The 56,726-nt window shown below is 65.5% G+C and carries 58 protein-coding genes, 1 tRNA gene and 1 pseudogene (1 of these 60 running past the window's edge); 21 read left to right on the top strand and 39 right to left on the bottom strand.

Annotation, left to right across the window (positions count from 1 at the left end; translation table 11 throughout):
- Window positions 1-189: the 3' end of an MFS transporter gene (locus AB0L63_RS26345; RefSeq protein ID WP_364505724.1), read on the top strand. Its footprint begins 1,584 nt before the window's first position; only the last 189 of its 1,773 coding nucleotides appear in the window; the start codon falls outside the window, past its left edge; its stop codon occupies window positions 187-189.
- A gap of 218 nt (window positions 190-407) precedes the next feature.
- On the opposite strand, the gene AB0L63_RS26340 is transcribed toward AB0L63_RS26345, so the two are convergent.
- The 3 genes from AB0L63_RS26340 to AB0L63_RS26330 form a co-directional block, all read right to left on the bottom strand.
- Window positions 408-1,421, bottom strand: coding sequence for a MerR family transcriptional regulator (locus AB0L63_RS26340; protein ID WP_364505722.1), 1,014 nt, complete (start codon window positions 1,419-1,421; stop codon window positions 408-410).
- Window positions 1,415-2,062 carry a HEAT repeat domain-containing protein gene (locus AB0L63_RS26335; RefSeq protein ID WP_364505720.1) on the bottom strand — a complete coding sequence of 216 codons (648 nt, stop codon included), beginning with the start codon at window positions 2,060-2,062 and terminating at the stop codon, window positions 1,415-1,417. Before AB0L63_RS26335 ends, AB0L63_RS26340 begins: the two co-directional genes overlap by 7 nt.
- Before the next feature lie 441 nt (window positions 2,063-2,503).
- A tRNA-Met gene (locus tag AB0L63_RS26330) sits at window positions 2,504-2,577 on the bottom strand.
- Window positions 2,578-2,677: 100 nt separating this feature from the next.
- Here AB0L63_RS26330 and AB0L63_RS26325 point away from each other — a divergent pair.
- Window positions 2,678-3,091 (top strand): VOC family protein, encoded by a 414-nt coding sequence (locus tag AB0L63_RS26325; protein ID WP_364505718.1) that lies wholly within the window; start codon window positions 2,678-2,680, stop codon window positions 3,089-3,091.
- Window position 3,092: 1 nt separating this feature from the next.
- Here the strand turns inward: AB0L63_RS26325 and AB0L63_RS26320 are convergent, their stop codons facing one another.
- Entirely contained in the window at window positions 3,093-3,833 is a 741-nt protein-coding gene (locus AB0L63_RS26320; RefSeq protein ID WP_364505716.1) for a hypothetical protein, read from the bottom strand.
- Window positions 3,834-4,384: 551 nt separating this feature from the next.
- A complete protein-coding gene (gene bla / locus AB0L63_RS26315; RefSeq protein ID WP_364505714.1) occupies window positions 4,385-5,242 on the bottom strand; it encodes a class A beta-lactamase in 858 nt (285 codons plus the stop codon).
- 196 nt (window positions 5,243-5,438) lie between these two features.
- Here bla and AB0L63_RS26310 point away from each other — a divergent pair.
- Both AB0L63_RS26310 and AB0L63_RS26305 read left to right on the top strand, forming a co-directional pair.
- Window positions 5,439-5,705 (top strand): annotated as a pseudogene (locus tag AB0L63_RS26310) (flavodoxin family protein); the annotation flags it as partial.
- A 257-nt stretch (window positions 5,706-5,962) separates the two neighbouring features.
- Complete coding sequence (locus AB0L63_RS26305) at window positions 5,963-6,694, top strand: VIT family protein (protein WP_364505712.1); 732 nt, start codon at window positions 5,963-5,965, stop codon at window positions 6,692-6,694.
- A gap of 82 nt (window positions 6,695-6,776) precedes the next feature.
- Here AB0L63_RS26305 and AB0L63_RS26300 read toward each other — a convergent pair whose 3' ends face one another.
- Both AB0L63_RS26300 and AB0L63_RS26295 read right to left on the bottom strand, forming a co-directional pair.
- Complete coding sequence (locus AB0L63_RS26300; RefSeq protein ID WP_364505710.1) at window positions 6,777-8,354, bottom strand: Na+/H+ antiporter; 1,578 nt, start codon at window positions 8,352-8,354, stop codon at window positions 6,777-6,779.
- A gap of 35 nt (window positions 8,355-8,389) precedes the next feature.
- On the bottom strand, window positions 8,390-9,406 hold the full coding sequence (locus AB0L63_RS26295; protein WP_364505708.1) for a DUF418 domain-containing protein: 1,017 nt from the start codon (window positions 9,404-9,406) through the stop codon (window positions 8,390-8,392).
- Between the two features lie 214 nt (window positions 9,407-9,620).
- On the opposite strand from AB0L63_RS26295, the gene AB0L63_RS26290 reads away from it, so the two are divergent.
- Both AB0L63_RS26290 and AB0L63_RS26285 read left to right on the top strand, forming a co-directional pair.
- On the top strand, window positions 9,621-10,091 hold the full coding sequence (locus AB0L63_RS26290) for a MarR family transcriptional regulator (RefSeq protein ID WP_364505706.1): 471 nt from the start codon (window positions 9,621-9,623) through the stop codon (window positions 10,089-10,091).
- Window positions 10,088-10,456 (top strand): DUF5313 family protein, encoded by a 369-nt coding sequence (locus tag AB0L63_RS26285; RefSeq protein WP_364505704.1) that lies wholly within the window; start codon window positions 10,088-10,090, stop codon window positions 10,454-10,456. The genes AB0L63_RS26290 and AB0L63_RS26285 overlap by 4 nt, the downstream gene beginning before the upstream one ends.
- A gap of 739 nt (window positions 10,457-11,195) precedes the next feature.
- On the opposite strand, the gene AB0L63_RS26280 is transcribed toward AB0L63_RS26285, so the two are convergent.
- From AB0L63_RS26280 to AB0L63_RS26260, 5 genes are all read right to left on the bottom strand, one after another.
- Window positions 11,196-12,077 (bottom strand): aminoglycoside phosphotransferase family protein, encoded by an 882-nt coding sequence (locus tag AB0L63_RS26280; protein WP_364505702.1) that lies wholly within the window; start codon window positions 12,075-12,077, stop codon window positions 11,196-11,198.
- A 64-nt stretch (window positions 12,078-12,141) separates the two neighbouring features.
- Window positions 12,142-12,930 carry a hypothetical protein gene (locus AB0L63_RS26275; protein WP_364505700.1) on the bottom strand — a complete coding sequence of 263 codons (789 nt, stop codon included), beginning with the start codon at window positions 12,928-12,930 and terminating at the stop codon, window positions 12,142-12,144.
- A 109-nt stretch (window positions 12,931-13,039) separates the two neighbouring features.
- Window positions 13,040-13,258: a hypothetical protein gene (locus AB0L63_RS26270; RefSeq protein ID WP_364505698.1), complete on the bottom strand. Its 219-nt coding sequence runs from the start codon at window positions 13,256-13,258 to the stop codon at window positions 13,040-13,042.
- 47 nt (window positions 13,259-13,305) lie between these two features.
- Complete coding sequence (locus AB0L63_RS26265) at window positions 13,306-14,403, bottom strand: ionic transporter y4hA (RefSeq protein ID WP_364505696.1); 1,098 nt, start codon at window positions 14,401-14,403, stop codon at window positions 13,306-13,308.
- Window positions 14,404-14,489: 86 nt separating this feature from the next.
- Window positions 14,490-14,885, bottom strand: coding sequence for a nitroreductase/quinone reductase family protein (locus tag AB0L63_RS26260; protein ID WP_364505694.1), 396 nt, complete (start codon window positions 14,883-14,885; stop codon window positions 14,490-14,492).
- Window positions 14,886-15,251: 366 nt separating this feature from the next.
- On the opposite strand from AB0L63_RS26260, the gene AB0L63_RS26255 reads away from it, so the two are divergent.
- Window positions 15,252-15,911, top strand: coding sequence for a PhoU domain-containing protein (locus AB0L63_RS26255; protein ID WP_364505692.1), 660 nt, complete (start codon window positions 15,252-15,254; stop codon window positions 15,909-15,911).
- On the opposite strand, the gene AB0L63_RS26250 is transcribed toward AB0L63_RS26255, so the two are convergent.
- Window positions 15,908-16,816 carry a LysR family transcriptional regulator gene (locus AB0L63_RS26250; RefSeq protein WP_364505690.1) on the bottom strand — a complete coding sequence of 303 codons (909 nt, stop codon included), beginning with the start codon at window positions 16,814-16,816 and terminating at the stop codon, window positions 15,908-15,910. The genes AB0L63_RS26255 and AB0L63_RS26250 overlap by 4 nt on opposite strands.
- Before the next feature lie 70 nt (window positions 16,817-16,886).
- Here AB0L63_RS26250 and AB0L63_RS26245 point away from each other — a divergent pair, with 70 nt between their 5' ends.
- Window positions 16,887-18,032, top strand: coding sequence for a TDT family transporter (locus tag AB0L63_RS26245; RefSeq protein ID WP_364505688.1), 1,146 nt, complete (start codon window positions 16,887-16,889; stop codon window positions 18,030-18,032).
- 57 nt (window positions 18,033-18,089) lie between these two features.
- Here the strand turns inward: AB0L63_RS26245 and AB0L63_RS26240 are convergent, their stop codons facing one another.
- Both AB0L63_RS26240 and AB0L63_RS26235 read right to left on the bottom strand, forming a co-directional pair.
- Window positions 18,090-19,001 carry an RNA polymerase sigma factor gene (locus tag AB0L63_RS26240; protein ID WP_364505686.1) on the bottom strand — a complete coding sequence of 304 codons (912 nt, stop codon included), beginning with the start codon at window positions 18,999-19,001 and terminating at the stop codon, window positions 18,090-18,092.
- Window positions 19,002-19,096: 95 nt separating this feature from the next.
- A complete protein-coding gene (locus AB0L63_RS26235) occupies window positions 19,097-19,969 on the bottom strand; it encodes a haloalkane dehalogenase (protein WP_364505684.1) in 873 nt (290 codons plus the stop codon).
- 622 nt (window positions 19,970-20,591) lie between these two features.
- Here AB0L63_RS26235 and AB0L63_RS26230 point away from each other — a divergent pair.
- On the top strand, window positions 20,592-21,371 hold the full coding sequence (locus tag AB0L63_RS26230) for an HNH endonuclease family protein (RefSeq protein WP_364505682.1): 780 nt from the start codon (window positions 20,592-20,594) through the stop codon (window positions 21,369-21,371).
- A gap of 35 nt (window positions 21,372-21,406) precedes the next feature.
- Complete coding sequence (locus AB0L63_RS26225) at window positions 21,407-21,631, top strand: hypothetical protein (RefSeq protein ID WP_364505680.1); 225 nt, start codon at window positions 21,407-21,409, stop codon at window positions 21,629-21,631.
- Between the two features lie 48 nt (window positions 21,632-21,679).
- Here AB0L63_RS26225 and AB0L63_RS26220 read toward each other — a convergent pair whose 3' ends face one another.
- The 4 genes from AB0L63_RS26220 to AB0L63_RS26205 all read right to left on the bottom strand — a co-directional run bounded on the left by AB0L63_RS26220 (window position 21,680) and on the right by AB0L63_RS26205 (window position 24,272).
- Window positions 21,680-21,850 carry a hypothetical protein gene (locus AB0L63_RS26220; RefSeq protein ID WP_364505678.1) on the bottom strand — a complete coding sequence of 57 codons (171 nt, stop codon included), beginning with the start codon at window positions 21,848-21,850 and terminating at the stop codon, window positions 21,680-21,682.
- Window positions 21,847-21,993 (bottom strand): hypothetical protein, encoded by a 147-nt coding sequence (locus AB0L63_RS26215; RefSeq protein WP_364505676.1) that lies wholly within the window; start codon window positions 21,991-21,993, stop codon window positions 21,847-21,849. Before AB0L63_RS26215 ends, AB0L63_RS26220 begins: the two co-directional genes overlap by 4 nt.
- 202 nt (window positions 21,994-22,195) lie before the next feature.
- A complete protein-coding gene (locus AB0L63_RS26210; RefSeq protein ID WP_364505674.1) occupies window positions 22,196-23,404 on the bottom strand; it encodes an FAD-dependent monooxygenase in 1,209 nt (402 codons plus the stop codon).
- A 229-nt stretch (window positions 23,405-23,633) separates the two neighbouring features.
- Complete coding sequence (locus AB0L63_RS26205; protein WP_364505672.1) at window positions 23,634-24,272, bottom strand: PadR family transcriptional regulator; 639 nt, start codon at window positions 24,270-24,272, stop codon at window positions 23,634-23,636.
- A 349-nt stretch (window positions 24,273-24,621) separates the two neighbouring features.
- On the opposite strand from AB0L63_RS26205, the gene AB0L63_RS26200 reads away from it, so the two are divergent.
- The 3 genes from AB0L63_RS26200 (at window position 24,622) to AB0L63_RS26190 (ending at window position 26,399) form a co-directional block, all read left to right on the top strand.
- A complete protein-coding gene (locus AB0L63_RS26200; RefSeq protein ID WP_364505670.1) occupies window positions 24,622-25,497 on the top strand; it encodes an oxidoreductase in 876 nt (291 codons plus the stop codon).
- Window positions 25,498-25,596: 99 nt separating this feature from the next.
- Entirely contained in the window at window positions 25,597-26,022 is a 426-nt protein-coding gene (locus tag AB0L63_RS26195; RefSeq protein WP_364505908.1) for a transcriptional regulator, read from the top strand.
- 71 nt (window positions 26,023-26,093) lie between these two features.
- Window positions 26,094-26,399 carry a DUF3817 domain-containing protein gene (locus tag AB0L63_RS26190; RefSeq protein WP_364505906.1) on the top strand — a complete coding sequence of 102 codons (306 nt, stop codon included), beginning with the start codon at window positions 26,094-26,096 and terminating at the stop codon, window positions 26,397-26,399.
- A 148-nt stretch (window positions 26,400-26,547) separates the two neighbouring features.
- Here AB0L63_RS26190 and rdgB read toward each other — a convergent pair whose 3' ends face one another.
- The 10 genes from rdgB to clpS all read right to left on the bottom strand — a co-directional run bounded on the left by rdgB (window position 26,548) and on the right by clpS (window position 33,587).
- Entirely contained in the window at window positions 26,548-27,159 is a 612-nt protein-coding gene (gene rdgB, locus AB0L63_RS26185; protein WP_364505668.1) for an RdgB/HAM1 family non-canonical purine NTP pyrophosphatase, read from the bottom strand.
- Window positions 27,159-27,929 (bottom strand): ribonuclease PH, encoded by a 771-nt coding sequence (rph, locus tag AB0L63_RS26180; RefSeq protein ID WP_364505666.1) that lies wholly within the window; start codon window positions 27,927-27,929, stop codon window positions 27,159-27,161. The genes rdgB and rph overlap by 1 nt, the downstream gene beginning before the upstream one ends.
- Window positions 27,930-27,970: 41 nt before the next feature.
- The gene (locus AB0L63_RS26175; RefSeq protein WP_364505664.1) at window positions 27,971-28,735 is read right to left on the bottom strand and encodes a cyclic nucleotide-degrading phosphodiesterase; all 765 of its coding nucleotides are present in this window, start codon (window positions 28,733-28,735) and stop codon (window positions 27,971-27,973) included.
- A 78-nt stretch (window positions 28,736-28,813) separates the two neighbouring features.
- Window positions 28,814-29,545: a rhomboid family intramembrane serine protease gene (locus AB0L63_RS26170; RefSeq protein ID WP_364505662.1), complete on the bottom strand. Its 732-nt coding sequence runs from the start codon at window positions 29,543-29,545 to the stop codon at window positions 28,814-28,816.
- A 103-nt stretch (window positions 29,546-29,648) separates the two neighbouring features.
- Window positions 29,649-30,611 (bottom strand): cysteine synthase, encoded by a 963-nt coding sequence (locus AB0L63_RS26165; protein WP_364505660.1) that lies wholly within the window; start codon window positions 30,609-30,611, stop codon window positions 29,649-29,651.
- Between the two features lie 8 nt (window positions 30,612-30,619).
- Entirely contained in the window at window positions 30,620-30,892 is a 273-nt protein-coding gene (locus AB0L63_RS26160; RefSeq protein ID WP_062990759.1) for a MoaD/ThiS family protein, read from the bottom strand.
- Between the two features lie 51 nt (window positions 30,893-30,943).
- Window positions 30,944-31,366, bottom strand: a complete 423-nt coding sequence (locus AB0L63_RS26155) for a M67 family metallopeptidase (protein WP_364505904.1) — start codon at window positions 31,364-31,366, stop codon at window positions 30,944-30,946.
- Between the two features lie 180 nt (window positions 31,367-31,546).
- A complete protein-coding gene (locus tag AB0L63_RS26150) occupies window positions 31,547-32,608 on the bottom strand; it encodes a P1 family peptidase (protein WP_364505658.1) in 1,062 nt (353 codons plus the stop codon).
- 65 nt (window positions 32,609-32,673) lie between these two features.
- Window positions 32,674-33,243, bottom strand: a complete 570-nt coding sequence (locus AB0L63_RS26145; protein WP_364505656.1) for a DUF2017 domain-containing protein — start codon at window positions 33,241-33,243, stop codon at window positions 32,674-32,676.
- Window positions 33,244-33,266: 23 nt separating this feature from the next.
- Window positions 33,267-33,587, bottom strand: a complete 321-nt coding sequence (gene clpS / locus AB0L63_RS26140) for an ATP-dependent Clp protease adapter ClpS (protein WP_364505654.1) — start codon at window positions 33,585-33,587, stop codon at window positions 33,267-33,269.
- Window positions 33,588-33,707: 120 nt separating this feature from the next.
- Between clpS and AB0L63_RS26135 the strand changes: the two genes are divergently transcribed.
- On the top strand, window positions 33,708-35,003 hold the full coding sequence (locus AB0L63_RS26135) for a nicotinate phosphoribosyltransferase (RefSeq protein ID WP_364505902.1): 1,296 nt from the start codon (window positions 33,708-33,710) through the stop codon (window positions 35,001-35,003).
- Window positions 35,004-35,066: 63 nt separating this feature from the next.
- Here the strand turns inward: AB0L63_RS26135 and AB0L63_RS26130 are convergent, their stop codons facing one another.
- Window positions 35,067-35,198 (bottom strand): hypothetical protein, encoded by a 132-nt coding sequence (locus AB0L63_RS26130; RefSeq protein WP_364505652.1) that lies wholly within the window; start codon window positions 35,196-35,198, stop codon window positions 35,067-35,069.
- Between the two features lie 116 nt (window positions 35,199-35,314).
- Here AB0L63_RS26130 and AB0L63_RS26125 point away from each other — a divergent pair, with 116 nt between their 5' ends.
- Entirely contained in the window at window positions 35,315-35,881 is a 567-nt protein-coding gene (locus tag AB0L63_RS26125; protein WP_364505650.1) for a nicotinamidase, read from the top strand.
- Between the two features lie 116 nt (window positions 35,882-35,997).
- A complete protein-coding gene (locus tag AB0L63_RS26120; RefSeq protein WP_364505648.1) occupies window positions 35,998-38,043 on the top strand; it encodes an ATP-dependent DNA helicase in 2,046 nt (681 codons plus the stop codon).
- A gap of 139 nt (window positions 38,044-38,182) precedes the next feature.
- On the opposite strand, the gene AB0L63_RS26115 is transcribed toward AB0L63_RS26120, so the two are convergent.
- The 3 genes from AB0L63_RS26115 to glgP form a co-directional block, all read right to left on the bottom strand.
- Window positions 38,183-38,728, bottom strand: a complete 546-nt coding sequence (locus tag AB0L63_RS26115; protein WP_364505646.1) for a DoxX family protein — start codon at window positions 38,726-38,728, stop codon at window positions 38,183-38,185.
- 112 nt (window positions 38,729-38,840) lie between these two features.
- Entirely contained in the window at window positions 38,841-40,202 is a 1,362-nt protein-coding gene (locus tag AB0L63_RS26110) for an NCS2 family permease (RefSeq protein ID WP_364505644.1), read from the bottom strand.
- A 245-nt stretch (window positions 40,203-40,447) separates the two neighbouring features.
- Window positions 40,448-43,018, bottom strand: coding sequence for an alpha-glucan family phosphorylase (gene glgP, locus AB0L63_RS26105; protein WP_364505642.1), 2,571 nt, complete (start codon window positions 43,016-43,018; stop codon window positions 40,448-40,450).
- A gap of 116 nt (window positions 43,019-43,134) precedes the next feature.
- Here glgP and AB0L63_RS26100 point away from each other — a divergent pair, with 116 nt between their 5' ends.
- The 3 genes from AB0L63_RS26100 to glgB are packed head-to-tail and all read left to right on the top strand — an operon-like array spanning window position 43,135 to window position 48,004.
- Window positions 43,135-43,809 (top strand): LysE family translocator, encoded by a 675-nt coding sequence (locus tag AB0L63_RS26100; RefSeq protein ID WP_364505640.1) that lies wholly within the window; start codon window positions 43,135-43,137, stop codon window positions 43,807-43,809.
- A 38-nt stretch (window positions 43,810-43,847) separates the two neighbouring features.
- On the top strand, window positions 43,848-45,851 hold the full coding sequence (locus tag AB0L63_RS26095; RefSeq protein ID WP_364505638.1) for an alpha-1,4-glucan--maltose-1-phosphate maltosyltransferase: 2,004 nt from the start codon (window positions 43,848-43,850) through the stop codon (window positions 45,849-45,851).
- Window positions 45,848-48,004 (top strand): 1,4-alpha-glucan branching protein GlgB, encoded by a 2,157-nt coding sequence (glgB, locus tag AB0L63_RS26090; protein ID WP_364505636.1) that lies wholly within the window; start codon window positions 45,848-45,850, stop codon window positions 48,002-48,004. The genes AB0L63_RS26095 and glgB overlap by 4 nt, the downstream gene beginning before the upstream one ends.
- Window positions 48,005-48,052: 48 nt before the next feature.
- Here glgB and AB0L63_RS26085 read toward each other — a convergent pair whose 3' ends face one another.
- From AB0L63_RS26085 to AB0L63_RS26075, 3 genes are all read right to left on the bottom strand, one after another.
- Window positions 48,053-48,898: a tetratricopeptide repeat protein gene (locus AB0L63_RS26085; RefSeq protein ID WP_364505900.1), complete on the bottom strand. Its 846-nt coding sequence runs from the start codon at window positions 48,896-48,898 to the stop codon at window positions 48,053-48,055.
- 61 nt (window positions 48,899-48,959) lie between these two features.
- Window positions 48,960-49,337, bottom strand: a complete 378-nt coding sequence (locus AB0L63_RS26080) for a DUF3817 domain-containing protein (RefSeq protein WP_364505634.1) — start codon at window positions 49,335-49,337, stop codon at window positions 48,960-48,962.
- 97 nt (window positions 49,338-49,434) lie between these two features.
- On the bottom strand, window positions 49,435-50,613 hold the full coding sequence (locus AB0L63_RS26075) for an acetyl-CoA C-acetyltransferase (protein WP_364505632.1): 1,179 nt from the start codon (window positions 50,611-50,613) through the stop codon (window positions 49,435-49,437).
- Between the two features lie 198 nt (window positions 50,614-50,811).
- On the opposite strand from AB0L63_RS26075, the gene mce reads away from it, so the two are divergent.
- Both mce and AB0L63_RS26065 read left to right on the top strand, forming a co-directional pair.
- Window positions 50,812-51,285, top strand: coding sequence for a methylmalonyl-CoA epimerase (gene mce, locus AB0L63_RS26070; RefSeq protein ID WP_364505630.1), 474 nt, complete (start codon window positions 50,812-50,814; stop codon window positions 51,283-51,285).
- Between the two features lie 86 nt (window positions 51,286-51,371).
- Entirely contained in the window at window positions 51,372-52,367 is a 996-nt protein-coding gene (locus AB0L63_RS26065) for a hypothetical protein (RefSeq protein WP_364505628.1), read from the top strand.
- Window positions 52,368-53,349: 982 nt separating this feature from the next.
- On the opposite strand, the gene AB0L63_RS26060 is transcribed toward AB0L63_RS26065, so the two are convergent.
- The 3 genes from AB0L63_RS26060 to AB0L63_RS26050 all read right to left on the bottom strand — a co-directional run bounded on the left by AB0L63_RS26060 (window position 53,350) and on the right by AB0L63_RS26050 (window position 56,075).
- A complete protein-coding gene (locus AB0L63_RS26060) occupies window positions 53,350-53,658 on the bottom strand; it encodes an ATP/GTP-binding protein (RefSeq protein WP_364505626.1) in 309 nt (102 codons plus the stop codon).
- 922 nt (window positions 53,659-54,580) lie between these two features.
- Window positions 54,581-55,267: an endonuclease NucS gene (gene nucS / locus AB0L63_RS26055; protein WP_364505624.1), complete on the bottom strand. Its 687-nt coding sequence runs from the start codon at window positions 55,265-55,267 to the stop codon at window positions 54,581-54,583.
- Window positions 55,268-55,325: 58 nt separating this feature from the next.
- Window positions 55,326-56,075: a rhomboid-like protein gene (locus tag AB0L63_RS26050; protein ID WP_364505622.1), complete on the bottom strand. Its 750-nt coding sequence runs from the start codon at window positions 56,073-56,075 to the stop codon at window positions 55,326-55,328.
- Window positions 56,076-56,726: the final 651 nt, after the last annotated feature.

Below are 56,726 nucleotides of genomic sequence, written 5' to 3'. Positions count from 1 at the left end.
CTCACGAAGGCGGGACTAGAAGCCAACGCGCACAACATGTCTCGCAGTTTCGCGCAAACCCTGTGGTGGGCCATCGGCATTCTGATCGCCGTCGCGGCGGTGGCGCTCACGCTTCCGCATCGACCGTCCGGTGGTCCGACCGCCGAAACGAACAGGCCCGGTTCCCTTGCACCGGATGCCGTACCCTGAGACGCCCGCTACGGTGCACGCGCGAACAGCCGATTCGATGACGCGATGTGGCGATACAGACCGCTGACCATGCTCGTCCACGAGATCGACAAACGGACTGCACCTCTGTCGGTTCTGTCCGCAACTGCTACGGGACACCAACCGGCCGCGCGTATGTATACGGTTCGACACCGCGACCCCGCGGCGATCGTGATCCCCGCTCGCTAGAGTCGCCCCGGCTAGTCGTCCGGCCGTTCTTCGAGCGTTTCCACGAGGGCCGAGGCGAGGAGGGCCACGGCCCGATCATCGTCGCGGGCCAGTTGCTGCAGGGTATCCAGCGCGATGGTCCCCGGCATCTCGGCGAGTGCCTGGGTCAGTCGTATTCGCACCGCCGAGTCCGCTGTGTGTGCGGTGAACTCGTCGACCAGCGCTCTCACGATTCGGTCTGCCCACTCCGCGTCCCGGGCCATCGTTCCCAAGAGCTCGGCGGCCTCGATATCGTTCGGGCCCTCGACCACCGTCCCGACAAGCTCCGGCACAGCTCGGGTCACGCCCCGCGCACCCAGCGCGAGAGCAGCATGTCTACGGACCGTCGCGTCCGCGTCCCCCAGCGCGTCCGTAAGCGCCGCGGTCGCCTCGTTGCCCGGTAGCTCGGCGAGCGCCAGGACCACGCGCCGCCGGACGTCGACGTCTACTGAGCCCATGCCGGATACCAAGCTCGCCACACCGTCACCGCCGGCCCGTGCGAGGGCCCACCGCAGGGCCCCGGCAACGTTCGGATCGGATTCGGTGCGGACCGCCTCGGCCAGCAGCTCGGCAGGCACCGACACGTCCTCGGCCGGGGCCAAGACGGCCTGCTGCCGCCGGGCGGCACTCGGCGAGCCCAGTCCGTGCAGCAGCTCGATGATGCGCAGGACCTCTTGCCAGCCGAAGGGCTCGGCCGCATCGACCATACGGAGACGCTCGAGGAGTTCTTGCTCCCGGTTCAGTCGTTCTTCGCTCTTTCGAATGAGGTCGCCGACCAGTGCGGACGGGGTGAATCCGACGTCGTCGAGAGCTTGTCCGATCTGACTCAGGGATAGTCCCAGCGACCGCAGCCCCTCCACGTGGAAGATCCGCCGGATGTCCTCGGGCGAGTATTCCCGGTAGCCACCCACGGTGCGGCCGGTCGGCCGTACCAGCCCGAGGGAGTCGTAGTACCTGAGCATCCGGGCGCTCACGCCCGAGCGGTGCGCCACCTCACCGATCAGCACGTGGTTGTCTCCTTCCGCTCCGGACCGAGCGCGATAACCCGTCTCGCCTGATCAACTGCGAGGTCGAATCCGACATCCGGGTCACGCAGCAGCCGCTCCGTCGCGCGCGCATGCGCACGCACCATCGGCTCGTGACTTGCCATCGCCGTCCGGAGGACGGGCTCGATCACGTCGCCGAGCGCGACGAGCGCACGGCTCAAACTCAGCTGTACCTCCCGGTCCCCGCGCCCGAATTGTATGGCAAGTTCCGCGGCCAGCCCTTCCTTCGCTCCGTCGGGCACGAGAACGACGGCAGCGCGCCAGGCACTCCGCGCGATCTCGTCGTCGGCATCGTGCAGCAACGACCGCGTGATCGCCGGCCACGCGCTCGGGTCCCCGATCTTGGACAGCGTGTGCAGCGCTTGGCTGCGGGCCTGAGCCTGCTCGGAACGGAGTTCCGCGCGCAGTTTCGGAACCGTGATCTCCGACGGGAGCCGGGTAAGCGCCCACGTGAGCATGTCGCGCACGAAGAAGTCCGGCTCGATCGCGCACCGTGCTACCAGCGCATCGACGAAACCGGGCTCGGGACGCGTGCCGACTGCCAGAGCCGCCTCGAGCCGCGACGACGAGTTCCCCGCCGCCAAGGCGTCGAGCAGTCGCATGTCCTGTGGATTCCTGTGTGTCGAGTTGATGGGAAACACCTCCGACAGCCAGTGAAGGCCTTCACACAGTGACAATGTCAAGTTCAGGGTGAGACGCCTTGGACATCGGTGTACTCCACCATCGATTGGTGGCCCGGCGCTCTTGGGTTGAAACCAGCAGTCCCGCACAGATTTCCAGCCTGACGGCTCTGACTTGCCCGGGGAAAACCGGCGACACCGTGACGGAGCCGACAGCTGTCCACTACTTCATGAGGGAGTGGCGACCCTGACCCCGGGCCACGCCACAACAGACCGCGAATCCGTGGGTTGGCCAGGTTGGGCACGCGAACCCGACCGGAACATTCAGAACGCGGTGTTCCTGGACCAAAGGTCAAGAAAGGTCTATACGCCGAAAAATAGCGCGGGTCAGAGAGCTTTAAAGCTCTCTGACCCGCGCTTTTGTAGCGGGGACAGGATTTGAACCTGCGACCTCTGGGTTATGAGCCCAGCGAGCTACCGAGCTGCTCCACCCCGCGTCGGCGCCGATAACGCTACAGCATGGGGTGGGTGGTTACCTAAACGGCAGGTGGAAGGGCATAACCGGCGGGTAATCCGGGTGGGTGCGAGTATGGGGTTATGCCGATTGCTACCAGCGCCATTGCCCATGTGCGACTGACGGTTTGCGATATCGACCGGTCGCGGGCGTTCTACGAGAAGGTGTTCGGATGGCCGGTTGCGCTAGAGGTGCCCGCCGATGCGGATGAGGCGACGCGGGAACAGCTCGGATTTCTGTTCGGTGGAGTGATCTATCGGATGGAGCACGGGATGATCGGGCTGCGGCCGGTTGGCACCGACAGCTTCGACGAAAACCGAGTCGGGCTCGATCATCTCGCCTTCCCGCTCGGATCACTGGCCGAATTGGAAGCTGCCGCAGCACATCTCGATGCCTGCGGGGTTGCGCGTGCAGACATCAAGGACATCGGGATGAGCTATATCCTCGAGTTCCGAGATCCGGACAATATCGCGTTGGAACTGATCGTCCGCAAGTAGGTCAGGCCGCTTTCGCCACCTTCTGCACCGCGGCGACGAAGAACTGTTCGAAGACCGACTTGTCGAGCGAATCATCCAGCGCGGCAACGCGAACCGCGACCGTGGTGCCCCGCACCTCGGCGTAACCCAGATACGCATTCTGGGTCAGTGGAGCGCTACTGGCATCGGTCTTCGCGGTGCTGGTCGAGTGGAAGGCGATCGCGTTCGCGCCCAGTTCCTGGGGCACCGGCTGATCCGTGACGCGCTGCGTCGCGGAGACCTGATGGCCGTCGTAGGTCGCCACCACCTCGACCGAACCGCAGCGCTTATTGCCGTCCGCGATCCGTTGCAGATCCCCGGTCCGCCCGGAGACGAATTCGACAAAAATTTCGCCCGACTTACCGCTCGCCGCGGCGATAGCCGACTGCCCGAGCAGTTCCTTGGTCGTCGCTCCGAGATCCTGCTGGGTGGAACCACATTCGGCCGGTGTGAAGGTGGCATTCTGCTGGGTCGCGGTGAGATCGCCGACCGTCGACTGCAACTGCTCCGGTGGCAGATCGAGTTTCTTCGTGTTCGCCGGGAATTCCTCGTGGGTCAGCACCAACTGTTCGCGAGGTGTGCTGGGCGCCGCGGATTTCCAGCCATTGGTCGAGTCGTCTTTGCTGCTACAGCCCGCGACGAGTACCGCGCCCGCCGCCATTGCCACTGCCCACCGTGCATTACGCAATTCGATCATGGTGACGATCATGTCAGCCGTCGCCATGGCAACCCTTGATACCCACTTGCGGGAAGATATTTCAGCGCTCCGGGAGATCTGTGATCCGGGTGCGGTGGCGCTCCCGCAGCATGCGCGAACAACGCAGATAGTCGATAACGAGGCGCAGTTCCGCTGCGCTGCAGCGCGATACCTCGCTCCTCGGCGTTCGGACCGTAGATCCGCATGACCTTGGCCATCGCGGCATAGGTCATACGGATGACTGCCGAACAGTCCGGCGGCGCGGATGCCGCTATCACGCCGAAGGTCCGCGCCGCCGGCGAACAACTACCGGGTACCTCTCCGCCGGAAATCACTTCTTTGGCAGGGCTTTTGACGATTCACCCGCGCACCCTGCAACGGCGCCTCGCACCTCCTTCGCCACCATCCTGGACATCGTCCGCCGCGCGGAAGCCTGCCACTACCTGACCACCACCGATATGCCGATGAATCGGGTCGCCGCGCTGATCGGACCGTCTGAGCGGGCCATCTTCACCCGATGCTGCCGAAGATGGGGCACCACGCCTACCACCGTTCGCCGCGAAGGAGTACCGCACCGGCTACCGCAGTAGACCCACTGCCTCTTTTGCTGCCTCCGCGACCAATGCGTTGTCTGCCTTGGCATCTGGGCTGGAGTGGGTGGTCAGTACCGCGATCACGATCGGCGCGGCCCCGCCTGTGGGCCAGGTGACCGCAACATCATTGGCCGAGCCGTAGTCGCCGGTACCGGTCTTGTCGCCGGTCCGCCAACCATCAGGCAGGCCGGCGCGAATCCGAGCGCCGCCGGTGGTGCTGGCGATCAGCCACGCCGTCAGCTGTGCACGCTCGGGCGCAGCAAGTGTGTCGCCGACCGTCAGCGCCCGATAATCGGCCGCGATCGCCGCGGGCGTGGTGGTGTCCCGCTCGTCGCCGGGGATGGCGGTATTGACCTCCGGCTCCAAGCGGTCCAGCCGGGAGACCTGATCGCCGATGGACCGCAGGAACTGCGTCAGCGCCTGCGGGCCGCCGAGCAGTTTCAGCAACTCATTGCCCGCGGCATTATCGCTGCGGGTGATCGCGGCATCGCACAGTTCCAATACCGACATACCGCTGTCGATCCGGGTACCGGTAACTGCCGAACCGTGCGCAGCCGCCACATCCGCCTCGGTGAAGTGGATTATCTGATCGAAATACCCGGTGGCAAGCGGATGTTCGCGCAATAGCGCCGCGCAGGCGAGCGTCTTGAAGGTCGACATCATCGGGAACCGCTCGTCCTGGCGGAAGCCGACGGTCTTTCCGGAACCGGTATCGACGGCGACGACGCCGAGCCTGGCCTGATGCTGCTGCTCGATACCGGCCAACTGGCCTACCGGAGTCGGCCCCGGGTCCGGATCCTTCGACTCGGTCCCACATGCACCGAGTAACAACACCGTCGTCACGAGGACCAATCCCATGCGAGCCGAACCCCGCCCGCGTCTACCGATCTTTGTCATGGCGGCACGACAGCACAGCGCCGATCCACCTGTCCAAGACCGACGTGGCCGAAAGCCGATATCGAAACCGATATCGTCGCAGCGTAGCGCCCCCTGACCGTAGGCTCGGGGCAGCGAAAATAACGGTGTAGTGTCGAGGATCAGCCTCCAGCACCTCGGCTACCCGATTCCGCCGCAAGCCGACGCCGGGTGGATCGGCGAGGCCGGACCCGGACCGTCGTATCCGGATCCGGGCTCCGGCGGTCCGGAAAATGATTTCACCAGCCGCAATACCACCTTCATGGCCTGGAATCTGCTGCATCTGGCCCGGATGCTGAAGGACAACAGCGGCATACCCGCCCACGGAAATCAACGCTCCGAGTGGGATGCGGGCTGCCGGTTCGATTTCGAGAATCCCGATTATCGCTAGAGTTCAGCCGGGTCCAGGATCGTCGCCGGAAAACCGCATGCGGTAACCAGATTCGCGTCGTCGAACGCTGCGATACGGGTGACGGACCCGCGCGACGGCTTGGTCGACACCGACTGCCGGATGCACGGGGGCGACTCTGTTCGTCGCGGGCAGTTCGGTCTTCCCAGACCATCGGCTATGCGATTGCGCCCTGACGGTCGTGGCGCTGGCATTTCGGCTTGCTGATACTTTGCGGGTTTTCGCATAGTCTGCGGCTTATGGACGAGACGCCCGGCCCGAACGGTTTGCCGCACCCAGATGAACCACATCGTGAGGGTCTGGCCTCGAGGCTGAACTGGTTGCGTGCGGGCGTACTCGGGGCCAACGACGGCATCGTCTCGACCGCGGGTCTGGTTGTCGGTGTCGCCGCGGCGACGACCAGCGCCTCGGCCATCTTCACCGCGGGCATTGCCGGAATCACCGCGGGCGCGATCTCCATGGCCGCCGGCGAATATGTATCGGTGAGCACCCAGCGGGATTCCGAGCGGGCGCTACTGGCCAAGGAACGCACGGAACTCAAAGAAGAACCGGACTACGAGCTGGCCGAACTGACCGATATCTATCGGTCGAAGGGGCTGACACCGGAGACGGCGCGCAAGGTGGCCGAGGAATTGACCGCGCACGATGCCTTTCTCGCCCACGCCGAAGCCGAACTGGGTCTGAACCCGCACGAGTTGACCAATCCGTGGGCCGCGGCCGTCTCCTCGGCGGTCTCGTTCACGCTCGGTGCACTGCTGCCGCTGTTGGCGATCCTGCTGCCGCCGACCACGGCGCGCATTCCGGTGACAACGGTTGCGGTGTTGATCGCGCTGGCGATCACCGGATCGGTCAGCGCTCGGCTCGGCGGTAGTAATCGCGGGCGCGCGGTATTGCGGGTGGTGATCGGTGGTGCGCTGGCGATGGCGATCACCTATGGCATCGGTCAATTGGCGGGTATCGCCGGGTTATGAGAACCGGCGACACTTTCCTACGGTGATGTACTCGCCGCGATCAGATCCGCGGCGGCGGCGCGAAGCAGCTATCCGCGCGGATTTACCGCCGTCCGAGGTCGAGGCGGCGGGTCACCCGATCCACCAGATCCGGGGGCATGCCGGGTTCGCGGCGGGCGGCCATCGCCTCGCGGCGGCCCGCATCGAGCACCTCGTCTTGGATGTCACGAAGCCTGGCCACCAGCTCGAGGTCGCGAGCGGCCTCGGCCTTGGCATCCTCGTCGGCGGCCTCCGGGTCGGCGCGAGCCAGGCGCTGACGCAATTGGTTACGCAGGCGCTGGTAGATCTCGTCGGGGAGGTCTTCGGAGTCGGCGATCTGCTTGAGACGGTCGAGTTCCGCGCCGACGACCCGTTCCCACAAGCTCCGTTCGAGCAGCCGTTCCTTCTTGGTGTCGGCCTGAACACCGGTGAGCCGCACGATGAGTGGCAAGGTCGGGCCCTGTAGCAGCAGTGTGAACAGGACAACGGCGAAGGCCGTGAAGAGGATCTGGGTGCGGCCGGGAAACGGTTCGCGGGCATCGGTGAGCAGCGGAATGGCCAGTGCTAGTGCGATGGTCGCGACACCGCGCATGCCCGCCCACCAGGTGACGACTATTTCCTTCCAGGTATAGGGTTCGTCGGCGTCCTCGTCGCGCCACCACCGGTTGCGCAGGGAAAGGGTGGTCAGCAGCCACACCAACCGCAGTCCGACCACCACGGCGATCACGACGCTCGCCCCGCCGAGCAGTCGCGGCCAGCCGCTGCCCGTATCGTCCAGTACGACACCGAGTTCCAGGCCGATCAACCCGAAAGCGAAACCACTTATCAGCATTTCGGTGATCTCCCAGAAGGCATCGCCGACCAGGCGGTAGTCGCGATCGCCGAAATTGGTGCCAGCCTCGGTCAGATACAGCGCGCACACCAGTACCGCCAGCACCGCCGACCCCGAAAACGCCTCGGCCACGCCATAGGCGGCGAATGGCAGCAGCAAGCTCAGCGCCACCTGCCACGATGCCTCCTCGAGCCTGCTGGTCAACTTGCTGCCTGCATAGCCGAGCGCCATCCCGACAACGATCGCGACCACCGCCGAGATCACGAACTCACCGACCGCATGCCAGGCCGAGAACTTGCCGGTGAGCACGGCCTGTACCGCGACGGAGTAGATGACAATCGCGGTCACATCGTTGAACAGCCCCTCACCGCCGAGCGTCACCACCAGACGGCGCGGCAGGCCCAGCTTGCCCGCCATGGCCGTCGCGGCCACCGGATCCGGCGGCGCGACAACGGCACCGAGCGTCAGTCCCGCCGCCAACGGCAGCGCCGGATACCAGGCGTGGAAGACCGCCGTCACCGCCGCGGCCGTCGCGAGCACCAACCCGACCGCACGCAATGCGATCGGACCCCAGTTCTCCGCGAACTGCCGCCACGAGGTCCGCCGCGCCGCGGCGTACAGCAGCGGCGGCAGCACCAGCGGCAGGATCAGCTCGGGCAGCACATCGACCCGGGGAACCGCAGGTATCAGCGCGAGCACACAACCGAACACGGTCATCAAGACCGCGGACGCGATACCGAGCCGTCGAGCGAGCGGTTCGGCCAGGATCGTGGCGAAGAGCAAGACGAACATCAGCACCAACTGGTCCATGACGCCCCAGTCTGCGGTGAGTTGCTGAGATTTCCCTAGCGACCGCCCCCATACGGCACTGTGAGTTTTCGGCGCGTGCGGACATTGGGCACCAGCTGCCACCAGGTCGCACAGCGCCACACCCATTCGAGCGGGCCATAGCGGAACCAGCGCAACCAGTGGTAGCTCCATAGCGCCTGCACCGCGATGATCGCGCCGGCCAAGCCGAGCAGTGCGCTGTAGCGATTGGAATCGGATAGGCCGAGCCACGGCTCGGCGACCAGGATCAGTCCGGTCGCCGAGACGTAATTGGTCAGCGCCATCCGCCCCATCGGCTCGAGCACCTCCGCGAACACCGCACCGGATTCGGTGCGCAGGAACAGCAGGAATCCGGTGAGATAGGCGAGCGCCCCGAGCAATCCGGCCACCGGAGCGACGCTGCCGGTCCACAGCTCAACGTACGGCGTGCGGTATTCCCACACCCCGGCGGCGATCGCGGCGGGCACGGCCAGCAAAAAGGCCACCGCGAGACCCCAGCCGTAATCACGCAGATTATCCGCGAGGCCGAAGCGGTCGGCGGCGAGTCCGAGCAGGAACAGGCCCGGCACCAAGCCGAGCCCGCCGCCGAGTGTGCACGGAACCCCGATCGTGGCGATCAGCCCGGCGAGCAATATCACCCAGCGCGGCAGGCCGGCCGCGGGTAGCAGCACCACCAACCCGACGATCGCATACGGCAGCAGGGCATCCCCCGGCTGGAACACATGGTGGATCAGTCCGAGCACACCGAGTGCGACGAGCCGACGGGCAAGTATCAGTCGTGGACGGTCGGTGCCCTCGACGGTGCGGTCGAGGAACAGCGAAAAGCTGAGTCCGAACAGGAACGAGAAAATCGGAAAGAACCGTCCCACGAACAACACGGACAGCAGGTGCCACACCGGATCCACAGTGCCGGGCCCGATCGTTGCCCGCATATCGGTGAGCTGCCAGATCTCGACCACCAGAATCCCGCACAGCGCGAAACCGCGCACGGCGTCGAGCTCATGGACGCGCGGGTGAGCACCGTCGGGATCCATACCCATAGGCTATCGAGGGCCCGATCTGGATCCCGGGAAGACAGCTCCGGATCTTCGCGCTGCGCGCCTCGGACCGGATTGCGATGACCAGTGCAGCCTCCAAGGCATCGCGAACCTGCCGCATCGGCTACTTATGCATGCGAGTGAATTCGAGCACTAATAGTTCGTGCATTAACCATTCATGCACTAAGGTTGGCGAGAACGAGGAGGTGCCGTGGAAATCGACGATCCGTTGCGGCTGGATCGGCAGGTGTGTTTCGCGCTGGCCGTGGCCAATCGTGCGGTGCTCGGCGTGTATCGGCCGCTGCTGGATCCGCTCGGGCTCACGCATCCGCAGTATCTGGTGATGTTGGCGCTGTGGGGTGAGGCGCCGATGTCGGTCAAGGCGATCGCCGAGGCGATTCAGTTGGATTCGCCGACGCTGTCGCCGCTGCTCAAGCGGCTGGAGTCGGCCGGGTTGATCACTCGGGGCCGCGATAGTCGAGACGAGCGCAACCTGGTGGTGGATCTGACCCCGAATGGACGAGCGCTGCGCAAGCAGGCCGAGCGGATTCCGCCCGCCGTCGTGGAACGACTCGGCGTGACATTGGCGGATCTGAAAGAACTGCACGAAGTACTGACCCGGGTCAATGAGGCCGCGCGCCGAGCGGCCGACCCGGCCACATCACGAGGAGTGCACGCATGACCCGACCCAATCCCCTCCAGTGGATCGGCTATGCCTTCGGGCGGGGCCTGCCGGATTCGATGCGCGAATGGGTGCGCAAAGACCTCACCGGCAAGTACGCGACGCCACGTCATATCGTGCGCGGGCTAGTGCCGTTCACGCCGCTGTTCGTCGTATTCCTGTTGTTTCCAGGCGAATTGTGGCTGCGCGGGTTGATGGTGTTGTTGGCGCTACTGCTCGCACTGTTCTACACCATTGCCTTCATGCCGATGAATCGTGCCCATCGCCTGGCCAAACATGGACTGCCAGCGGATTTGGAGAATCCGGAGCGGGCGCGGCGACGGGCGCTGGAGCGGGCGAAATACGCGGCGCAGCATCCACATTGAGCGCTCAGCGCTGACTACACCTAGCACCGCGAGCCGAACACGGTTGGTAGCACCGGTTTCTGTCATCATTTTGCCGATGTGCGTCTCGAATGTGGTGATGCCGAGATGCGGAGGTTGGCGATTTCGGCATTGGACAGGCCCGCCGAGACCCCGGTGACTACTTCGGCTTCGCGTCCAGTAAGTCCTGATGGTGCAATGGAATCCGGGATTCGGCCGGCCTGCCGTGCGGTCACGGCGGGATCGACCACACAGACCATGATGCCCAGTCGGTGCGGACGCCGACTCCTTCCGGCGGAGGATGTCGATCCTCCCGGAGGGCACAGTCCCGGGGTCCGCAGCGGATTCTGAGAACAACCAGCCAGAACGACGTCGATGCCTATCTCGCGGGCAATCCCCGATTGGCCGACGCCGCGATCGAACTCACCGGCATCGGGGGTGACCCGCTCGCCGGACAATGGATCGTGCGCATGGCCCTATCGCTATTGTTTTGGCCCGCAACCGATCCCAGCGCCCAACGAGCACTCCTCGAACGCACCTCCTGCCCGCCTTCCGAGCGTTCCCGAGCTGACCGTGCCCATCTGAACACAAGCAGCACGTTCACCAGAAGCGGCGACGTGCTGAGCGACGAGCGGGGAAATTCGGCGGCCTGGTCTCGGTCGACCTGGCGCGCAAGCGATTTCGCCAGGGCGCGTCGGCAGGGCGGGTCGCGTGGAGTCGTTTCTTTCGCATGGCCGGACAGTCAGCGCATGGCCCACGGGGCAATGGCCTGCACGGCAGGCCAGCCGAAATCGTCGGTGTCTTCGTCTTCGACGAACCAGAGCCAGTTCTGTACGGCGCGAACCAGGGTCCAGGCACGGGCGCGATCCGGATCGAGTCCGGCTATCTCGACGACGGCGGCGAAGCGATCGTCGAGGGCGGATTCGGTGCGCCGGTTCCACAGCAGCGACAGCGTGGTGAATTCGAGATCGCCCGCCAAGGGCTGCGGATCTATGACGAGCCAGGGTTCGCGGGTGCCGCCGAGGACATTCTCGTAATGCAGATCCTCATTCACCAGCAGGCGGTCCGCGCTCGGGCCGAGCTGAGCGCAGACATCGACGGCCGCGTCCAGCATCCTGCGCGGGAACGGCGCGCCGAGGCGCTGCCATTCCTTCGGCAACTCCGCTGCCAGGCGCTCGGCCTCGGCGCGCAGGTCGCGAGAAAGACCGGGCGGAGCGGGGATGGCGAGCCGACGCAGCAGCACGGAGATGATCCGGACCGCATCGTCGACGGGCTCGAAATCCAACGACCGGGTGGGATCGAGTCGTTCCAGCAGGAGTGCGCCGTGCTCGGCGTCGCTGTCGAGCAACCGCACCGCGCCATTGCCCGCCCAGGCGGTCAGCGCGACGGGTTCGTCGCGGGTCTCGGGAGTGAGATGACCGAGTTTGAGCACAACCCGACTGTCATCCGCACGCACAGCGGGCAGCACCAAGCCGCCATAGCCGTGCATAGGTGCGCCCTCGAACCGAAGCTCCCAGCGCTCGGCATACCGAGCCGCGAGTTCGGGAAGACCATCCAGCCAGGCCCGAGCCGTGGGTTCCAGCTTGGTGAGACGATCGGCGAAGAATTCGGGGACAACGATCACCAATCGAGCATCTCAGCCATGTCGAACGAATTTCACCGTCCGAACGAATTTCACTGTCGGTCGGCTACGGCAGTCCGGGCAGCGGCGGCAGCGGGGGCAGCGGGGGCAGGCCCGGGATGATGATCGGATTCTGCGGGACGGGATTGGGGTTCGGATTCTGCGGTACCGGATTAGGGTTCGGATTCTGCGGTACCGGATTAGGGTTCGCATTGTCCGGGACGGGATTAGGGTTCGGATTCTGCGGGACCGGATTAGGGTTCGGATTCTGCGGGACCGGATTAGGGTTCGGATTCTGCGGGACCGGATCAGGGTTCGCATTGTCCGGGACCGGATTAGGGCTCGGGTTCTCCGGGACCGGAACCGAGTTGTTGGGCACCGGATTCTGCGGCACCTGATTCTGCGGCGCCGGCGGAGGTTCCGCAACGCCCTGACCTTGCGGTATGCAGGTCCAGCTGCCATCCGGTGACCGGCCCCATTGCGCGACGATCCCGTCGTGCGAGCAATCGTCGCCGACCCGGTGCTGATTGCGCGCCTGCTCCCGCGGTGCGCAGACCCACAGGCCATTGCGGATATCCCACTGGGCGACGACCCCTTCGTGCGAGCAGTCGTCGCCGCGCTTGCGTGCCGGTTGCGTCGCCGAGACCGTCGGGCGATTCGACCGCGGCGCGAGCTGGGGCGCGGAGGCGGGGCGGGCGGTGGTCGATTTCGGTGCGCCGCTGTTCGAATCCTGATTCGCACGCAGTAGCAAAGCGATCGCGACCGCCAATGCGAGCGCGGCGGCGATCACAGCCGCGATGGTCAGGACACGCCCATTATCTGTTGGTGTCCTAGCGCCGCCGGGTTCCACCATCACACCGCCTTCGTGCCGAGTAGGGACTACCTTCACGAAAAGCTCTGTGGGCAGGCTACCGAAGACGCGTTGCGAAAGATCAACTTTCGCGATAGGTCTTGCAGGTAATGCCTTATTTGATGCCGACGCGCACCTCGACGGCGTCATCGCCGGTTTCGTGCAGCGCCTGGCTGATCAGACTGCTGAGATCGATGCGCGGCGCGGCGGCGGTAACCGCTTCGGCCAGCGGCCGCGACCCCGGGATGAGCGATGTCAGCTCCGGCCCGGCCTTGTCCATCCATTCGGTCACCCGATGCAGCAACGGCACCAGACCATCGCCGTCGAGATACATCTGCGGCCGCCGAGCAAGACCAGCGAACCAAGCTCAGGTCACACCGGCTAAGGACTAGCGGCGAGGAACACAAAAGCGAAGAACAGGGCCACATGGACACCGCCCTGCAGCAGCGTTGCCCGACCCGGCACCACCGTCAGCACGCCGACGACGACCGTCAAAGCGAGCAACACCATCTGCGTCGCACCGAGCCCGAGAACCAGCGGACCATCTAGCCAGATGGTCGCTACGGCGATCACCGGAATGGTCAGACCGATGCTTGCCATGGCGGAGCCGAGCGCGAGATTGAGGCTGATCTGCACCTGACCGCGGTGCGCGGCACGCACGGCCGCAACCGTTTCCGGCAGTAGGACCAGCAGCGCGATGACCACGCCGACCGCGGACTGCGGCAGGCCCGCCGACGCGACGACCGATTCCACCGACGGCGACACCACCTTGGCCAGACCGACGACCGCGACCAAGGCGACCACCAACATGGTCAGGCTGAGCACCGTCGCGCGCACCGTGGGCAGCTCGTCGCCCGCATCGGCGCTCGCACCGTCGGGTTCCTCGACCGGCAGGAAGTCATCCCGGTGTCGCACCGTCTGCACCATCACGAACAGGACATAGAGCGAGAGCGAGGCCACCGCGGCGAAGACCAACTGCGCGACGGAGAATTCCGGCCCCGGCTTGCTGGTGGTGAAGGTCGGCAGAACCAGACTGAGGGTGGACAACGTCGCCACGGTGCCGAGTGCCGCGCCGGTGCCCTCGGCATTGAATACCGCCACGCGCCTGCGGACCGCACCGACCAGTAACGCCAGACCGAAGATGCCGTTGCAGGTGATCATGACCGCCGCGAACACGGTGTCGCGGGCCAGCGCCGCGGACTTCTCTCCGCTGGTGCCCATCATCGTGACGATGAGCCCGACCTCGATCACTGTCACCGCCACCGCGAGCACCAACGCCCCGAGCGGCTGACCGACCCGATGCGCGATGACCTCGACGTGATACACCGCCGCCAGCACCGCACCGACGAGCGCGGCGACCACCACATCCACGGCGATTCCGGGCAGCGATCGCCCCCAGGTGGCGGCCAGGGTGATAGCGGCTAGCAGAGGGACGAATACGGTCCATCGGGAAGTCAACGCACCAGGCATAACTTCCATCGTGTCAGCAAATCGGCCGCATTCGATCTCATGCGATCAGGGGTATGCGGTTTTCGCGCACGTCAGGAAGTACGCTGAGGGATACGTCAGTCGTCGAGATCGATCCGCACGGTCAGCAAGTCCGTGCCGACCAATCGAACGGCCGCGCTATTGGCCTTGGGCAGCGATCGCAGCCGGGCGCGGGGATCATCATCGGGCAGCACATGCGCGGTACCGGTGTGCCAATCCCCATCCAGCCGCACTCGAACCCGATTGTCGACCTTGATATTTCGAATGTACTGCGACCGGTCCCCGAATTCGGAGACGAGCCAGAACTCCTTGCCGACGCGTCGGCCCCCGATCGGCGTAATCCGCGGCTGCCCACTCACGCGCCCAACGGTCTCGAGCAACTGCTGCATCGGCATCCTGCGCAGCATCGGATTCCCCACCCGCCGCTGGAATGTGGTCACGACTCGGTGTTGAACATCACGCAAGTTCGCCATATCCCGACGCTAGCACCATCCGATCGACATCAGGTGGATCACGTTCAGACGATCGAAACCGGGTCGACGCCATTGTCGAACGGCAGGAAACCGTCGATATTCGCATCGACCCACATGCTGTTCACAAAGAGCTCGCCGCCGTGGTCGACCATGAACGCGGTATCGGAAAAGTCTCGGCCGTGGCGATTCGGACCAGCGCGGATCGTGGGGCGAAGTCGGTCACGTCGAATGCCCGCCCCACCCCGCCGAGATAGGCATCGGCGACCATGTGGAAGTCCATCGGATGCAGCCCCGACGCGTGCGTATTCCGGTCAACGCGATGATCGAGCGGGATTCATCTACTCGACGGCGCGGCGATAAGCGACAATGTGCCAAGTGCGGACCCAGTTCACTCGCGAGCTCATCGCGTTGACCAATGATTTGACACTCATGTGTCGACTCGCCCACGATGCCGCCGAGCGTGTCACGGCCGCGCTCGGCGAAGCCGATCTCGCCGCCGCCTATGAGGCTTTCGCGCTCGACGAGCAGCTACAGAAGATGTACGCCTCCTGCGAGGCCAGGACCGTGGTGCTGCTCGCACTGCAGGCACCGGTCGCGCGCGACCTACGGCATGTGGTCACCGCCATCCAGATCGCCGGTGAACTGTCCCGGATCGGCGCGCTGATCAGCCGCGTCGCCGACCAGGTCTACACCTGCCATCCAGAACCCATTGCGCCCCAACCCCTCATGGATATCCTCACCGCCATGGGTCGCCTGGCCGCCCATCACACTGCCCTCGCGGGCGAATCGGTCGCCACCGGGCGCCAACCCGTCAACCCAGAATCCGGTGCCCCCGCAATGGATCGGCTGCACCGACAACTGCACTCGACGCTGATCGAGCGAACCGCCACCGCAGCCGCCATCGATCTCGCCCTGGTGGGCAATAGCCTCGAACGCTGTATCGACCACACCACCCGCATCGATCGCCTGATCCGCTTCCTGGACACCGGAATTCCGCCGACGGCCCAAATTTCCGACGCGGTTTAGGCGGTGCGTCGGGCGATGGCGTAGAGGTCGTGGGCGGGGCCGGTGAGACGGTGGCCCGCAGGCCAGATCGCGCGCAGGGTTCGGGTCAGATCCACGCCATTGATGGTCGGGGAAGCGAGTGTGCCCGCGGCGATTTCGGCGGCCACCGCCAGGGAGCTAAGGACGGCGGGGCCGACGCCGGAGGCGACCGCGGTTTTGATCGCGGTGGTGGAGGACAGTTCCAGCGCGACCGCGGGTGCCCACCCCGGAATGACCCGCGCGACAGCGTTTTCGAACCAGGTCCGGGTACCCGATCCGGGTTCGCGTTGGATCAGCGCGGTGGCGGCGAGTTCGGCCAGATCGACCGATCCCCGGCGGGCCCAGCGGTGTTGCGGGGCGACCACGACGACCAGTCGATCGCGGGCCACGATATGACTCTCCAGCCCATGGAATTTCCGCGGGCTCTCGATGAAACCGATGGCGGCCTTGCCGTCGAGCACCGCCTGCGCGACTTCCACGGAATTGCCGGATTGCAGCGCGATCGCGGTATCCGGCGCAGTGGTGCGCAGGGTCATGAGCCAGCCCGGAAACAGGTATTCGGCAATGGTTTGACTCGCCGCCACCCGCAGCTGCGAATCGCGTTGGGCGCGCAAGGTGTCGATGCCCGCATCCAATTGCTGCGCCGCATCGATGACTCCGCGTGCCCATTCGGCGATCAATGCCCCGGCGGGCGTCGGTCGGGAACCGAGGGTGGTGCGCTCCAGTACCGACATCCCGACCAGCTTTTCCAGATAGCGGATGCGGGAGGATGCCGAGGGCTGGCTGATGCCGTGTGCCTGAGCCGCGCGTCCGAGACTACCGAGTTCGATGACCGAAAGCAGCAGGTCGAGCGCGGCCAGATCGGGGACACGGGGCGACAGGGGCATAGAACGAGTCTATGCACCCATAGGAAGGCGACGGCTACTCGACGCCGACGATGCCGACGAACCTGGACTGATGACCGCCACCGCAACCCTGCGCCCCGAACTCCCGCGGCGTCCGCTCGGCGAGCCGGAGCACGGTGCACCCCCTGTCGCATCCCGCTCGCTGCGGCACCTCGGACCCAACTGGTTCGCCGCCGTAATGGGCACCGGCATTGTCGCCAATGCCGCGGCCACCTTGCCGCTGCAGTTTCCTGGACTGCGCGGCGCGGCGACGGTCGTCTGGGCGCTGGCCGCACTGCTGCTTGTGGCATTGAGCGCCGCGTGGATCGTGCACTGGGTGCGCTATCCGGAGCATGCCCGCGGCCACAAGGATCACCCGGTCATGTCGCATTTCTATGGCGCGCCACCCATGGCACTGCTGACCGTCGGCGGCGGCACCCTGCTGCTCGGCCGCGATGTGATCGGTCTGGATGCCGCACTCGCCATCGATGGGGTGTTGTGGTCGCTCGGCACCGCGCTCGGCCTGCTGACCGCCGCCGCCATCCCCTATCGGATGTTCACCCGTCACCACATCGAGCCCGATGCCGCCTTCGGCGGTTGGCTGATGCCCGTGGTACCGCCGATGGTGTCGGCCGCAATGGGCGCACTGCTGGTCCCCTATCTGCCCGAGGGCCAGTTCCGACTCACCATGATCCTGCTGTGCCTGGCCATGTTCGGCCTGAGCTTGATTGCCGCGCTGATCACCGCCACCATGATCTGGTCACGCCTGGTGCACCACGGGATCCCGCAGTCGGGCATGGTGCCCACCCTGTGGATCGTGCTCGGTCCGCTCGGCCAATCCGTCACCGCCGCAGGCTTGCTGGCCAATGCCGGTTCCTCGGCCCTGCCCGACCTCTACGCCAAGGGTCTGACCGTCTTCTCGGTGATCTTCGGCGTCGCCATCTGGGGTTTCGCGATGCTATGGCTGGTACTGGCTGCCGCCGTCACGGTAAAGACCGCTCGCGCGGGCGAATTGCGGTTCAACCTGACCTGGTGGGGCTTCACCTTCCCGCTCGGCACCTGCATTACCGGCAGCACGGTGCTCTACGGTCATACGGCTGCCGCTATCTTCGCTGTCACCGCGGTCACGCTGTACGTCGGGCTGGTCGGCGCCTGGGCAGTCGTCGCCGCCAAGACCGTTCGCGGTGTACTCACCGGGCCGCTGCTCCGACCGGCCTGATCGTCGGCCTTGAAGTACACGAACTGATGGTTCGCCGCGCGGCCAACGCGCAATCGTTCAGTCGAGCATCGGGAAACTGCCGGAATTCAGTAGTCCGGCGATCGCGTCCATTTTCGCTTGCGGCGCAGCGTAATCGGGGTGCACCCGGATTACCGCGGCGGCATCGTGCAGCCGGATCATCTGCTGTTCGGCCTCGATGACACCGCGGCCGCCCGGACGCACCACATGCCGGGCGAATACCGGCCACTTCGGATCGACGCGCCCGAGCGCCACGGCCTTGTCCACCCGGCGCGAGCAGCGACAAAACGCCTCGGGATTGGCCACCCCGCAAGTCGCATTCAAGAATGTGCCGATCCGTTTCTTGGCTCGTTCCAACCGCTTTCGAAATGCTGGTGCGGTGATACCCAGAATCCAGGCCGCCTCGGCGGAGCCGAGTTCGAAAACGTCGCCAAGGACGAATGCGACCCGCTCGTCGCGGGTCAGGCACTGCAGCATGGCCTGAGTGCAGTTGAGTCGCACCTCATGGGTGAGCAGCTCGGCCTCGGGTCCGCGATAATCCTCGGCGGCGAGCCCGTCCGCCAACCCGTCACGGTAGGCGTCGAGACTGAGCTGCGCCGCCTCCAGGGGCGTCTGGCGCTCGAGGTTCAGCAGATAGTTGACACCGATCCGGTAGGCCCAGGTCAGCAGCTTGGCCTCACCCCGCCATGTCGCGAGATTGCCTACCACGCGGAGCAAGATTTCCTGCGTCGCATCCTCGGCCTCGGCGGGCCGCGACACCATCCGCAGCGCCAGCCGGTACAGCGGATCCTGGAGCTGCCGCACCACATCCGAGATGGCGGCGCCATCACCGGCAACAGCCCGATCGACCAGCTTCCGCTCCCGAGCGATGTCGTCGGTGCGCGCGGCGGAATCAGCCGTGCGCGCGGCCGCTCGGACAGCGTCGTCGGAGTGCGATAGATCGGGTTCCACCGCACAATCCTTCGGCGGTATCCGGCATTGCGCAAGTCCGGGTCCCTACCCGATGTGCGTCGCGCGGGTGAACTCGCCCGCGCGACGCCCACGGCTCACCCGTTCGCGGTCGCCGTCGTCAACGAGTGGGCGCGCAACCACGTCGCGACCGCGGTCCCGATGGCATCGGGCTGATCCTCCGGAGCGTGATGTCCCCCGTCGCCGACCGAGACGGCCTCGGCGTTGGCGAACGTCTCGGCGGCCCAACCGACCACCTCCGGCGAACCGAGGCCGACGCCATTGTCGAGCCCCATAATGAGCTTGGGCACCTCCGGTGACTGCGCCGCCCACCGGTCGTATTTCTCCACCAGTACGACCACATCAGCGGGTGCGCCGTCCAGTGGAAATTCGCGCGACCAGGCCAACATCGGCTTGCGCGATTCCGGCGTCGGGAAGGGAGCGCGATACACATCGTGATCTTCCGGCCGCAGATCGACAATGCCCTTCGGCAGGTTGAACTCGATGAACATATTCTCCGCCAGCACCATTCGCTCCCCCTCGGCCGTTCGGAATTTGCGGAACAGTTCGGCACCGAGCGGTGGGAGTTCGTCCCAGCGCATCGGCCGCAGGAAGGTCTCGATCAGCGCGATGCCCCGGATGCGTTCGGGATGCCGTGCCGCCCAGTGCATACCGAGCGCACCGCCCCAATCGTGGCCGACAATGACGACTTGTTCGAGGTCGAGTGCGTCGAACCAGGCATCCAGATAGCGGGCATGATCGGCGAGGCGATAGGCACTGTCCGGCTTCCCGGACCCGCCCATCCCGATCAGATCCGGTGCGAGCACCCGGGTTTGCCCGGCGACGTGCGGGATCACATTGCGCCACAGGTGCGATGAGGTCGGGTTGCCGTGCAGGAACACCACCGGTACCGAACCGGCACCGAGGTCGGTGTAGTTGATGAACGAGTCGAGAACGTCGACGGTAGCCATGATGGGGTCCTTCCTAGATCCGGCTGTTGCTGCTTGCACCCGGTTTCGACACAGGTTCCGACCCCGCCGTGACCACCATCTGATGTGATGCTCGTCACCTAGTCGAGAGCCGCGCGAACGGCCGATCTCAGCTCAACCGCAGGTAAACCCAACTTCCGTATGCGATACGTACATGTTCCAACTGACCGACGATTCATTCAGGAGATTCTCAGAGTCAATTAGAGCGATTGCAAAGGAATTCGCAATGATCTACTGTCTGCCTACGTAAGAACAGCGAAGTTTCCGCAGACGGTCACGAGGAGTTGCCGCAGTACGACACGGCTCGACGAGACTTTCCTCACCAGCATCGTGGCGCCGCGTGGACGGATCATCCGGCCTGGACAACCGGCCCGTTCATTCGGCCTCGGCACGAACTCATTCGTGACAGAACCACCCCTGGAACGGCGCCGGCACGCCGAATCAGGGGTGGTTTCGTGTCTGCCATCGAGTCCCCTTGCCACACAGTCATTCTCCGACTAGATGTGCCGAACGTCATACGCGACAATCACATACGGGACGAGCGGCCGCAGGTAGCTTGACGCCCGACAAATTCATCGATGCGAGGCTAGGAAGTTCGATCTTTGTGAAGTGGTTGCCGTCCCGCATCGCGCGTCGCATACTCGCTGTTTGCGCGCCCATCGTATTGGCTGTCGTTGTCGCCGTTGCCTATTCCTTTATCGACGAGTGGACCGGTAAGACCGGCGAGAGATCCGGGTCAGCGAATGCCGCGACGGTTTCCGGCAAAGACATCAACGACCTACTCGGCCAACTCGTCGACGCGCCCGAAGAGTCGATGGAAGGCTACAGCCGGGCGAAGTTCCCGCACTGGGATTCCAATAAGCCCGAGCACGGCTTCGGTCCCGACTTCGCTCAGTACAGCAAGTGCAGCAGCCGCGACGTAATGATGCTCAGGGATGCGACGGGCCAGGTCGAACTCGACCCGAAAACCTGTAAGCTCACGGTCGGCCGCGGTGGTGGCTGGCAGGACCAGTACGGGGTGCTTGATGCGAAGACCGGAAAACTCAAGCCGTACAAGTTCATTACCGACCCGGCCGGTGTCGATGCCGAACACATCGTGCCGCTGGCCGAGGCATGGCGTTCGGGTGCGAATAAGCGCGATGACGATACCCGCCGCCGGATTGCCAACGACGCCGTGAATCTGATCGCCTCCGATCCCTCGGCCAATAGGTCGAAGGGCGACCAGGACGTCGCGAGCTATCTGCCGCCCGGGAAATTCCGGTGTGGCTATCTCGAGCATTACGTCAAGATCAAAGTAAAATATGCGCTGACCGTTGATCCCGCCGAACACACCGCACTGCGCGCCGCAGTCGACGACTGCGTCAGTCGAGGAGAGTTCAAATAAGCGACATCATCGAGATTTCCGCCAAGGCCGCCGTCATGACCGAAGAGGAAGGGACGGTCTCCGGCGAGCTCGATGTGACGATCGATGCGACGGGTAAGGGTCTGGTCCGCTATCGCAAAACCGAGACCTGGTACACCATAGGCAATCTGGAGGCGGAGCCGCCGCGCACCTGGACCACCGTCGGTGAGCTTGCGGCCGCCATCCAAGCCGCCGCCGGAATCCGTGATGCAGCGGGCAATATCGTGCCCTTCGAGGCCTGAGATCACTTCCACTGCCGCGCCCAACGTCACACAGACAAGCAGCGTGAATTACGCACTGCGCAAGTAGGTTACGGTTGCGGCCGTCGACATTCCGGCGACGGCCATCGGGCGCGCCCCCGTGGCGGGGGTAGATTCGGTCAGCTCGAGCTCGGCGTCGACAAATCGGGAACCGTCGTCGGCGGTGCGCACGATTCGGCTGAACCGCAAGGTATCGGTCATCGCACACCTTCGATGAATTGGTGGTCGGATGCGATGCGGCCGTCCGGGTCGAGGCCGATCACTTCGAAGCCGCCGCCCGCGACGGAACCGTCGGCGCGCGAAATCATCGACCAGGGCAGGCCGATCAGACCGGCGGGCAGCACCCTGAGATCGTGTCCACACTTCGACCGCATCGCGGCACCGATCCACACCAGCATCACCCGCTATAGCCCGGCCAACTGCACGCAGGACCGGTATGCACTAACTAACCCCCTATTCGGTTCCCATCTCTTTCGTCAGGGCCGAACCGGCCATCGGGTTCGGCATAGTGCTGCCTGCCCCGGGAGGAGGCAGGCAGCACCAGCGTTACGCCTTCGCGGTCACCAACTCCTGCTGCACCGGCGTATCCCAATCGATCCGATACCGCTGCTCGACACCCATGGTCTTCTCCGGGTTCATTCCCTTGATCAGTAGCGGCATCAGCATGGACATCATCCGGCGCGCCACCGGCCCCGGCGTCTTGCTGTGGTTGATCTTGCGCGCCCGAGCCGCGACACCCTCCACCCGCGGCCGCCGCAGTCTTTCATAAGCAGCGAAGGCCGAGGCATGATCCGGCAGGTCCCGCAGACACCGCGCCAACTGCACCGCACTCTCGACGGCCAGCGACGCCCCCTGACCCGAACTATTGGACGGCGCGTGCACCGAATCCCCGACCAGCACCATGCGCCCCCGATACCAGGTCGGCACCGGCGGCATAATGTGCAGTGCCCCAGTCGTTTCCAGACTTTCGGCGGTGGTACTGCTGGCGAATTCGCCGCCCGGAGTGTCCTCGGCATAGGTCTCCCGCAGAATCGCCAACCAGTGCTCGGCCGGAATCGCACGCGCCTCGGTCAGCGACAGATACTCCTTGTGCGGCAGATTGGCACCCCACATGATCTTGTTGTCATCGGTTGTGCCGTAGAGGTAGTACGCCTTCTTTCCGAAGGCGAAAACCATTGTCTCCGGCGGAATTCCGAGATCATTGTCGACCATCGCGCCGAATCCGATCATCCCGGTGTAGTCCGGTCCCGGATTATTCGGGTCGATCAGCCCGCGCACCGTGGATCGAATACCGTCCGCGCCGATCAGCACATCGGCGGTCGCGCTGGTGCCATCGGCGAAATGCGCGGTGACGCCGTCCATGTCTTCCTCGACGCGCACGAGTCGCTTGTTGTACTCGAAGGGTATGCCAGCGGCGACCGCGTGATCGTGCAGTGTTCGGTGCAGTTCGTTGCGGTCGACCATCTGCAACGACGGCAGGTCGCGCATTTCCGGCATCTGCAACACTTTGCCGCCGACCGACATCTGCATATGCGATATCGGACTCGCTATCTCGCGAACGAGGTCGCCGGCGTCGACAATGTCAAGGGCGGCAACACCATTCGGTGCCAATGCCAGCCCGCTGCCGATACCGAAGGTCGGACCGGGATAGGCCTCATAGACGCGAGCGGCAATGCCCGCCTTGCGCAATGCGGTGGCGGTGACGGGTCCGGCGATACCACCGCCGATAACGATGGCCATTTCTGTTGTGGACATGGGTGTACTCCAGTTATGTGCGATACGGGATTTCTTCGAAGCCCGAACCGACCGTCACATCGCACACCCAGTTATCCTGTGGCTGCCAGCCTTGTAGCCGGGTGCGCATGCGGACGCGGTTCGAGACGGTTACATCGGGCTCGGCGGCGGTGTTGCCGCACCCCGCCGGGCCTGGTCTCGACTATTCACTCCGCCCGGTGCCTACCGGGTCGTGAGCAGGACTATTCCGTCACCCCCTTTCCACCGGCTCCGCGACCTCGGCGGGCGTCATGCCGACGGCATGCACATGCCGCCAGAGATCGACGCCGGGGAAGGTCCCCGTGGCGATCTCGTCCCGCAGCGACGCGGCCCACTCCATCTCCGCCTCCAGCATCGCCACACCATATTCGGCTTCGACGACGAACAGCCTGGGCAGATCGGAGGCCGCGAGTTGATCGAGTTCTCGGCGCCGAGCCTCGATGTTGCGACCCAGCGCGTCGATACGCCGGCCGAGCAACTCGACGACTTCATCCGGCGGCAATGCCGCCACGAATGAGAGTCCGGCGGTGAACCGGTGGCGTTCCGGCACCGGCTCGGCAATCAATTCCGTTGTCCAGTCGGCCATTTCGGCGCGACCGGCATCGGTAATCGCATAGATGGTGCGTTCCGGCCGAGCACCGTCGCGCTCACTGCCGACGACCCCGAGGAAGCCCGCCTTCTCCATGTTCTGCACGACGGTGTACAGCGAGCCCCATTTGATGTCCATATCGCGGTCCTTGCCGCGCTCGAGCATCCGCGAGGCGATTTCATAGCGGTGCATCGGCCGTTCGACCACGGTCGCGAGCACCGCCAGCGCCAGCAGATTGTTCACCTTGCGCTTCTTGGCCATGGACACCTCCTTACTCGTCTACGAATATACGTTTACGAGTATTCGGACACAAGTACTACGCGCGGACGGGTTCCCGTTCTCCGGTCTCGTCGAGCAACTTGGCGGCAATGTCTGCGACGCCCCTATACCTCCAACCCCCGATACACCCCTATTCCAGCGACACGACAGCAACCACCACGCAAGCAGTGCCGGTTTCCGCTTCGGCGCTTGCCCTCATCGGCGTATGGTGATCAAAAATCCAGGCTGGAGGCACAACGCCTCGTCACACAGCAAACTCGGTGCACACCAGCCAACCGTGAGGTTGCCCGAACACTTCCTTCAGACCTTACTCCAGAGTAGGGTCGGCCTCATGGCGTGGAACCCGCGAGAGATACCCGACCAGAGTGGACGCACCTTCATCGTCACCGGGGCCAATGGCGGCCTCGGCGTCGAGACCACCACGGTGCTGGCGAGTAAGGGCGGCACGGTGATCATGGCCGTGCGCAATGTCGCGAAGGCGCAGCCGATCGCCGACCGGATCAACGGCGACGTGCGGGTCGAGCGGCTCGATCTGGCCGATCTGGCATCGGTGCGCGAATTCGCCGACAAGACCGGTGAATTCGATGTGCTCATCAATAATGCCGGTCTGATGAATATTCCGTTCTCCCGCACCAAGGACGGATTCGAGACCCAATTCGGCGTCAACCACCTCGGACATTTCGCGCTGACCGGACTGCTGCTGGATCGCCTCCGCGACCGGGTGGTAAGCCTGGCGAGCATCGCGCACAGGCAGACCCCGAAGCTGTGGATCGATGATCTCAATTACGAGCACCGCCGCTACCGGCGCAACCTCGCCTACGCCCAGTCCAAACTCGCCAACCTCATGTTCGCCCGCGAATTGCAGCGGCGGCTGACCGGGGCGGGCTCCGATAAGCGCTCCTACGCGGTGCACCCGGGCGTCTCGGCGACGGATCTGTTCGCCAAGACCGAAACCCCGATCGACCGGATCAGCAAGCCCTTCATTCGCATCATCGGTCATCCCCCGGCCAAGGCCGCCCACTCCACCCTGTTCGCGGCCACCATGCCCGATGCCGACCCCACCACCTACTGGGGTCCGAACCGATGGTTCCAGAGTCAGGGCCCGGTCGAGCCCTCACCGTCGAGCAAACTGTCGAACGATCCAGAACTGCAGCGCCGCCTGTGGGAGGAATCCGAGCGCATGACCGGGATCACCTACAAGTTCTGAGGACTCGACCTGCTCCTACGTACCGTGTAGTAGACGGGTACCGTGGTATGCGTGTCCGCTCCCCCTCGCCGCTCGGCACACAATCGCCCGGCCCTCATCATGCTGGTGATCGTGGCCGCCCTCGCCTGCCTGGCATTGGGCTGGTGGCAGTGGAAGCGGTTCGAATCCGCGAGCGGCACCGGCCAGAATCTCGGCTACGCATTGCAGTGGCCGCTGTTCGCTGGGTTCGCGGTGTTCGCCTACTTCCGGTTCGTGCGGCTGGAGTCCGAAGCCGAGGCGGATGCGAACGCGGCGGAGCCGACAGCCGAACCGGCCGCCGCGAAGGCCCGCCGCCGCCCTGCGAAAGCCGATGCGCCGCGCGAGATTCCGGCCGGACTGCTGCCCGAGCGGCCCAAGGCGGCCCGCGACGACGATCCGGTGCTCGCGGAATACAACAAATATCTGTCCGAGCTGCACGCCAAAGATATCGACCAACACATCCAGGATGCGGGCCTGGCCCACGACACACAGAGGAGCGCCGGTTGACCACCAGCGAGAACTCAACCGAAACCGCCGCGACGCGCGCACCGGAGCCGACGGCCACGACCGCGAACGTCGTGAAGATCAAGCCCGCACTGCTGCGGTACCGCGTGCTCGCTTGGACGACGGGTCTGTGGCTGCTGCTACTCACCGGCGAGATGATCGCCAAGTACGGCTTCGACGTGCACACCCCGAACTGGATCGCGGTCGTGCACGGCTGGGTCTACTTCGTCTACCTGCTGGTCACCGCCGATCTCGCGGTCAAGGTCCGCTGGCCGATCCCGCGCACCGTCGGCACCCTGATCGCAGGCACCATCCCGCTGCTGTCCTTCTTCGTCGAGCACGCCAACGCGAACAAGGTCAAGCGGGACTTCAACCTCTGACCCGCGAACGCCGCACCAGTTACGGGGCCGCCTCAGTGCTGCTGATCCAGGACTCGGCGAACCACACCAGCTCCACACCCCGCAGCGATGCGGCTGATCCAGAACTCAGCGAACGACCACACCAGTCTGGATCCACAGGGCGGCAGATTCAGGACTCCGCGAGAGCCGCGAGTGCGGGCAGGAGCTGGGTCAGCGCGCGACCACGGTGGGAGACGGCATCCTTTTCGGCGGGAGTCAGCTGGGCAGCCGTGATATCGCCGCCCGCCGGAATGAACAGCGGGTCGTAGCCGAATCCGCCGTCGCCCACGGGTTTCGGTCCGACCGTGCCGGGCCATTCACCGCGTACGACGATCTCGGTGCCATCGGGCACTACCAGCGCACAGGCGGAGACGAACTGTGCGCCACGGCGCTCATCCGGTACGTCACCGAGTTGGGCGATCAGCAGCGCGTTATTGGCCGCATCGTCGCCGTGCACCCCGGACCAGCGCGCCGACAGCACACCGGGCATCCCGTTCAATGCGTCCACCGCGATCCCGGAATCGTCTGCGACACAGGGCAATCCGGTGGCGGCCGCACCATCGCGCGCCTTTGCCAGCGCATTCTCCTCGAAGGTCGCGCCGGTCTCGGGCGCCTCGTCGTAGGCGGGCACATCATCGAGTCCGACGACCTCGATGCCCGCGATACCCGCGTCGGCGAGAATCCGACGCAGTTCGTTCAACTTCTTGGCATTGCGACTGGCGACCAGGACCTGGCGCGGCATCATTTCTTCTTCGACTCGGCAGGCTGCGGCAGCACACCCGGATACGGCAGCGCGAGCGCCCGCTTCTGGATGGCGAACAGCTGCTCACATCCCGCCAGCGCGGAGTCGAGCAGCTTGTCCAGGGTGGAGCGCGGGAAGGTGGCGCCCTCACCGGTGCCCTGGATCTCCACCAGGGTGCCGGTATCGGTGGCGACCACATTCATGTCGACCTCGGCGCGCGAATCCTCTTCGTACGGCAGGTCCAACCGCACCCGACCGTCGACGACGCCGACGCTCACCGCGGCGATCGCACACGAGATCGGCTGCGGGTCGGCCAATCCGCCCGCCGCGCCGAGGTAGGTGACTGCATCCGAGAGCGCGACATACGCACCGGTGATGGCCGCGGTCCGAGTGCCGCCGTCGGCCTGCAGCACATCGCAGTCGATGGCAATGGTGTTCTCGCCTATGGCGGCCAGATCGATGCACGCGCGCAACGACCGCCCGACCAACCGGCTGATCTCCTGGGTGCGTCCCCCGACCTTGCCCTTCACCGATTCCCGTCCGCTGCGGGTATGTGTGGCGGCGGGCAGCATCGCGTATTCGGCGGTGAGCCAGCCGAGTCCGGAATCGCGACGCCACGGGGGCACGCCCTCGGTGACGCTCGCGGTGCACATCACGCGGGTCTGCCCGAACTCCACCAGCACCGAACCGGCTGGATGCGTGGTGAAGCCACGGCTGATCCGTACCTCGCGGAGTTCATCGTCCGCCCTGCCATCGGCTCGTCTCGACACGGGCCAAGCCTAGTCACCTGGTTACCGCGCGCGGCAACCGGTCAGATATCGAAGGTTTCGCCCGGTGCGACGGCGTGCACCGGTCCGGAGAACTGCGCCTTCGCCTCGGCGATCACGTCCTCGCGCGACGTCCACGGCGGAATGTGGGTGAGCAGCAGCTCTTTCACACCCGCACGCTCGGCGATAAGGCCCGCCTCGGCGCCGGAGAGGTGAATGCCGGGCGGCCGGTTGGCCGGATCGTGCGTCCACGACGCCTCCGACATCAGGATGTCGGCGCCCTGCGCGAGTTCGAGTACCGCATCGCACATCGCGGTATCGCCGGTGTAGACGAAGGTCCGTCCGGCCGACGTCGCGATGCGCAGCCCATACGACTCCGGCGGGTGATACATCCGACGCGCGAGCACCGTATGGCCCGGACCGAATTCGACCGCTTCGCCCTCCACCCACGGCTGGTGATCGATGACGTCGGACCAGTCGTCGCAGGCACCGCCGACTTCGGCGGAGGCATTGCCGATGCGCACCGCACTATCGGACGGACCGCGCACGATCGCCCGCCCCACCGGGGGTGTCGGATGGTAGCGGCGCCAGACCAGCAGTCCGGGCAGATCCAGGCAGTGATCGGCATGCAGATGCGAGAGGAAGATATCGACCTCACCGGGATCGGCGTAGCGCTGCAATGCGCCGAGCACGCCGGGGCCGAAATCGATGACCACCGGCGACATATCCGGCCCGGTCAATAGGTACCCCGACGCTGGGGAGTCCGGGCCGGACACACTGCCCGAGCACCCGAGGACGGTAAGGCGCATTCCCCCATGCTGCCACGACGAATTCTGACTCAAGAACCGATCCCTCACATTCCGCTGCGCGCCACGCGACCACCGCGGCTACGCATTGACTCCGGCTCGATCCCCGCGACGGTGTCGACGTTCATCCCCGGAGAGTACCCAACCGGCCAGCACTCCACCCACTGCCCCGAAAAGATGCCCCTGCCAAGAGATTCCGGGCTGCCCGGGCAGCACACCCCACAGCACCGACCCGTAAATCGCCAGCACAACCAGGCCGACGAGGATCTGCACGAGATTGCGCGCGAACCAGCCGCGCGAGATCAGGAAGGTCAGCCAGCCGAAGATCAGCGACGAGGCGCCCAGATGTATCGATCCGGTGGCGCCGGTGAGCCAGACGCCGACTCCGGCGACGATCCAGATGATCGCGGTGGCGGCGAGCCCGCGCCCGATGCCCGCCAGCAGCGTGATGAAGCCGAGGACGAGAACCGGAAGCGTATTCGCGAACAGGTGGTCCCAGCCGTGGTGCAGGACCGGGGCCCAGAGGATGCCCCACAGGCCGTCCGCCTCGCGCGGTTCGATGCCGTTGTTATCGAGTTGGTTGTGATCGAGGTTGTCGACGCCTTCGACGCCGTAGAGCAGGGCGACGAATGCGGCGATGATGATGCCCGCGCGCAGCCAGAGCTGTTTAATCGGTGCGAAATTGTGCGGTTCGGCGGGCGTACCGGAGGTCGGCACGCTCGGTCTCGAACCGATCGGCTGACCCAGTTGGCCGCGCAGCGCGGCGATCCGCTCGGGATCGAACGACGAACCGATTCCCGAACCGCCGGCCATCGCAACCTCCTCGTCGAGCGAGCCCCTCGGCGCGCGGGGGCCCGCTCTTTCGAGAGTACCGGGCCGTATCGCGACCGGGCGGGGCGATGAATCCGGTCGGGACTCAGGCCCAGAGCTGGCCGTCGAGGCGTTTCTCGGCCTCTTCGAGCGTTCCGTCATACGCGCCGGTGGACAGGTACTTCCACCCACCATCGGCAACCACGAATGCGATATCCGCCCGCGTGCCCGCCCGCACGCATTTGCGCGCGACACCGAGTGCCGCATGCAGAATCGCGCCGGTCGAAATGCCCGCGAAGATGCCCTCTTCCAACACCAGTTCGCGCGTGCGCTTCACCGCGTCGAACGGACCGACCGAGAAACGAGTGGTCAGCACCGACTCGTCGTATAGCTCGGGAATGAAGCCCTCATCGATATTGCGCAGTCCGTACACGAGTTCGCCGTAACGCGGTTCGGCGGCGACGATTTCGATGCCGGGCACCTTCTCGCGCAGGAAGCGGCCGGTTCCCATGAGCGTTCCTGTGGTGCCGAGACCCGCGACGAAATGCGTGATCTCGGGCAGGTCGGCGAGGATTTCCGGGCCGGTCGTCTCGTAGTGCGCCAAGGCATTGGCCGGATTGCCGTACTGGTACAGCATCACCCAGTCCGGATGCTCCGCAGCGATCTGCTTGGCCAGTGCGACCGCCTGATTCGAACCGCCCGCGGCCGGGGAATTGATGATCTCGGCACCGAACATGGTCAGCAGCTGACGGCGCTCGACCGAGGTGTTCTCCGGCATCACGCAGACCAGTCGGTAGCCCTTGAGCTTGGCCGCCATGGCCAGCGAAATGCCGGTATTTCCGCTGGTCGGCTCCAGGATCGTGCAGCCGGGCGTCAGCAAGCCGTCGGCCTCGGCCTGTTCGATCATCCGCAGGGCCGGCCGGTCCTTGATGGAACCGGTCGGGTTGCGGTCCTCGAGCTTGGCCCACAGCCGCACCGGGTGGTCACCGTCCCACTGTGGGGACAGGTTGCGCAGCCCGACCAGCGGGGTGTTGCCGAGGGTATCGATCAGCGATTCATAGCGCGCCACGGGATCGATCAGCCTCCGGCGACGGCGGGCAGGATGGTGACGCTGGCGCCCTCGGGCACCTCCGCGTCGAGACCGCCCGCGAAACGCACATCTTCGTCGTCGACGTAGATGTTGACGTAGCGGTTCAGCTTGCCGTCCTTGAGCAGCCGCTCCGCGAGGCCCGGATGGTTGGCCTCGAGGTTGTCGATCAGCGCGGACAGGGTCGAGCCCTGAGCGTCGACGCGCTTCTCGCCTCCGGTAAGGCCACGCATGATGGTCGGGATGGACACGGTTACCGGCATGAGAACTCCTCGAATTCGACGAACATAGCCTGAACAGTTTTGGAATATGGCCTAGACGGTCTCGTACGCATCGACGATCTCGACCGGCTCCTCGGTGACCACACCGTCCACGATCCGGTAGCTGCGCAGCTCGTGCTGCTCCGGATCTCGGGTGGAGATCAACACGTAATGCGCGAACGGCTCGGACGCATAGGAGATATCGGTGCGGCTCGGGTATGCCTCGGTGGCGGTATGTGAGTGGTAGATCACCACCGGGGTCTCATCGGCATCGTCCATCGCGCGCCACACCTTCAGCTGTTCACCGGAATCGAACCGGTAGAAGGTCGGCGAGCGCTCGGCATTGACCATGGCGATGAAACGCTCCGGCCGATCCGACCCCTCCGGACCGGCGATGACGCCACAGGCCTCGTCGGGGTGATCGGCGCGCGCATGCGCCACCATTGCCTCCACCAGGTCGGTCCTGATCACCAGCACAACTTCGAACCCTTCCGCATCCAGCATATTCGCACCCGACAACCACCCAGAATATTCGGCTATTCCCACCCACCCCTCCCTCGGTCCCTCCCCGGTGCTCCCGCACACTTTCGCGGATGCCGCACGGCATGTCGGGCCGCAAGTCGATATGCGAGGGCATTCGAAGCTTTGCGCGACCCGCTAGCAGCGCGGGAAGAGGTCGGAGTAGGCGGGGATGGTTGCTACGGAGTGGGCGGTGAGGATCGCGTCGACGATGGCGCGCTCGACGCAGACCGCGGCGGCGGTGCAGACCTCATCCAGGACCAGGAGGTCAGTCGGGAAGGCGGGCGGCAGCACAGCGGCGGTGGTTTCGGCGGTGCCGGTCGAGAGGGCGAAGAGGGTATCGCCGTCGAGGGGTGAGTGGGCGGGGCGGATGGCGCGGGCGAGCCCGTCGTGGGCGGTGGTTGCCATGCGCTGACAGCCGGTCGGGTCCAGGGGTGCGTCGGTGGCGACCACGCCGATGGTCGTGTTGAGGACGGTGCCCTTGACCGGGAGGGCATTGGCAACGGCCAGTTGCTCGGGCGTCGCCAACCGCAGACCGAATGCGTCGGGGCCTTCGGTGCCGACGCCCCAGGGCAGGCCGGTGCGCGGGTCGAAAACCGAGCCGACGGGGTTGGCGACGACCAGCGCCGCCACCGTGACGCCCGCGGCGGGACCCGCGCCGAGCACAACGCTCGCGGTCCCCACACCGCCCTTGATCGAACCGGCCCGCGCGCCGACACCCGCACCGACGCACCCGCGCTCGAACTCCTCCGCCGCCGCCTCGGCGGCCAGGAAGCCGAAATCGGCGGTTGGCCGAATTCGCCAGTCCCCCACCGGAAGATCGAAGATCACCGCGGCGGGGACGATGGGCACCACCCGACTCGGGTCGGTCGGATCCATCGGGATGCCCTCGTGATGCTCCTCCAGCCAACGCATTACGCCGTCGGCGGCGGCGAGCCCGTAGGCGCTGCCGCCGGTGAGCAGGATCGAATTCACCTGGCGCACAGTGTTACCCGGGTCGAGCAGATCGGTTTCTCTGGTCCCCGGTCCGCCGCCGCGCACATCGACGGCGGCAGTCGCACCGCCGGACGCGCGCACAACCGTGCAGCCGGCCGCCGCGCCGGAACCCAACGTCGCGTCCGGATCGAGCACGTGATAGTGCCCGACCAGCAGGCCGGGCACATCGGTTAGCGAATTCCGTGGTCCCGCTTGCCCATTCACCGCTTGTGCTCCTGACTGCTCGTCGACGATCTCCATGCAAGCATGCCGACCCGCAGGGACGACCGTCAGGGCGCGAGCGCCTGCAGCAACGAATCCTGCATCCACGTCAGCCAGTGGTACACATCCAGATGCGGCCCACGCGGATCATCGGGTTCGAGGTGATCCGGTGTCTCGGCATCGACTCCGAGCACCGTGCCCAATGCCAACCGCACATCGGTCAGCGCAGTCAACCACGCGTCGGCCTGCTCCGGCGTCAGCGCAATCTTCCCGCCATCGGTCGGCACCGTATTCAGCACCACCGAGCCGGCCGCCAGCTTGGCGTCGATGATCTCCGGCTCGTGCAGGCCGCGCAGCGCGCTATTGAGGTCGGCGCGATCGGCGTCGGGAGAACCCGGTTCGCTCCGGTGGAAGTCCGGCAGCAGCCGGTGCAGCCGGGGATCGTCGGGCGGGGTGGTATTACCGGTCCGCAGCCCGGTGAGCTCGGCGAGCTCATCGTCGGGTGCGGACTGTGCCCGCTCGGTCAGCAGGCCGGAAACGGCGCCGACCAGGGACCGCAGCACGTTCGCCTCACGCGCGTCCATCTCGGATCGCAATTTGAGGCCGCTCAGCGAGTTTTTCCGGCTCCACTTACGCACTGCTGTCAGGGTAGTCGTACCGGTCAGTCGTCCCGTTGCATGGTCGCCCAGAGTCCCGCGGCGTGCAGCCGTCGCACGTCCTGTTCCATCTTGTCCCGCGAACCCGACGACACGACTGCCTTGCCCTCGTTGTGCACTTTGAGCATCAATTCGGTCGCCTTCGCTTTGCTGTAGCCGAACAGCTTCTGGAAGATGTACGCGACGTAGTGCATGAGGTTGACCGGATCATCCCAGACGACCGTCACCCACGGACGGTCCTCGGCCTCCAGGATCTCGGTGTATTCGACCGCCTCCGGAGTCGCCTGTGCCGCCGACAGTGTCGTGTTCGCTTCGCACAAGCCCATAACACTCAGGGTACGACTCGACTCCGGATACACAACACCCGCGCACCAGGAATTGCCGTACATCCCGACGCCACCGGCTTATCATGCCCGCTACCGCTATCTACAGTGGCTTGCGTGGATATGCGCAGCACTGCACTACTGACCGATCAGTATGAACTGACCATGCTCGCGGCCGCCCTCGGCGACGGCTCGGCGCACCGCCGCTGCACCTTCGAGGTATTCGCGCGGCGCTTGCCGAATGGTCGCCGCTACGGCGTCGTCGCGGGCACCGGCCGACTGATCGAAGCGCTTGCGCATTTCCGTTTCGAGGAAGCGGAGCTCGATATCGCGGCCGGTTTCCTGGACTCGAAGACCATCGATTGGCTGCGCGAGTTCCGCTTCACCGGCGATATCGACGGCTATCCGGAGGGCGAGCTCTATTTCCCCGGCTCCCCGATCCTTTCGGTGCGCGGCAGCTTCGCCGAATGCGTCCTGTTGGAGACCCTCGCGCTGTCGATCCTCAATCACGACAGCGCGATCGCCTCGGCCGCCGCCCGCATGGTGAGTGCGGCCGGTGGCCGCCGGATGATCGAGATGGGCTCGCGCCGCGCCCACGAACTCGCCGCGCCGTCTTGCTCGCGCGCCGCCTATCTGGCCGGCTTCGACGCCACCTCCAATCTGGAGGCTGTACGCCGCTTCGGCGTGCCCGGCGCGGGCACCAGCGCACATGCATTCACCCTGCTGCACAGCAGCGCGGACGGTGCGCACGAGGCGGCCGCATTCCGCGGTCAGATCACGGCGCTCGGCATCGGCACCACCCTGCTGGTGGACACCTTCGACATCACCAAGGGGGTGGCGACCGCCATCGATGTCGCCGGACCCGAATTGGGCGGTGTCCGTATCGATTCCGGAGATCTCGGCGTACTGGCCAGACAAGTGCGCGAGCAACTCGACGGACTCGGCGCGACCAAGACGCGCATCGTGGTCTCCGGCGATCTGGACGAGTACGCGATCGCCGCACTGCGCGCCGAACCGGTGGATGCCTACGGGGTCGGGACGTCGCTGGTCACCGGGTCCGGGGCGCCCACCGCCGGAATGGTCTACAAGTTGGTCGAGGTGGACGGGCTGCCGGTCGCCAAGCGCAGCAGCCACAAGGAATCGCGCGGCGGCACCAAGAAGGCGATTCGGCTGTCTCGACGGACCGGCACCGTGGTCGAGGAGATCGTCTACCCGGCCGCCGGAAGCCAGCCCGCCGCAAACGGATTCGAGGTTCGCGAGCTGCTGGCCCCGCTGATGCGCGGTGGCGAACCGATCGCCGGGCTGCCCACGCTCGCGGATAGTCGCAAGCTGGTTGCCAGGGGGTTGGTCAGCCTGCCGTGGGAGGGCCTGAAACTGTCGGCCGGGGAGCCGGCAATTCCGACGACATTTGTGAATTGACCCGGGCGCGGACGGCTTCGCGCTTGGCCAGCCACTCCACAAAAGAGACCGCGACCAGCACGATCACGAACCCTTGATCAGCAGTCGCACCCGGTCACCCACCTCGTCGGGTCGGTTGCCGAGCAGAAAAGCAGTGGCGAGGTAGGCCGTGTAGCCGATGAAGAGTGCGATCGGAATTCTGACCGTGCTGCTCACGTGGACCTCCGAGTGTCGTAGCCCGCCCGATCGATCAGGCGCACAATGTAATCCACAGGCACAAGCCCGACGGTTCACACCCTCGGCGCTGGAGATCCTGGGAAAGTGAGGTCGACATGAACCGAGCGTTGATCATCGTCGACGTGCAGAACGATTTCTGCGAGGGCGGATCACTGGCCGTCACCGGCGGGGCCACGGTCGCCCGGCGCATCACCGGCTACCTGAACTCCGCGCATTACAGTGTGGTCGTCGCCACCCGCGACTACCACATCGACCCCGGTGGCCATTTCTCCGAGCATCCGGATTACGTGGACACCTGGCCGCCGCACTGCCGGGTCGGCACCTCCGGCGCGGATTTCCACCCCGCCCTGAATACCGAGCAGATCCAGGAGATCTTCTCCAAGGGCCAATACTCAGCCGCCTATTCGGGTTTCGAAGGCGCCACCGAGGACGGCACCAGCCTCGCGGATTGGCTGCGCGAGCGTGCCATCAATGAACTCGACATCGTCGGAATCGCCACCGACCACTGCGTCCGCGCGACCGCACTGGACGCCCGCATCGAAGGTTTCGACACCAGGGTGCTGCTGGACTTCACCGCGGGTGTCGCACCCGATACGACCACCGCCGCGCTCGATCGCATGCGCGGGGCCGGAGTAGACATCGAGGGTTCTGTCGTTCGCTAGCGCAGACCGCCTACCCTGACCTGCCGCAGGACACGCCGGGTTCGCGTAGGGCTGAAGCAGGCCGGTGATCCGATCGGGCGGTGATCTGTGTCGGTGCGAACCAGTAGGCTCGTCGCGTGCCCGAACTGCCGCCCCTTCCCGAGCTTTTGGCCACCGCTGTGCGCGCGCTCGGCGGGAAGGAGCGCGTCGGGCAGGTGAAGATGGCCGCGGCGGTGGATCACGCCATCGATACCAAGGAGCACCTCGCGGTGCAGGCGGGCACCGGGACCGGAAAGTCGCTGGCGTATCTGGTGCCGAGTCTGCGGCACGCGGTGCGCACCGGTCGGACCGTGGTGGTGTCGACCGCGACGATCGCGCTGCAGCGTCAGCTCGTCGACCGGGATCTGCCGCGATTGGCCGAGGCCCTGAGCAAGCCACTAGGGCGGGAGGCGAAATTCGCGATCCTCAAGGGGCGCAATAACTATCTGTGCCTGAACAAGATCAATAGCGCAATTCCGGACGAGCCTGCGGAGGCGGAGCTCTTCGACGCATTCGCCATCTCACGGTTGGGCCGGGAGGTGCAGCGGCTCAATGAATGGGCCTCGAATACCGAAACCGGCGATCGGGACGAGCTTGCCCCCGGCGTCACCGATCGGGCCTGGCGCCAGGTCAGCGTGTCCTCGCGGGAATGCCTCGGCAAGTCGCGCTGCCCGTTCGGCCAGGACTGCTTCGCCGAACGAGCCAGGACGGAATCGGCGCAGGCCGACGTGGTGGTGACCAATCACGCCCTGCTCGCCATTGATGCGATCAGCGGCATCCAGGTGCTGCCCGAACACGATGTGGTCGTCATCGACGAGGCACACGAGCTTGTCGACCGGGTCACCGGCATCGCCACCGCTGAACTGGCCCCAACGGCGATCAGCACCGCAGCCCGGCGCTGCGCCAAACTCATCGACCAGCAGGAAGTCGACCGGCTGGAGGAGGCCGCCGAGGCCTGGCACACGGTGCTCGATGACCTGCCCGCCGCCCGCTGGGACGCACTGCCCGCTGGCATCGCACCGGTGCTCGCGCTGGTCCGTGATGCCGCCTGGAATGCTCGCACCGCGCTCGCGCCGACGGGCGGCACCACCGCACAGGGCGATCCGGAAAGCGCCGCCGCACGCACCCAGGCGCTGGCCGCCATCGATGAGGTGCACGACAGCGCGGTGCGCGCTTTGACCGCCTTCGACGAACCCGATCCGGCCACGCGCCAGGATGTCATCTGGCTCGCCGCCGACGAGATCCGCGGCGTCACCCGACGCACGCTGCGGATGGCGCCGCTGTCGGTGGGCGGGCTACTGCGCAGCAGACTTTTCGGCACCGCCACTGTCGTGCTGACCTCGGCCACCCTGCAGATCGGCGGCTCCTTCGACGGACTCGCGATCACCTGGGGCCTGCCCGCACAATCGGCCAACCGCAGCGATACCGCGACCGCCAACGGCGCCGAGGCGCCCGCGGACGCGGATACCATGCGCTGGAGTTCGCTCGATGTCGGCTCGCCGTTCGACCACGCCAAATCCGGCATCCTGTATGTCGCCAAGCATCTGCCCGCGCCCGGCCGCGACGGTCTGGCACCGGCCTATCTCGACGAAATCGAGCGGCTGATCAGTGCCGCGGGCGGGCGCACACTTGGGCTGTTCTCCTCGATGCGCGCCGCGCGCGCGGCCACCGAGGCACTGCGCGAGCGGCTGAATACGCCCGTTTTATGCCAAGGGGACGACGCGACCGGCGCACTGGTGCGCCAGTTCGCCGACGACCCCGAGACCTCCCTGTTCGGCACGCTGTCGCTGTGGCAGGGCGTCGATGTGCCCGGCCCGTCACTGAGTCTGGTTATCCTGGACCGGATTCCGTTCCCCCGCCCGGACGATCCGCTGCTGACGGCGCGACAACGCGCGGTGGAGTCCCGCGGCGGCAACGGGTTCATGACGGTGGCGGCCAACCACGCCGCACTACTCCTCGCGCAGGGAACCGGCCGGCTGCTCCGCAGCGTCGATGACCGCGGTGTCGTCGCGATTCTCGACTCGCGTCTGGTTACGGCCCGTTACGGCGGCTATCTACGTGCCTCGCTTCCGCCGTATTGGGAGACCTCCGACCCGGAGGTGGTCGCGAAGGCACTGCGCCGCCTGACCGCAGCCGCGGTATGACTCCACTCACATATCGCAATGGTCACAGCTGTCCTCTACTCGACAATGGACCGACGATCGGTCCAGCATGATGACGACGCATCGAACGCCGCTGTGACAAACAAGCGCGATGACCGAACAAACGAGCTATCCCGATGGGTCAGAGCGTCCATTTCAGGATCAGTGTGACGACCGCGGCGACGGCCGCGAGCAGCACGGCCGCCACTCCGATGACGACACCCTGGCGCGCCCACGGACGTCCGTAGTCCAGCGAGAACCGACCGGGGCCGGTGAATGCGACAACCGCGCCGACTGTGGCGAACAGCAAGGGCGTTTCATAGCCCTTACCGGTCATCAGGCCGCCACTCCAGGTGGCGTTGATCGCATTGATCATGGTGCCGAGCACGATGGCCGAGGCCAGTGGCGTCAGCAGACCGAGGACAAGCAGGAGACCGCCGGTGAGTTCGCACAGTCCGGCGAGGGTGCCGAACAGTTTGCCGGGGTTGTAGCCCATGGAGTCGAAGGCGGCGGCGTTGGCGCGCCAACCCTTGCCGCCGAACCAGCCGAACAGCTTCTGGGTGCCGTGCGCCGCGAGCAGACTGCCGAAGACGACGCGCAGCAGCAGGAGGCCGATATCGGCGGCGAAGTTGTCGAGAGTCGCGGTCTTCGGATCGTTGGTGTGCTCGGGTGCGCCGTTGGTGGTCATGCTGGTCCTCATCCGTGCATCGGTTGGGAACAATGACTGTTTAGCCTCGGCAATGAATCGGACTGCGGTCCGATTATCCCACAGTGCAGCGCGATCGCGCGATAGGCGAGGCTTATTCGGCGAGGAAGAAGAAGTATCCGAGGAACATCACCATGAGCGCCCACATCGCCGGATGCACCTCTTTGACGCGCCCCTTCGCGACCATCACGATCGGATAGAACAGCATGCCCATCGCCAGCCCGTTCGCGATCGAGTAGGTCAGCGGCATCATGATGACGGTGATGAAGGCCGGAATCGAGTATTCCAGCCGATTCCAATCGATCTCGCCGAGCGCGCGGGCCATGAGCACGCCGACCACGATCAGCGCGGGTGCGGTGATGGCGGCCGAACCCGCGACCACCGCGAAGATCGGGTAGCAGAACATGGCAATAAGGAACCAACCCGCTGTGGTCACGGCGGTCATGCCGGTCCGTCCGCCCGCTGAGACACCTGCCGTCGATTCGACGTAGGCGGTGGTGGTCGAGGTGCCGATGACCGCGCCCGCCATGGTGCCCACCGAGTCCGCGGCCAGCGCGCTGGCCGCACGCGGCAGTTCACCATTCTTGTCGAGTAGTCCAGCCTGGTTGGCGACACCGATCAGGGTGCCGGAGCAGTCGAAGAAGTCGACGAACAGCATCGTGAGCACGACGACGGCCATTTGGCCGGTGAACGCATCGGGCAGATGGATGATCGCCTGACCGAAGGTGTCCTCGAGCCCCCTCGGCATCGCGACGACGCCCTTGGGCAGATCGACCAGACCGCTGATGACGCCAACGACAGTCGTGAGCGCGATGCCGTAGAGCACCGCGCCGTGCCAGCGGATTACCAGGAACACCACGGTCATCACGAGCCCGAACAGGGCCAGCAGTGTGGTGCCCTTGGTGAAGTCACCGAGGGTGACGAGCGTGGCGTCGCTATTGACCACGATGCCCGCGTTCTTCAGACCGAGAAATGCCACGAACATGCCGATGCCCGCGCCGACGGCCAGCTTCATCTGCATCGGAATCGCATTGAGGATGCGTTCGCGCACCTTGGTGATCGCGAGGACGAAGAAGATCGCCCCGGACAGAAAGGTGCCCGACAGCGCGACCTGCCACGGGATCCCCATCCCGAGCACCACCGAATAGGCGAAGAAGGCATTGAGGCCCATACCCGGCGCGAGCGCGATCGGATATTTGGCCCACACCCCCATGACCAGCGTGCCGACGACGGCGGCGACGGCCGTCGCGGTGAAGACCGCCTGCATGGGAATGCCCTTGGCGCCGAGCGCGCCCTCGTCGCCCAGCACCGACGGATTCACGGCGAGCACATAGGACATGGCGAGGAATGTGATCGTTCCGGCCATCAGCTCGCGCTTCATGGTCGAGCCGTTCGAACTGATGTCGAAGTACGCGTCGAGACGTCCTCGGGCTCGCGTCAGAACGTCGGTGACCATGGGGCTCTCCAGTCGAAAACAAGTACAGGCTGCCAGGGCACGGTAGCCGACGATTCACTGCCTGCGAGAACCCGACCCATCAACCGGGCACCAAGGCCACGATCAACTTCTGGCCCACCTATCCCATCCGGTGCCTCGTTGAGGTCAAGGTCTCGCCGCCGCCCCACGCCGCATACTCCGGCCTCGGCTTCCATACCGGCCATTGCCCTGGACCCCACCTCGCCAAGAACTCCGACAAAACCCCGTCAGGCTCTCGGGGCTATGACCAGGCCGAGTTCGGCGTCGGACGCGAGTAGTTCGTTGTGGGGCAGGACGCGGACGGTGTAGCCGACGGCGCCGGACAGGGGGACCGGGGTTTCGACGGTGAAAACGTCTACACCGGATTCCGATCCCGTGTGCGCCATCGGGAACGCGGTGGTGTCGGAGAGGTCGTCGGTCGGCGAGACTCGGCCGAGTACCGCCTGCACGGTGACGTCGGCGGGGGTGAGGTCGCCGAGGTCGATGCGGGCGGCGAGGGAGAGTTCGGCGCCGATGATCGGGGTATCGGGCAGGCCCGCGCTGTCGACCTGGATGATCTTGACCGAGGGCCAGGCGGCCTCGACTCGGCGGCGGTACTCCGAAACCACTTGGGCACCGGCGAATTCGTCGGCACTCGCGCGTCGACCGGCGGAGGCGGCGGGGGCGTAGTACTCGACGGCGTAGTCGCGAACCATGCGGGAGGCCAGCACCTTCGGGCCGAGTGTTTGCAGGGTGTGACGCACCATCTCGACCCAGCGCACCGGCATATCGGAGCCGTCGCGATCGTAGAAGCGCGGTGCGACGGTGCGTTCGAACAGGTCGTAGAGGGCTGCGGCCTCGAGGTCGTCGCGGCGGTGTTCATTGGCGACACCGTCGGCGGTCGGTATGGCCCAACCGTTTTCGCCGTCGTACATCTCATCCCACCAGCCGTCGCGGATGGAGAGGTTGAGCCCGCCGTTGAGAGCGGACTTCATACCGGAGGTGCCACAGGCCTCCAGCGGACGCAGCGGATTGTTCAACCAGACATCGCAACCCCAGTACAGGTGGCGGGCCATGGACATGTCGTAGTCGGGCAGGAAGACGATGCGGTGACGCACTTCCGGATCATCGGCGAACCGCACGACCTGCTGGATCAACGCCTTGCCGCCATCGTCGGCGGGGTGGCTCTTCCCCGCGACGACCAGTTGCATCGGCCGCTCGGGATTCAGCAGCAGCGCACGCAAGCGCTGCGGATCGCGCAGCATCAGCGTCAGCCGCTTGTAGGTCGGCACGCGCCGCGCGAACCCGACGGTCAGCACATTGGGATCGAAAACGTTATCGACCCAACCCAATTCCGCCGAAGCCGCGCCGCGCTCCAACCAGGACGCGCGCACCCGGCGACGCACCTCGGCAACGAGGGTGGCGCGCAAGGTATTCCGGGTCGACCACAATTCACCCAGGTCGAAATCGCGCAGCTTCTCCCAGCCACGCGCCTCCTCGACCAGCTCGGGACCGATGTATTCGCGTGCCTTGTCGAACCATTCGCGCGCGGCCCAGGTGGGCGCGTGCACACCATTGGTGACCGAACCGATCGGCACCTCGGTCGCGTCGAAGCCCGGCCACAGCGGCGCGAACATGGCGCGACTCACCTCGCCGTGCAGTTTGGAAACACCATTGGCGCGCTGCGCGAGTCGCAGCCCCATGTGCGCCATATTGAATACCGACGGATCGGCTTCGCGGCCCAGCGCAATGATCCGGTCCGCGGCAAGCCCCGGCAGCATCGCGGATTCGGATTCGCCGTGCCCGCCGCCGAAATACCTGCGCACCAACGGCATCGGGAACCGGTCGATACCCGCTGGCACCGGCGTATGCGTGGTGAATACGGTCGCGGCCCGCACTGCGGTGAGTGCGGTATCGAAATCAAGTCCGGTCGAAACGAATTCACGGATCCGCTCGACGCCGAGGAATCCGGCGTGGCCCTCGTTCATATGGAACACATCGGGATCCGGCAGTCCGGCGGCTCGCGTATAGGCACGCACCGCCCGCACTCCGCCGATACCAGCCAGAATCTCCTGTTTGATCCGATGGTCCTGATCACCGCCGTAGAGCCGGTCGGTGACAGCGCGCAGTTCCGGATCGTTCTCGGCGATATCGGAATCCAGCAGCAGCAACGGCACCCGCCCGACCTGCGCGATCCACACCCGCGCCCGCAGCACCCGCTGATCGGGCATGGCGACATGGATCAACACCGGCGAGCCCTCGGTGGTCAGCAGCCGCAACGGCAGCCCCTGCGGATCCAGCGCCGGATAGTGCTCGGACTGCCAACCGTCCGCGGTCAGCGACTGCCGGAAATAGCCGGAGCGGTAGAGCAATCCGACGCCGATCAGCGGCAGTCCCAGATCCGATGCGGATTTCAGATGATCACCGGCGAGAATCCCGAGGCCGCCGGAATAGTTCGGAAGGACCTCGGTGACGCCGAACTCCATCGAGAAGTAGGCAATGCCGCGCACCGGCTCGTCGGTCTGCCGCTGGAACCAACCCGGCCGGGTCAGATAGTCGCGCAGATCCGCGGCCGCGGCATCCACTCGCCCGACATAGTCCGCATCGGCCGCGAGCTCGTCCAGCCGCGCCGCGGGCACCTCACCCAGTATCCGCACCGGATCGTGGCCGAGTTCGCGCCACAGCTCGGGATCGAGCTCCTCGAACAGATCCTGGGTTGCCCAATGCCACGACCAGCGCAGATTCGTGGAAAGTTCGCCCAGCGCCGCCAAACGCTCGGGCAGATGGGCACGGACGGTGAAACGACGAAGTGCCTTCACCTGCCGAACCCTACCGAATGCGACCCACCCAAGTCGCCCAAGCGCCCCAGGTCACCTGATGATGTCCGCGGCAATAACAGCTCGCGGCCAACTCCCGCAGGTGCGAATATTGGCTGATGCCGCACTGGATCGATGTGCTCCCCCAGTTCCTGCTGGCCTGCCTCATTCTGGCCGCCCTACCCGGACCGGCGACAGCGCTGTTCCTCCAGCGCTCGGTGCGCGACGGCCGCGCGGCCGGGCTGGCGGCGGTGGCCGGGAACGAGATCGGGGTGTTCGGCTGGACGCTCGCCGGTGGCGCCGGTCTCTCGGTGCTCCTGGTCGCGAACCGGTTCATGAATACCGTCGTACACGTCCTCGGGGCGTTGGTATTGATCTGGCTCGGCGTGCAGGCCTGGCGCGGTGCCCGCCGTGACGACGAATTCGGCAGCACAGCGCTTACCCGCCCCGCCGGCTGCCATCCCCAGGCGACGAAGCTGCTGCCCACCGGACGCACGCCCGCTGCGGCCTTCCGTGCCTCGCTGATCTCGATCGCGGCGAATCCGAAGGCGGCCGTCTTCGGCCTGACGATCCTGCCGCAGTTCCTGCCGTCGAGCGGTCCGGTGCTGCCGACCGTGCTGATCCTGGCGGGTATCCAGCTGGTCATCGATACCGCCTGGTGCATCGGCATCGTGCTGGCAGCGGACCGCGCGGGAACCTGGCTGCGACGAACCGGAATCCGCCAGCGGGTGGAGCGCGCGCTCGGCGCGATCTTGGTCACACTGGGTCTCGGTCTGGCGGCCGACGCACGCTGATCCCGTCCAATAGCCCCGCACCCGGTAGGTTGGTCGACGTGACCGGCCGCATCGCCATCGATGACACCGCCCCTGCGATACCCGGCGGACGCTCGGCCAAGGCCGTGGTCGGCGAGGTCTTTCCGGTGCGCACCGTGGTCTGGCGCGAGGGGCACGAGGCCGTCTCCGCCACCCTCGCGGTGCGCGGCCCCGGCTCGTCGCGGATTACCCGCATTCGCATGACACCGGACTACGAGCCGGATGTCTTCAACGCCACCTTCGTACCCAACGTGCCCGGTGCGTGGAACTACCGCATCGAGGGCTGGAGCGATCCGATCGTCACCTGGCGGGCAGCGGTAGAGGCCAAGCTGGCCGTCGGACAGAGCGCCACCGACCTCGCCAACGACCTCGAACTCGGCGCCCGGCTGTTCGAACGGGCCGCGCAGGCGGTGCCCAAAAAGCAGTTCGAACGCTTGCGTGCCGCCGCGACGGCATTGCGCGCCGACGAACAGCTGCCCGCCCGGGTCGCCCCCGCCTTCAGCGCGGAGGTCGCCGAAATCTTGCGCGATACGCCGTTGCGGGACATGGTCACTCGCGGTCCACAGCATTCGGTGCTGGTGGAACGTCGACGGGCACTGTACGGCTCGTGGTACGAATTCTTCCCGCGCTCGACCGGCGGCCGTGATGCCGCGGGCAACCCGATCCACGGTAATTTCGCCACTGCCGCAAAGGAATTGCCGCGGATCGCGGACATGGGCTTCGATGTGGTCTACCTGCCGCCGATCCACCCGATCGGTGCGGTCAACCGCAAGGGTCGCAATAACGCACTCGCCGCGGAACCCGGTGATGTCGGCTCCCCGTGGGCGATCGGATCGAAGGAGGGCGGACACGACGCGATCCATCCCGAGCTCGGCACCACCGCCGACTTCGCCGAATTCGTCGCCACCGCAACCGAGCTCGGTCTCGAGGTCGCACTCGACCTGGCGCTGCAGTGCGCACCGGATCATCCGTGGGTCGCTGCCCACCCGGAGTGGTTCACAACGCTCCCGGACGGCACCATCGCCTATGCCGAGAATCCACCGAAGAAGTATCAGGACATCTACCCGGTCAACTTCGACAACGATCCGGACGGGCTGTACGCGGAGGTGCTGCGCGTCATCCGGCACTGGATCGGCCTGGGCGTCAAGATCTTCCGCGTCGACAACCCGCATACCAAACCCGCCGACTTCTGGGAATGGCTGATCGCGACCGTCCGGCGCACCCATCCCGAGGTGATCTTCCTGTCCGAGGCGTTCACCCGACCGGCCCGGCTCTACGGTCTGGCACGCCGCGGATTCAGCCAGTCCTATACGTATTTCACCTGGCGCGTCGCCAAATGGGAGCTGACCGAATTCGCCGATGAACTCGCCGCCAAGGCCGACGAGGCCAGACCGAACCTGTTCGTCAACACCCCCGATATCCTGCACGAGAGCCTGCAGCACGGCGGGCCCGGCATGTTCGCCATCCGCGCAGTGCTGGCCGCGACCATGGCCCCGACCTGGGGCGTCTACTCCGGTTTCGAACTCTTCGAACATCAGGCGGTGCGTCCGGGCAGCGAGGAATACCTGGATTCGGAGAAGTACGAGCTACGCCCGCGCCCGTTCGCGGAGGCACTCGCACGCGGCGAATCATTGGAGCCGTGGATCACTCGGCTCAACGAGATCCGCCGCGCGCATCCGGCACTGCAGCAGTTGCGCTGCATCCACTTCCATCATGTCGACAACGACGCGCTGCTGGCCTATTCGAAGATCGATCCGGTCAGCGGTGACGCGGTGCTGGTCATCGTGAATCTGAATCCCTATGCGGCCGAATGGGGCATGATCTCGCTCGACCTGCCCGCCATCGGCCGCGAATGGCACGACCATCCGGTGGTATTCGACGAGGTCAGCGGCGAGGAATACCACTGGGCGCAGACCAATTACGTGCGGCTGGATCCGGCCCACGCGGTCGCCCACATCCTCACACTGCCCGCGGTATCGCCGCAGGCGCGCGCGGAATTGGCCTTCCGGAATACATTTCGATGAAACGCCGCGATCTGATGTTGCTCGCGGCGGGCACCCATACCGATCCGCACACGGTGCTCGGCGCGCACCCGCATCCCGATGGCACGATCGTCCGGGTGCTGCGCCCGCACGCCGATACGGTGTTCGCCCGTGTCGGCGGCGTCGACCATCCGCTGAAGTCGTTGGGGCACGGCATCTTCGCCGGTGTCCTACCACATCCGGACCTGATGGATTACCGCATCGTCACCGATTACCAAGGCGGGCAGACGACCATCAGCGCGGACGGCTACCATTTTCTGCCCACCGTCGGTGAGTTGGACCTGCATCTCATCGGCGAGGGCCGCCACGAACACCTGTGGCAGGTGCTCGGCGCGCACCCGCGCAACTACACCACCCTCGACGGCGCGGTCGACGGCACCTCGTTCGCCGTCTGGGCACCGAATGCCCGGGGTGTCACCGTGATCGGGGATTTCGACGGGTGGAGCGGGCACACCGCACCGATGCGTTCGCTCGGCTCCTCCGGGGTCTGGGAGGTCTTCGTACCCGGGGTCGGCGTCGGCGCCAAGTACAAGTTCCGGGTGCACGGTGCGGACGGCCGCACCGTGGATCATGCGGATCCGCTGGCCTTCGCAGCGGAGCTTCCGCCGGCGACGGCATCGGTGGTCACCGAGAGCAATTATGTGTGGTCCGACGGTGATTGGCTCGCCGCCCGCGAACACACCGACCCGACCCGCGCCCCGATGAGCATCTACGAAGTGCACTTGGGTTCCTGGCGCGCCGGCCTCGGCTACCGCGAATTGGCCGATCAGCTTGCCGATTACGTGCGCGCGGCCGGATTCACCCATGTCGAACTGCTGCCGATCGCCGAGCACCCGTTCGGCGGGTCCTGGGGCTACCAGGTCACGTCGTATTACGCACCCACCGCCCGCTTCGGCGCACCCGACGATTTTCGTGCTTTCGTCGACCGCATGCACGCCGCGGGTATCGGCGTACTGCTCGACTGGGTGCCCGCGCACTTCCCCCGCGACGAGTGGGCGCTGGCACGCTTCGACGGCACCGCGCTCTACGAGCACGCCGACCCGCGCCGCGGCGAGCAACTCGACTGGGGCACCTATATTTTCGACTTCGGCCGCAATGAGGTGCGCAACTTCCTGGTCGCCAATGCGCGGTACTGGATCGAGGAATTCCATGTCGACGGACTGCGCGTCGACGCGGTCGCCTCCATGCTGTACCTGGATTACTCACGGGCCGAAGGCGAATGGGAACCCAATGTGCACGGCGGCCGGGAGAACCTGGAGGCCGTCGACTTCCTCCAGGACCTCAACGAAACCGTGCATCGCCACCATCCTGGCGTCGTCACCATCGCCGAGGAATCCACCACCTGGCCCGGTGTCACCCGCGGCGCCGACGTCGGCGGTCTCGGCTTCACCATGAAGTGGAATATGGGCTGGATGCACGACACCCTCGGCTACCTGGGGCGCGATCCGATCCACCGCTCCTGGCACCACAATGAGATCACCTTCTCGCTGGTGTACGCGTGGAGCGAGAACTACGTGCTGCCCATCAGCCATGACGAGGTCGTGCACGGCAAGGGTACCCTCTGGACCAGAATGCCCGGCGACGAGTTCGCCAGGGCGGCCGGCGTGCGCGCACTGCTGTCCTACATGTGGTCACATCCCGGTAAGCAATTGCTGTTCATGGGCCAGGATTTCGGCCAGTTCCGAGAATGGTCGCACGACCGCGGCCTGGACTGGCACGAACTGGAGAACCCACTGCACCAGGGCATTACGGCCGCCGTCCGGGATCTGAACGCGGTCTATCGCGCCCATCCCGCACTGTGGAGCCAGGACACCAGTCCGGGCGGCTACTCCTGGGTCCAGGCCGACGATCGCGAAAACAATGTGATCGCCTTCCTGCGCTACGGCTCCGACGGTTCGGTGATCGCTTGCATCTTCAATTTCTCCGGCTCGGTGCACGGCGAATACCGCGTCGGTCTGCCGAGTGCGGGCACCTGGCGTGAAATCCTCAATACCGACGCGGTCGAATACGGCGGCTCCGGTATCGGAAACCTGGGCGGCGTCAAGGCGACCGACGACCCGTGGCACGGCCGACCGGCTTCGGCCACCGTGGCGCTGGCGCCGAATACCGCGATCTGGCTCGCGCCGGAGTCATAAGTCGCAGGCGGGTAGCTCCCGGCGATCGACCTGCCCCCGGCGGCCGGATCAGTACAGCGCGGCGGCGAGCTTGCGGCGGGCAGCAACCACGAAAGGCTCTGCCGGATCGAACAATTCGAAGAGTTCGAGCAGCCGGGTGCGCGCCTTGGTGCGATCATCGCCCGCGGTCTTCTTGATCACGGCGATCAACCGGTCGAACGAGGCCTCCGGTCGCTGGCTCAGCATTTCCACATCGGCGGCGTCCAGGGCGGCGTCGACATTGGCCGGATCGGCATCGGCGGTGGCGATCGCGGAGTCCGAAATGGCCTGAGCACGGGACAGGAAGCGCAGCTGACGCAGCGCGCTCTTCGCCTCCTCATTGCCCGGCTCCGCGGCGATGACGGCCTCATAGGCCGCTTCGGCACCGGCCATGTCACCACGCTCCAGCGCCGCCTCCGCGGCGGTGAAACGCGGGTCCTCCGTGGCCTGCGGCTGTTCACCGCCCTCGAGCTGGCCGCCGACCGCCTCGACTACCGCGCTCAACCACTGCCGCACCTGCGGCTCCGGCTGAGCGCCCTCGAAATCCGCGAGCGGTCGACCACCAGCCACCGCGATCACCGTCGGAATGCCCTTCACACCGAAGGCCTGCGCGATCCGCATATTGGCCTCGGCCTCGACCGTGGCCAGATCCCACGCGCCCGCACCTTCTTGCACGAGCCGCTCCAGCGTCCGAACCAGTTCGACGCTGCCCGGACTGCGCTGCGAATACAGCACGACGACCACCGGCACCTGGGTGGACCGGCGCAACACCTTCGTTTCGAAATCCGCCTCGGAGACGGCGTAGTCGCCGCCTCCCGCACCCGACGCACCGGCCGGGGGCTGCTTCAGGCTGGACAAATCCACCGCACCGGACATGGCGGCGGCGACGGCTGGCGAAGGGCGGCGGGCAGCAGGTCGAGTCACGGTCTCCAGTTTGTCACGGCGTGACCGACGCCGGGGCTCCGGAGTCGACGGAACCGACATCGCTCAGCTCACCGAGCTTGCCCGCGCGCACCGCCCACACCTCGAAGAGCACGGTGAAAAACGGGGGAATGGCGGACAGCAACGCGAGCACGGTGGTCTTGGTGTTCCAGGCCAGCTCGCGGGCCGCGAGGATCGCGGTGAGGACGAACAGGATGAAGATGATGCCGTGCGTCATCCCGAATACCTTGACCGGCCACAGGACAGGTTCGGGGAGGCGCTTGAACACCATGCCGACGATCAGGAAGACCCAGGAGATCGCCTCCAGCACGGCGATTAAGCGGAATCGCTTGGCCACGGTGCTCAAGTCGAAGAAATTGCCCATGGCCACCATTGTGCCGGACCGCTACGACGGGGTGTAGTTGAACCGGTCACACCTCGGCCCGGCACGTCCGCCGACCCGGTATACGCCGGGTCGGCGAGGACGAGAACTACACCTTGATGATCAGAGCGTCGCCCTGACCGCCGCCACCGCAGAGCGCGGCTGCGCCGATGCCGCCGCCGCGCCGCTTCAGCTCCAGCGCCAGATGCAGCAGGATGCGCGCACCTGACATGCCGAGCGGGTGCCCGATGGCGATCGCGCCACCGTTGACGTTCACCTTCTCCGGATCGATGCCCAACTTGCGGGTGGAGGCGATACCGACCGCCGCGAACGCCTCGTTGATCTCCACCAGATCCAGCTCGGCGGGCGAAATGCCTTCGCGCGCACAGGCCTTGGCGATCGCATTGGCTGGCTGATCCTGCAGCGTCGAATCCGGTCCCGCCACCACGCCCGCGGCGCCGATCTCGGCAATCCAGCTCAGACCGAGCGCCTGCGCCTTCGCCTTGCTCATCACGACCACCGCGGCAGCGCCATCGGAGATCTGCGAGGCGGTGCCCGCGGTGATGGCGCCGTCCTTGCGGAAGGCCGGGCGCAGCTTGGCCAGCGAGTCGACGGTGGTGTCCGCACGAATGCCCTCGTCGGTGCTCACCACGATCGGATCGCCCTTGCGCTGCGGCACCGAGACCGGGACCACCTCGTCATCGAAGACGCCGTTCTTCCACGCCGCCGCCGAACGCTGATGCGAGGCCGCCGCGAACGCGTCCTGATCCTCCCGGCTGACCGGCTCGGTGTCGTTGCGCTGTTCGGTCAGCGCCCCCATCGGCTGGTCGGTGAAGATGTCGTGCAGACCGTCGTAGGCCATGCTGTCGCGCAGCGTCACATCGCCGTATTTGTAACCCTCCCTGCTCTTTTCGAGCAGATGCGGGGCCTGGCTCATGGATTCCTGACCGCCCGCGACGACGATCTCGTACTCGCCCGCGCGGATCAGCTGATCCGCGAGCGCGATCGCGTTGATACCGGACAGGCACACCTTGTTCACCGTCAAGGCGGGCACATCCATCGGGATGCCCGCGGCCACAGCCGCCTGCCGGGCCGGGATCTGGCCCGCACCGGCGGTGAGTACCTGGCCCATGATCACGTAGTCGACCTGTTCCGGCGCGACGCCACCCTTCTCCAGCGCCGCCTTGATGGCGAAACCGCCCAGGTCGGAACCGGTGAAGTCCTTCAGACCCCCGAGCAGCCGACCGACCGGGGTACGTGCACCGGAGACGATCACGGTTGTGGTCACGACGAGCCTCGCATTCATTGATCGAACAGCGTCGCGCACCGAGCACTCGCGACGTCAACCTCTGTACTCAACGGTAGCTTGTCCAACTCGAATGCCCCTTACCAGGTACGCGGTGCTCTCACCTACGCTCGGCCAACCGCAAGGGACCAATGACGGCCTTCCGGCCGACGGTGTCGGATCAGGCGCTACGTTCGAGTGGTGAGCAACGTTATCGACCCGTCGAATTTCATCCCCGGCGACTACGTCATCGCCGTCGACCACGTGGGCATCGCCGTACCCGACCTGGATGCCGCAATTGCTTGGTATGCCGACAATCTCGGCATGATCGAGACCCACCGCGAGGTCAATGAGGCCCAAGGTGTGCACGAGGCGATGCTGTCGTTGCCCGGCGCGCCCGACGGCGCGACTGCCCTGCAGTTGCTGGCGCCCCTCGACGCGGAGTCCACCATTGCCAAGTTCATCGACCGCAGCGGGCCGGGCTTGCAGCAACTCGCCTATCGCGTCACCGACATCGAGGCTGTCTCCGTGTATCTTCGTGATCGAGGTCTGCGTTTGCTGTACGACGCCCCGCGTCACGGAACCGCAGATTCCCGCATCAATTTCATTCACCCGAAGGATGCTGGAGGTGTGCTGATCGAGTTGGTCGAGCCAAACGCGAATGTTACGCACTAGTATCGAGATCGGGCCTGAAAAACTCGTCGCGATCACATTCGCGGTCGAGTCACCACGCGGTGCACATAGGCTGTAGTTTGTGTGCCATGTCGTCACCTGAGTCCGATCGCAATCGCTTCGTTGCACTGCCCTTCACCGTTGTGCGCAAGGGTTATGCGCAAGACGAGGTACGCAACTACTTCGACCGTTTCGATGCCGAACTGAGAGTCACCGCCACAGACCGGGATGCCGCTGCGGCACAAGCCCGTAACCTTGCCAGCCAACTGGAGGACGCGCGGGACGAGATCGACGAACTCCGCAAGGAAGTCGATCGCCTTTCGGTTCCACCGACCACAGCGGAAGGCATGTCCGACCGCATCTCCCGGATGCTGCGGCTGGCTTCCGACGAGGCATCCGAGGTCCGCGCGCTCGCGCAGGCCGAGGCGGCGGAAATGGTGTCGATCGCCGAGCAGCAGGCCACCGAAATGCGTGGTAAGTACGAATCGCTGCTCGCCGAGACCAAGGAGAAGCGCGAGGCGCTCGAGATCGAATTCGAGCAGACCCTCGCGAATGCGCGTACCGAGTCCGCCAAGATCATCGAGGCCGCTCAGGCCGAGGCCGACCGCCTCGGCAAGGAAGCCGATGCCAAGCGCAAGGCGACCCAGCAGGACTTCGAGGCCACCATGGCGGAACGTCGCACGAAGCTCACCCGCGCCATGGAGGAGCTCGAGGCCACCAGCCGCGCCGAGGCCGCTCAGCGGATCAAGGACGCGACCGACGAGTCCAACCGCCTCATCACCTCCGCCACCCAGACCTCCGAGCGCAAGATCGCGCACGCCAAGGAACTCGCCGAGGAGATGCGCGTGCTGCGCGGCCGGGTGCTCGCCCAGCTGCTCGGTATCCGCGGCCAGCTCGATTCGGTGCCCGCCATGCTCGCGGCGGTCAACCGGGAAAGCGAACTGCTGGACGGAGTTCCGGATCAGCGCAAGTCCATCGGCGGCGGCACCAAGTCGGTCACCGGTTCGCGCACCAAGGCCATCCCTGAGGTCTCGGCCGAGGAAGACGACATCGACGAGCGTGAGAACGCCGAAATCGCCAACTGACGACGGCGGGCTGAGCGGCGACAAACGCAACACCCCAACCGAATGCACACCAAAGGCCGCCCCACACCTGGGGCGGCCTTCTTGATGTCCGGACCGATCAGACATCGCTTCTGCGCGCAGCACCGGCTTCCCCCACCCTGGGACACGCAGCGCCCCTGGATCATTCGCCCTCGCCCTTTCCAGAGGCTCGCAGCCCCAAGAAAATCCACCGCCCGCAGTATCTTCTCGACTGCCCCGCAAACGAGCTCGCCGTTCAGGCTTCTTATGTGAACCCACAGCACCGCCCTGCCCTGCCCTGCGATACTGAGCCCCAAGGGAATCCAGAGACCCCGCAACCGGTATACGCCGAAGTCATCCCCCTCGGGCAACAGCTGCCGACTCAAAGATCGTCACATCCCCGCCCGCCATGACCCCGGATGCTTCCCAGCATCGTGAACATCTTTCCGGGTGCCGTGCGATCTGCGTCTCAGTTCGGATAGGAGCGCCGTCTAGGCGCAGATCGCTCGGTGAGGAACAGTTCGGCCGCGCCGTCGTAGTCGCCGGAGGCAAGGGGGCGACGAGCCGATCGAAGACGTCGGCCGGCGAGCGGTGTCGGTGCACCGCGGTGAGGTGACGGCCACGAGGTGATGCGGATGGTGTCCCGCGATGGGAACCCGACCAGCCTCGGGCAGGCGGTCGTACACCTGCCTAGGTCGTCCTCAGCATGGTTATCGACCACCGTCCCGAGACCTTGGCGATATTGTCGCTATCCGTCGGTTCGGCCGGCTCGATCACTGAATCCGCAGTCCGACCACGAGAAGACCGACAGTCATGGGCAAATCCAAAAACTCCTGCTCGCGGGCGTACTTCTACCCGCGGACGCACCACCTCTGCACCTTCTGTCTCCAGACGCACCGTTTCTCGCAGCCGTACTGCATGTATGCGGGGTGTGCACTGGCGAGATGCGGAAGTGCAGTAAGAGTGCTCTGGGACGCAGAGGTATTCAGGACCAGCGGCGAGTAATTCGCCGGGTGCGGCGCCCATTCCAGCACCCACGGTGCCAGTGTCTGCGGTCGTCTTCGCCCCCGTCGACCGCCCAGGCAACGATATGGGCCACCCCGGGCGGGATTTCGTGATCGCAGCCCGGGCATCGATAGGTTTTGGTAGCCCGGCTCCCCGGAATGGTCCGGACCACATACACGGCGTCACCGTCCGGCCCAGCCTCCCGCCGACCAAAGACATCGCCGATCGCCGGACCGCCCTCCCATGAGCGACCCCCCTGGCGTTCCGTCCGCGGCTTCCGTCGGGGCATGCCACAAGCCTAGGTCGTGGCCCAACGCCCCATACAAGCGCAGTCCATCCCCTCCCACGCACAACTTCACACACGTCATTACCCGACAAATCCATGCGCGCCACGCCAATACGTGCGCCATGCCAACCCACGCCGCGGAGAGTCATGCGCAGCAGGCAAACCAATACGCGGTCAACGGGGCAACCCCGACCGGTCCCACTGGCATTCCGTCCGCCGCTTCCGTCTGGGCCTGCCCCAAGCCCAGTCGTAGCCCAACGCCCACCACAGGCGCAGCCCATCATCTCCCACGCATGACTTCGCATGCCATGGACGTTATTGCTCAACAAGTCCATGCGCGACGCAACCGTGTGCGCCGTGTCAACCCATACGCACGTTATTGCCGACAATCCATGCCCGGCGGACAAACACATGCACGGCGCCAACCCATGCGCGACGCAACTGCCCATGCGTAACCAGCGAACCCGTGCGCAGCGCACGAAATCCATGCGCCGCGGGCAAGTCATATGCGGCGCACCTGCCCATGCATGATCGGCGAAGCATGCGCCGCGGAAGTCATGCGCAGCAGGCGATGAACTCATCCGCAACGCAAGACCATCCGCGAGCGGCGAACCCATCCGCAGCCGACAAATCACGCGCGGCACACGAACGGCCCATACGCGGACGAACTCACGCGCGGCGCGCAATCCCATGCATAACGGAGTCATATGGAGCGGGCAAACCTGTACGCAGCTCGCGAACCCATCTGCCACGTGCGAGTTCGCGCGCGACCGGTGAACTCATCCGTAGCCGGCGCGTCGTGCGCGCACGAACTTATGCGCCGGTAGGCGAACCCTTGGACAATCGGCCAAGTAATGCGTGGCCGATAAGCTCATGCGCTGTGGGCGAATTCGGGTGCCGCCGCCGCAGACAGGGGGCAACAAAGCTAAAAGAGGCGGAATTCGTTGGTCTCGGTGCCGCGTAGGGCATCGTAATCGAGGGTTAGGCAGCGGATGCCGCGGTCCTCGGCGAGAGTGCGGGCTTGGGGTTTGATCTGTTGGGCGGCGAAGACACCGCCGACTGGGGCGAGGAGTGGGTCGCGGTTCAGGAGTTCCAGGTAGCGGGTGAGCTGTTCTACGCCGTCGATCTCGCCGCGGCGCTTGATCTCGACGGCCACGGTGGCACCGTCGGCATCACGGCAAAGCAGATCCACCGGGCCGATGGCGGTCATGTACTCGCGGCGGATCAGTGTGTAGCCGGGGCCGAGGGTCTGCACGTGTTCGGCGAGCAGCTCCTGAAGATGGGCCTCCACACCGTCTTTCACCAGACCGGGGTCCACGCCCAGCTCATGCGAGGAGTCGTGCTCGATGTCCTCGATGGTGATGCGCAGTTCCTCACCCGCCTTGTTGGTAACCACCCAGAAGGCCTTCGCGCCCTCGGGCACTGCATCACCGTCGCGCTCCACCAACCAGCACGGCGGACTCATCCAGTTCAGCGGCTTATACGAGCCACCATCGGAGTGCACGAGGACCGAACCGTCCGCTTTGATGAGCAGTAGTCTGCGGGCCATCGCAAGATGGGCGGTGAGTCGCCCCACATAGTCGACCTGACAGCGAGCAATCACTAGGCGCACCCAAGCACTGTAGGTGAGCGCCCGGTCCTGCGCGGCGGCACCCCTGTCGCGTCGGCTGTCAGCCCATGAGCACGATTGCCGCGAGGAAGGCGCTCACGGCGAGCAGACCGGATTCGACCCGAGTGAGTCGGCGGGTAGATGCCGCTTTCGCACGCAGCATGCCGAAGCCGACCGCCGTTCCGATGCCGAAGGCCAGCAGGTGACCGACATTGGTGAAGGTCTGTTCGATCAACACGCCCTCGGCCGCGACGATGAACCATACAGTGGACCAAGCGATTCGCCAGCGATGCGGAATGGCGACCACGATCGCCCCGACCAGCGCCATGGCGCCGTAGCTGACGCCGACGTCCTGCGCCCAGCGGATGCTCGCGGGCAACCAGTCGGCCTCGATCGCGATCCACAGGCCGGCCGCGACAAGAAGCGTGGCACCGATATGTCCGGCCAGGAATACGCGCACCATATGCACCGCACCGAAGCGCAGCTCGGCCAGTGCCAGCAGGCAACCGAGCAACGGAATCAGTACCCAGGCGGTACTGACATCGCCGATCACCAGTGCGCTCGAGAACACGGTGCCCACCCGGCCGTTCAGCAGATTGTGCAGATTCGTGCTCGCATGTAGCACCATCCGCGCCTGCGCCGACTCATTCAGCGCCGAGAAGACCACGGTTACAGCGACAAGAGCCGCCAGATATCCGAACGTCGCCGGGAGCCTCAGCTGCCACCAGCGTGAGCGAAGTGGTCTGCGGGGATCGACCGGCGCGCGGTCGGCGGTTGTCGTCGCTGCGACCATCAACACCTCCATGCGCATCGACCAGTCCTATTGAGCTGGCCGACGCTGACTACTACCTTCTGTCATTCTCCATCATGAACGCCGGAGCGCCGCATAGTGTCACAGTTCCCTGTGAGGTTGCTCCGAAACCACGTCCAACCCCAACGGGTAGCCGATTTCTCGGTCTCACTTCGCCGGCACAAAGCGGCATATAGCGCTTCCTGATTCATCGGCGAAGTTGAAGTAGGAGACTCCCACATAGTTTATCTGAGCGACATAGTCATCGGGCGCTGCGGTGATGCACACCACCGCATCCGCTGCCCGCAGTGGCTTCCGATCGAATCGCGCATCATCCCTGTGCACGTCGGATCGTATTCATAGCCAGTGCGATCTTCGTCTAGTTGCCCGCAACCAGACTCGGCGCGGCGCACGAGTCCGAGACGGTGTAATCACCGTCATGCGAGCCCTGAGTAATCACGAAACGTGATAGCTGGTGTGATCAACCTTGAAACGACGATCAGTGATGATCTCCGAGACAACAATCTTCTCGGTCGCCGTCGGTTGCACACAGTCCACGACATAGACAGCATCGGATATGCAGAAAGGCCCCCAACTGTTGTTGGGGGCCTTCCGCAAGGATGTTCCGGCGGTGTCCTACTCTCCCACACCCTGTCGAGTGCAGTACCATCG

It is taken from the genome of Nocardia sp. NPDC051990, from assembly GCF_040680755.1.
GTDB lineage: Bacteria > Actinomycetota > Actinomycetes > Mycobacteriales > Mycobacteriaceae > Nocardia.
The sequence above is the reverse complement of the archived record's forward strand: the minus strand, read 5'-3'. Positions and strand labels throughout refer to the sequence as shown.

Excerpts from the sequence above, each read along its gene's own strand:
- AB0L63_RS26110 (WP_364505644.1), bottom strand. The coding sequence starts at position 40,202 with ATGGTCACCGACGTTCTGACGCGAGCCCGAGGACGTCTCGACGCGTAC.
- AB0L63_RS26250 (WP_364505690.1), bottom strand. The coding sequence starts at position 16,816 with ATGCCCCTGTCGCCCCGTGTCCCCGATCTGGCCGCGCTCGACCTGCTG.
- AB0L63_RS26335 (WP_364505720.1), bottom strand. The coding sequence starts at position 2,062 with ATGCGACTGCTCGACGCCTTGGCGGCGGGGAACTCGTCGTCGCGGCTC.
- AB0L63_RS26200 (WP_364505670.1), top strand. The coding sequence starts at position 24,622 with ATGGCGTGGAACCCGCGAGAGATACCCGACCAGAGTGGACGCACCTTC.
- rdgB (WP_364505668.1), bottom strand. The coding sequence starts at position 27,159 with ATGCCGCGCCAGGTCCTGGTCGCCAGTCGCAATGCCAAGAAGTTGAAC.
- AB0L63_RS26225 (WP_364505680.1), top strand. The coding sequence starts at position 21,407 with ATGACCGAAGAGGAAGGGACGGTCTCCGGCGAGCTCGATGTGACGATC.
- AB0L63_RS26085 (WP_364505900.1), bottom strand. The coding sequence starts at position 48,898 with ATGTCCGGTGCGGTGGATTTGTCCAGCCTGAAGCAGCCCCCGGCCGGT.
- AB0L63_RS26220 (WP_364505678.1), bottom strand. The coding sequence starts at position 21,850 with ATGACCGATACCTTGCGGTTCAGCCGAATCGTGCGCACCGCCGACGAC.
- AB0L63_RS26135 (WP_364505902.1), top strand. The coding sequence starts at position 33,708 with ATGCGCAGCACTGCACTACTGACCGATCAGTATGAACTGACCATGCTC.
- AB0L63_RS26255 (WP_364505692.1), top strand. The coding sequence starts at position 15,252 with ATGTGCCAAGTGCGGACCCAGTTCACTCGCGAGCTCATCGCGTTGACC.
- AB0L63_RS26325 (WP_364505718.1), top strand. The coding sequence starts at position 2,678 with ATGCCGATTGCTACCAGCGCCATTGCCCATGTGCGACTGACGGTTTGC.
- AB0L63_RS26205 (WP_364505672.1), bottom strand. The coding sequence starts at position 24,272 with ATGGCCAAGAAGCGCAAGGTGAACAATCTGCTGGCGCTGGCGGTGCTC.
- AB0L63_RS26320 (WP_364505716.1), bottom strand. The coding sequence starts at position 3,833 with ATGGCGACGGCTGACATGATCGTCACCATGATCGAATTGCGTAATGCA.
- AB0L63_RS26235 (WP_364505684.1), bottom strand. The coding sequence starts at position 19,969 with ATGGCTACCGTCGACGTTCTCGACTCGTTCATCAACTACACCGACCTC.
- glgB (WP_364505636.1), top strand. The coding sequence starts at position 45,848 with ATGAAACGCCGCGATCTGATGTTGCTCGCGGCGGGCACCCATACCGAT.
- AB0L63_RS26285 (WP_364505704.1), top strand. The coding sequence starts at position 10,088 with ATGACCCGACCCAATCCCCTCCAGTGGATCGGCTATGCCTTCGGGCGG.
- AB0L63_RS26060 (WP_364505626.1), bottom strand. The coding sequence starts at position 53,658 with ATGCCCCGACGGAAGCCGCGGACGGAACGCCAGGGGGGTCGCTCATGG.
- AB0L63_RS26125 (WP_364505650.1), top strand. The coding sequence starts at position 35,315 with ATGAACCGAGCGTTGATCATCGTCGACGTGCAGAACGATTTCTGCGAG.
- AB0L63_RS26160 (WP_062990759.1), bottom strand. The coding sequence starts at position 30,892 with ATGCCGGTAACCGTGTCCATCCCGACCATCATGCGTGGCCTTACCGGA.
- AB0L63_RS26080 (WP_364505634.1), bottom strand. The coding sequence starts at position 49,337 with ATGGTGGCCATGGGCAATTTCTTCGACTTGAGCACCGTGGCCAAGCGA.
- AB0L63_RS26195 (WP_364505908.1), top strand. The coding sequence starts at position 25,597 with ATGCTGGTGATCGTGGCCGCCCTCGCCTGCCTGGCATTGGGCTGGTGG.
- AB0L63_RS26175 (WP_364505664.1), bottom strand. The coding sequence starts at position 28,735 with ATGCGCCTTACCGTCCTCGGGTGCTCGGGCAGTGTGTCCGGCCCGGAC.
- AB0L63_RS26270 (WP_364505698.1), bottom strand. The coding sequence starts at position 13,258 with ATGTATCTCGACGGCGATGGTCTGGTGCCGTTGCTGCATCGGGTGACC.
- AB0L63_RS26050 (WP_364505622.1), bottom strand. The coding sequence starts at position 56,075 with ATGCGCATGGAGGTGTTGATGGTCGCAGCGACGACAACCGCCGACCGC.
- AB0L63_RS26265 (WP_364505696.1), bottom strand. The coding sequence starts at position 14,403 with ATGGAAGTTATGCCTGGTGCGTTGACTTCCCGATGGACCGTATTCGTC.
- AB0L63_RS26245 (WP_364505688.1), top strand. The coding sequence starts at position 16,887 with ATGACCGCCACCGCAACCCTGCGCCCCGAACTCCCGCGGCGTCCGCTC.
- AB0L63_RS26300 (WP_364505710.1), bottom strand. The coding sequence starts at position 8,354 with ATGGACCAGTTGGTGCTGATGTTCGTCTTGCTCTTCGCCACGATCCTG.
- AB0L63_RS26065 (WP_364505628.1), top strand. The coding sequence starts at position 51,372 with ATGTCGTCACCTGAGTCCGATCGCAATCGCTTCGTTGCACTGCCCTTC.
- AB0L63_RS26100 (WP_364505640.1), top strand. The coding sequence starts at position 43,135 with ATGCCGCACTGGATCGATGTGCTCCCCCAGTTCCTGCTGGCCTGCCTC.
- AB0L63_RS26260 (WP_364505694.1), bottom strand. The coding sequence starts at position 14,885 with ATGGCGAACTTGCGTGATGTTCAACACCGAGTCGTGACCACATTCCAG.
- AB0L63_RS26170 (WP_364505662.1), bottom strand. The coding sequence starts at position 29,545 with ATGGCCGGCGGTTCGGGAATCGGTTCGTCGTTCGATCCCGAGCGGATC.
- AB0L63_RS26305 (WP_364505712.1), top strand. The coding sequence starts at position 5,963 with ATGGACGAGACGCCCGGCCCGAACGGTTTGCCGCACCCAGATGAACCA.
- clpS (WP_364505654.1), bottom strand. The coding sequence starts at position 33,587 with ATGGGCTTGTGCGAAGCGAACACGACACTGTCGGCGGCACAGGCGACT.
- AB0L63_RS26295 (WP_364505708.1), bottom strand. The coding sequence starts at position 9,406 with ATGGATCCCGACGGTGCTCACCCGCGCGTCCATGAGCTCGACGCCGTG.
- AB0L63_RS26210 (WP_364505674.1), bottom strand. The coding sequence starts at position 23,404 with ATGTCCACAACAGAAATGGCCATCGTTATCGGCGGTGGTATCGCCGGA.
- AB0L63_RS26115 (WP_364505646.1), bottom strand. The coding sequence starts at position 38,728 with ATGACCACCAACGGCGCACCCGAGCACACCAACGATCCGAAGACCGCG.